This window comes from Massilimicrobiota sp. mt181, assembly GCF_055420065.1.
Window position 1 is genome coordinate 1 of sequence record NZ_JBVAYN010000001.1, and the last position, 57,671, is coordinate 57,671.

The 57,671-nt window shown below is 34.6% G+C and carries 59 protein-coding genes (1 of these 59 running past the window's edge); 27 read left to right on the top strand and 32 right to left on the bottom strand.

Annotated elements, in window-relative coordinates:
- Positions 1-8 precede the first annotated feature (8 nt).
- Positions 9-1,448, top strand: coding sequence for a glycoside hydrolase family 1 protein (locus ACZYT4_RS00005; RefSeq protein WP_463781783.1), 1,440 nt, complete (start codon positions 9-11; stop codon positions 1,446-1,448).
- A 30-nt stretch (positions 1,449-1,478) separates the two neighbouring features.
- On the opposite strand, the gene ACZYT4_RS00010 is transcribed toward ACZYT4_RS00005, so the two are convergent.
- Positions 1,479-2,237 (bottom strand): MurR/RpiR family transcriptional regulator, encoded by a 759-nt coding sequence (locus tag ACZYT4_RS00010; RefSeq protein WP_463781603.1) that lies wholly within the window; start codon positions 2,235-2,237, stop codon positions 1,479-1,481.
- Positions 2,238-2,447: 210 nt separating this feature from the next.
- Here ACZYT4_RS00010 and ACZYT4_RS00015 point away from each other — a divergent pair, with 210 nt between their 5' ends.
- From ACZYT4_RS00015 to ACZYT4_RS00040, 6 genes are all read left to right on the top strand, one after another.
- A complete protein-coding gene (locus ACZYT4_RS00015; protein WP_463781604.1) occupies positions 2,448-3,689 on the top strand; it encodes a PTS sugar transporter subunit IIC in 1,242 nt (413 codons plus the stop codon).
- Between the two features lie 3 nt (positions 3,690-3,692).
- Entirely contained in the window at positions 3,693-5,087 is a 1,395-nt protein-coding gene (locus tag ACZYT4_RS00020; RefSeq protein ID WP_463781605.1) for a 6-phospho-beta-glucosidase, read from the top strand.
- A 74-nt stretch (positions 5,088-5,161) separates the two neighbouring features.
- Entirely contained in the window at positions 5,162-6,514 is a 1,353-nt protein-coding gene (locus tag ACZYT4_RS00025; RefSeq protein WP_463781607.1) for a sugar phosphate nucleotidyltransferase, read from the top strand.
- Between the two features lie 21 nt (positions 6,515-6,535).
- Positions 6,536-7,693, top strand: a complete 1,158-nt coding sequence (locus ACZYT4_RS00030) for a MupG family TIM beta-alpha barrel fold protein (RefSeq protein ID WP_463781608.1) — start codon at positions 6,536-6,538, stop codon at positions 7,691-7,693.
- 1 nt (position 7,694) lies between these two features.
- Positions 7,695-8,414 (top strand): sugar isomerase domain-containing protein, encoded by a 720-nt coding sequence (locus ACZYT4_RS00035; RefSeq protein ID WP_463781609.1) that lies wholly within the window; start codon positions 7,695-7,697, stop codon positions 8,412-8,414.
- Positions 8,415-8,498: 84 nt separating this feature from the next.
- The gene (locus ACZYT4_RS00040; RefSeq protein ID WP_463781610.1) at positions 8,499-9,272 is read left to right on the top strand and encodes a MurR/RpiR family transcriptional regulator; all 774 of its coding nucleotides are present in this window, start codon (positions 8,499-8,501) and stop codon (positions 9,270-9,272) included.
- A gap of 39 nt (positions 9,273-9,311) precedes the next feature.
- Here ACZYT4_RS00040 and ACZYT4_RS00045 read toward each other — a convergent pair whose 3' ends face one another.
- The 3 genes from ACZYT4_RS00045 to ACZYT4_RS00055 all read right to left on the bottom strand — a co-directional run bounded on the left by ACZYT4_RS00045 (position 9,312) and on the right by ACZYT4_RS00055 (position 12,216).
- The gene (locus tag ACZYT4_RS00045; RefSeq protein ID WP_463781611.1) at positions 9,312-10,466 is read right to left on the bottom strand and encodes a CapA family protein; all 1,155 of its coding nucleotides are present in this window, start codon (positions 10,464-10,466) and stop codon (positions 9,312-9,314) included.
- 253 nt (positions 10,467-10,719) lie between these two features.
- Positions 10,720-11,157 (bottom strand): hypothetical protein, encoded by a 438-nt coding sequence (locus tag ACZYT4_RS00050; RefSeq protein ID WP_463781612.1) that lies wholly within the window; start codon positions 11,155-11,157, stop codon positions 10,720-10,722.
- Between the two features lie 75 nt (positions 11,158-11,232).
- A complete protein-coding gene (locus tag ACZYT4_RS00055) occupies positions 11,233-12,216 on the bottom strand; it encodes an aldo/keto reductase (RefSeq protein ID WP_463781613.1) in 984 nt (327 codons plus the stop codon).
- A 177-nt stretch (positions 12,217-12,393) separates the two neighbouring features.
- Here ACZYT4_RS00055 and ACZYT4_RS00060 point away from each other — a divergent pair, with 177 nt between their 5' ends.
- The 4 genes from ACZYT4_RS00060 (at position 12,394) to ACZYT4_RS00075 (ending at position 14,775) form a co-directional block, all read left to right on the top strand.
- Positions 12,394-12,813: a GNAT family N-acetyltransferase gene (locus tag ACZYT4_RS00060; RefSeq protein WP_463781614.1), complete on the top strand. Its 420-nt coding sequence runs from the start codon at positions 12,394-12,396 to the stop codon at positions 12,811-12,813.
- A gap of 95 nt (positions 12,814-12,908) precedes the next feature.
- Positions 12,909-13,280, top strand: coding sequence for a GntR family transcriptional regulator (locus tag ACZYT4_RS00065; protein ID WP_087358280.1), 372 nt, complete (start codon positions 12,909-12,911; stop codon positions 13,278-13,280).
- Between the two features lie 2 nt (positions 13,281-13,282).
- Positions 13,283-14,119, top strand: a complete 837-nt coding sequence (locus ACZYT4_RS00070; RefSeq protein ID WP_463781615.1) for an ATP-binding cassette domain-containing protein — start codon at positions 13,283-13,285, stop codon at positions 14,117-14,119.
- Positions 14,120-14,121: 2 nt separating this feature from the next.
- Positions 14,122-14,775 (top strand): ABC-2 transporter permease, encoded by a 654-nt coding sequence (locus ACZYT4_RS00075; RefSeq protein WP_463781616.1) that lies wholly within the window; start codon positions 14,122-14,124, stop codon positions 14,773-14,775.
- Positions 14,776-14,864: 89 nt separating this feature from the next.
- Here ACZYT4_RS00075 and ACZYT4_RS00080 read toward each other — a convergent pair whose 3' ends face one another.
- The gene (locus ACZYT4_RS00080) at positions 14,865-15,527 is read right to left on the bottom strand and encodes an HAD family hydrolase (RefSeq protein ID WP_463781617.1); all 663 of its coding nucleotides are present in this window, start codon (positions 15,525-15,527) and stop codon (positions 14,865-14,867) included.
- A gap of 135 nt (positions 15,528-15,662) precedes the next feature.
- Here ACZYT4_RS00080 and prfA point away from each other — a divergent pair, with 135 nt between their 5' ends.
- The 14 genes from prfA to ACZYT4_RS00150 all read left to right on the top strand — a co-directional run bounded on the left by prfA (position 15,663) and on the right by ACZYT4_RS00150 (position 32,375).
- Entirely contained in the window at positions 15,663-16,739 is a 1,077-nt protein-coding gene (prfA, locus tag ACZYT4_RS00085; protein ID WP_463781618.1) for a peptide chain release factor 1, read from the top strand.
- Positions 16,736-17,605, top strand: coding sequence for a peptide chain release factor N(5)-glutamine methyltransferase (prmC, locus tag ACZYT4_RS00090; protein WP_463781619.1), 870 nt, complete (start codon positions 16,736-16,738; stop codon positions 17,603-17,605). The genes prfA and prmC overlap by 4 nt, the downstream gene beginning before the upstream one ends.
- Positions 17,598-18,098: a GNAT family N-acetyltransferase gene (locus tag ACZYT4_RS00095; protein WP_463781620.1), complete on the top strand. Its 501-nt coding sequence runs from the start codon at positions 17,598-17,600 to the stop codon at positions 18,096-18,098. The genes prmC and ACZYT4_RS00095 overlap by 8 nt, the downstream gene beginning before the upstream one ends.
- A gap of 118 nt (positions 18,099-18,216) precedes the next feature.
- Positions 18,217-19,464, top strand: coding sequence for an ABC transporter permease (locus ACZYT4_RS00100; RefSeq protein WP_463781622.1), 1,248 nt, complete (start codon positions 18,217-18,219; stop codon positions 19,462-19,464).
- A gap of 175 nt (positions 19,465-19,639) precedes the next feature.
- Positions 19,640-20,314, top strand: coding sequence for an ABC transporter ATP-binding protein (locus tag ACZYT4_RS00105; protein WP_463781623.1), 675 nt, complete (start codon positions 19,640-19,642; stop codon positions 20,312-20,314).
- An 81-nt stretch (positions 20,315-20,395) separates the two neighbouring features.
- Positions 20,396-21,064, top strand: a complete 669-nt coding sequence (locus ACZYT4_RS00110) for a response regulator transcription factor (protein ID WP_463781624.1) — start codon at positions 20,396-20,398, stop codon at positions 21,062-21,064.
- Positions 21,065-21,067: 3 nt separating this feature from the next.
- The gene (locus ACZYT4_RS00115) at positions 21,068-22,975 is read left to right on the top strand and encodes a sensor histidine kinase (RefSeq protein WP_463781625.1); all 1,908 of its coding nucleotides are present in this window, start codon (positions 21,068-21,070) and stop codon (positions 22,973-22,975) included.
- A gap of 101 nt (positions 22,976-23,076) precedes the next feature.
- Positions 23,077-25,263 carry a SpoIIE family protein phosphatase gene (locus tag ACZYT4_RS00120; RefSeq protein ID WP_463781626.1) on the top strand — a complete coding sequence of 729 codons (2,187 nt, stop codon included), beginning with the start codon at positions 23,077-23,079 and terminating at the stop codon, positions 25,261-25,263.
- A gap of 71 nt (positions 25,264-25,334) precedes the next feature.
- Entirely contained in the window at positions 25,335-26,570 is a 1,236-nt protein-coding gene (tilS, locus tag ACZYT4_RS00125) for a tRNA lysidine(34) synthetase TilS (protein ID WP_463781627.1), read from the top strand.
- 28 nt (positions 26,571-26,598) lie between these two features.
- The gene (hpt, locus tag ACZYT4_RS00130) at positions 26,599-27,129 is read left to right on the top strand and encodes a hypoxanthine phosphoribosyltransferase (RefSeq protein ID WP_463781628.1); all 531 of its coding nucleotides are present in this window, start codon (positions 26,599-26,601) and stop codon (positions 27,127-27,129) included.
- 15 nt (positions 27,130-27,144) lie between these two features.
- Positions 27,145-29,100, top strand: coding sequence for an ATP-dependent zinc metalloprotease FtsH (ftsH, locus tag ACZYT4_RS00135; protein WP_463781629.1), 1,956 nt, complete (start codon positions 27,145-27,147; stop codon positions 29,098-29,100).
- A 132-nt stretch (positions 29,101-29,232) separates the two neighbouring features.
- The gene (hslO, locus tag ACZYT4_RS00140) at positions 29,233-30,105 is read left to right on the top strand and encodes an Hsp33 family molecular chaperone HslO (RefSeq protein WP_463781630.1); all 873 of its coding nucleotides are present in this window, start codon (positions 29,233-29,235) and stop codon (positions 30,103-30,105) included.
- Between the two features lie 119 nt (positions 30,106-30,224).
- Positions 30,225-31,550: a PTS sugar transporter subunit IIC gene (locus ACZYT4_RS00145; RefSeq protein ID WP_463781631.1), complete on the top strand. Its 1,326-nt coding sequence runs from the start codon at positions 30,225-30,227 to the stop codon at positions 31,548-31,550.
- Between the two features lie 27 nt (positions 31,551-31,577).
- Positions 31,578-32,375: a Nif3-like dinuclear metal center hexameric protein gene (locus ACZYT4_RS00150; RefSeq protein WP_463781633.1), complete on the top strand. Its 798-nt coding sequence runs from the start codon at positions 31,578-31,580 to the stop codon at positions 32,373-32,375.
- Positions 32,376-32,420: 45 nt separating this feature from the next.
- Here the strand turns inward: ACZYT4_RS00150 and ACZYT4_RS00155 are convergent, their stop codons facing one another.
- Both ACZYT4_RS00155 and ACZYT4_RS00160 read right to left on the bottom strand, forming a co-directional pair.
- Positions 32,421-33,218 carry a MurR/RpiR family transcriptional regulator gene (locus ACZYT4_RS00155; protein ID WP_463781634.1) on the bottom strand — a complete coding sequence of 266 codons (798 nt, stop codon included), beginning with the start codon at positions 33,216-33,218 and terminating at the stop codon, positions 32,421-32,423.
- Positions 33,219-33,438: 220 nt separating this feature from the next.
- Complete coding sequence (locus ACZYT4_RS00160) at positions 33,439-33,861, bottom strand: nucleotide triphosphate diphosphatase NUDT15 (protein WP_463781635.1); 423 nt, start codon at positions 33,859-33,861, stop codon at positions 33,439-33,441.
- A 215-nt stretch (positions 33,862-34,076) separates the two neighbouring features.
- On the opposite strand from ACZYT4_RS00160, the gene dusB reads away from it, so the two are divergent.
- Complete coding sequence (dusB, locus tag ACZYT4_RS00165; protein ID WP_463781636.1) at positions 34,077-35,075, top strand: tRNA dihydrouridine synthase DusB; 999 nt, start codon at positions 34,077-34,079, stop codon at positions 35,073-35,075.
- An 11-nt stretch (positions 35,076-35,086) separates the two neighbouring features.
- The gene (locus ACZYT4_RS00170) at positions 35,087-36,067 is read left to right on the top strand and encodes an Ig-like domain-containing protein (RefSeq protein ID WP_463781637.1); all 981 of its coding nucleotides are present in this window, start codon (positions 35,087-35,089) and stop codon (positions 36,065-36,067) included.
- A gap of 233 nt (positions 36,068-36,300) precedes the next feature.
- Here ACZYT4_RS00170 and ACZYT4_RS00175 read toward each other — a convergent pair whose 3' ends face one another.
- The 25 genes from ACZYT4_RS00175 to ACZYT4_RS00295 form a co-directional block, all read right to left on the bottom strand.
- Positions 36,301-36,621, bottom strand: a complete 321-nt coding sequence (locus tag ACZYT4_RS00175) for a hypothetical protein (protein WP_463781638.1) — start codon at positions 36,619-36,621, stop codon at positions 36,301-36,303.
- Positions 36,611-37,069 carry a hypothetical protein gene (locus tag ACZYT4_RS00180; protein WP_463781639.1) on the bottom strand — a complete coding sequence of 153 codons (459 nt, stop codon included), beginning with the start codon at positions 37,067-37,069 and terminating at the stop codon, positions 36,611-36,613. Before ACZYT4_RS00180 ends, ACZYT4_RS00175 begins: the two co-directional genes overlap by 11 nt.
- 196 nt (positions 37,070-37,265) lie before the next feature.
- Positions 37,266-37,850, bottom strand: coding sequence for a histidine phosphatase family protein (locus ACZYT4_RS00185; RefSeq protein ID WP_087243901.1), 585 nt, complete (start codon positions 37,848-37,850; stop codon positions 37,266-37,268).
- A gap of 791 nt (positions 37,851-38,641) precedes the next feature.
- Complete coding sequence (locus tag ACZYT4_RS00190) at positions 38,642-39,874, bottom strand: tyrosine-type recombinase/integrase (protein ID WP_101069724.1); 1,233 nt, start codon at positions 39,872-39,874, stop codon at positions 38,642-38,644.
- A gap of 11 nt (positions 39,875-39,885) precedes the next feature.
- The gene (locus tag ACZYT4_RS00195) at positions 39,886-40,137 is read right to left on the bottom strand and encodes an excisionase (RefSeq protein ID WP_008789357.1); all 252 of its coding nucleotides are present in this window, start codon (positions 40,135-40,137) and stop codon (positions 39,886-39,888) included.
- A gap of 14 nt (positions 40,138-40,151) precedes the next feature.
- Entirely contained in the window at positions 40,152-40,388 is a 237-nt protein-coding gene (locus ACZYT4_RS00200; RefSeq protein WP_230862189.1) for an excisionase, read from the bottom strand.
- The gene (locus ACZYT4_RS00205; protein ID WP_008789355.1) at positions 40,369-40,599 is read right to left on the bottom strand and encodes an excisionase; all 231 of its coding nucleotides are present in this window, start codon (positions 40,597-40,599) and stop codon (positions 40,369-40,371) included. The genes ACZYT4_RS00200 and ACZYT4_RS00205 overlap by 20 nt, the downstream gene beginning before the upstream one ends.
- Before the next feature lie 91 nt (positions 40,600-40,690).
- Positions 40,691-40,912, bottom strand: a complete 222-nt coding sequence (locus ACZYT4_RS00210) for an excisionase (RefSeq protein ID WP_002587855.1) — start codon at positions 40,910-40,912, stop codon at positions 40,691-40,693.
- A complete protein-coding gene (locus ACZYT4_RS00215) occupies positions 40,905-41,465 on the bottom strand; it encodes a type II toxin-antitoxin system PemK/MazF family toxin (protein WP_144093552.1) in 561 nt (186 codons plus the stop codon). Before ACZYT4_RS00215 ends, ACZYT4_RS00210 begins: the two co-directional genes overlap by 8 nt.
- A 104-nt stretch (positions 41,466-41,569) precedes the next feature.
- Positions 41,570-42,157, bottom strand: coding sequence for a sigma-70 family RNA polymerase sigma factor (locus ACZYT4_RS00220; protein WP_463781641.1), 588 nt, complete (start codon positions 42,155-42,157; stop codon positions 41,570-41,572).
- Between the two features lie 563 nt (positions 42,158-42,720).
- Positions 42,721-43,446 (bottom strand): ImmA/IrrE family metallo-endopeptidase, encoded by a 726-nt coding sequence (locus ACZYT4_RS00225; protein ID WP_118375185.1) that lies wholly within the window; start codon positions 43,444-43,446, stop codon positions 42,721-42,723.
- A gap of 130 nt (positions 43,447-43,576) precedes the next feature.
- Positions 43,577-44,176, bottom strand: coding sequence for a transcriptional repressor LexA (lexA, locus tag ACZYT4_RS00230; protein WP_117819730.1), 600 nt, complete (start codon positions 44,174-44,176; stop codon positions 43,577-43,579).
- 188 nt (positions 44,177-44,364) lie between these two features.
- The gene (locus ACZYT4_RS00235) at positions 44,365-45,132 is read right to left on the bottom strand and encodes a zinc ribbon domain-containing protein (protein WP_154454508.1); all 768 of its coding nucleotides are present in this window, start codon (positions 45,130-45,132) and stop codon (positions 44,365-44,367) included.
- Positions 45,133-45,372: 240 nt separating this feature from the next.
- A complete protein-coding gene (locus tag ACZYT4_RS00240; RefSeq protein WP_154454507.1) occupies positions 45,373-46,374 on the bottom strand; it encodes a helix-turn-helix transcriptional regulator in 1,002 nt (333 codons plus the stop codon).
- A gap of 26 nt (positions 46,375-46,400) precedes the next feature.
- The gene (locus ACZYT4_RS00245) at positions 46,401-46,844 is read right to left on the bottom strand and encodes a YolD-like family protein (protein WP_154454506.1); all 444 of its coding nucleotides are present in this window, start codon (positions 46,842-46,844) and stop codon (positions 46,401-46,403) included.
- Positions 46,845-46,880: 36 nt separating this feature from the next.
- Positions 46,881-47,318 carry a hypothetical protein gene (locus ACZYT4_RS00250; RefSeq protein WP_154454505.1) on the bottom strand — a complete coding sequence of 146 codons (438 nt, stop codon included), beginning with the start codon at positions 47,316-47,318 and terminating at the stop codon, positions 46,881-46,883.
- Positions 47,319-47,336: 18 nt separating this feature from the next.
- A complete protein-coding gene (locus ACZYT4_RS00255; RefSeq protein ID WP_154454504.1) occupies positions 47,337-47,702 on the bottom strand; it encodes an MmcQ/YjbR family DNA-binding protein in 366 nt (121 codons plus the stop codon).
- A 12-nt stretch (positions 47,703-47,714) separates the two neighbouring features.
- Complete coding sequence (locus ACZYT4_RS00260; protein ID WP_154454503.1) at positions 47,715-48,140, bottom strand: GIY-YIG nuclease family protein; 426 nt, start codon at positions 48,138-48,140, stop codon at positions 47,715-47,717.
- Between the two features lie 25 nt (positions 48,141-48,165).
- Positions 48,166-49,692 (bottom strand): Y-family DNA polymerase, encoded by a 1,527-nt coding sequence (locus ACZYT4_RS00265; protein ID WP_154454502.1) that lies wholly within the window; start codon positions 49,690-49,692, stop codon positions 48,166-48,168.
- A gap of 25 nt (positions 49,693-49,717) precedes the next feature.
- Entirely contained in the window at positions 49,718-50,830 is a 1,113-nt protein-coding gene (locus ACZYT4_RS00270) for an ADP-ribosylglycohydrolase family protein (protein ID WP_463781642.1), read from the bottom strand.
- 38 nt (positions 50,831-50,868) lie between these two features.
- Positions 50,869-51,186 carry a hypothetical protein gene (locus tag ACZYT4_RS00275; protein WP_463781643.1) on the bottom strand — a complete coding sequence of 106 codons (318 nt, stop codon included), beginning with the start codon at positions 51,184-51,186 and terminating at the stop codon, positions 50,869-50,871.
- Positions 51,187-51,232: 46 nt separating this feature from the next.
- On the bottom strand, positions 51,233-52,264 hold the full coding sequence (locus ACZYT4_RS00280; protein WP_196376400.1) for a hypothetical protein: 1,032 nt from the start codon (positions 52,262-52,264) through the stop codon (positions 51,233-51,235).
- Positions 52,265-52,282: 18 nt separating this feature from the next.
- Positions 52,283-55,531, bottom strand: coding sequence for a DEAD/DEAH box helicase family protein (locus ACZYT4_RS00285; RefSeq protein ID WP_303829221.1), 3,249 nt, complete (start codon positions 55,529-55,531; stop codon positions 52,283-52,285).
- Positions 55,524-57,359 carry a phospholipase D family protein gene (locus ACZYT4_RS00290; RefSeq protein ID WP_303829219.1) on the bottom strand — a complete coding sequence of 612 codons (1,836 nt, stop codon included), beginning with the start codon at positions 57,357-57,359 and terminating at the stop codon, positions 55,524-55,526. Before ACZYT4_RS00290 ends, ACZYT4_RS00285 begins: the two co-directional genes overlap by 8 nt.
- Positions 57,343-57,671, bottom strand: the end of a protein-coding gene (locus ACZYT4_RS00295; RefSeq protein WP_303829217.1) for a DUF6361 family protein. It continues 889 nt past the right edge of the window; the window shows 329 of its 1,218 coding nt (coding positions 890-1,218); its start codon lies beyond the right edge, outside the window; its stop codon occupies positions 57,343-57,345. Before ACZYT4_RS00295 ends, ACZYT4_RS00290 begins: the two co-directional genes overlap by 17 nt.

A 57,671-nucleotide genomic window follows, 5' to 3' on the forward strand; every position in this document is an offset into this window, starting at 1 on the left:
TGAAAGATATGAGTTTCCCAAGTGGATTTTATTGGGGTGGAGCAACTGCTGCTAATCAATTAGAAGGAGGATGGCAAGAAGGTGGAAAAGGTATTTCTTGTCCAGATATCTGTACAGGTGGTACTGCAACAACAAGTAAAAGAATTACACCAGTTTTAGAAGAAGGAACTTTTTATCCTAGTCATGATGCTATTGATCATTATCATAGATATAAAGAAGATATTGCGTTATTTGCTGAAATGGGATTTAAAATGTATCGTTTTTCTATCGCATGGACAAGAATCTTTCCAAATGGTGATGAAGAACAACCTAATGAAGAAGGATTAAAATTTTATGAAAGTTTAATTGATGAATGTTTAAAATATGGTATTGAACCTATGGTGACAATTTCTCACTATGAAGTGCCTTTCAATCTGACAAAGAAATGGAATGCATGGGTAGATCGTCGTATGATTGACTGTTATTTAAGATTCTGTAAAGCAATCTTTACTCGTTATAAAGGAAAAGTGAAATATTGGTTAACATTCAATGAAATCAATAGTGCAACAACACCAATGGGTGGTTTCTTATCTCAAGGAATTTTAAATGAGATTAAGCCAATGGCATTTATGGAACAGATTGATGTTCCAAACAATCGTTTCCAAGGATTGCATCATCAATTTTTAGCAAGTGCATTAGCTGTAAAAATGGCACATGAAATTGATCCAAACAACCAAGTTGGATGTATGCAGATTATGGCGACAAGCTATGCATTAACATGTCAACCAGAAGATGAAATTGTCAATCAACAAAAAAATCATTTAATGAACTGGTTCTGTAGTGATGTGCAATGTCGTGGAAAATATCCAAACTATATCAAGAGATATTTCAAAGACAACAATATTACTGTTCATATGGAACCAGGTGATGATGAAATCTTAGCTGCTGGACCTGTTGATTTCTATACATGCTCATATTATATGTCTAACTGTCAAACTGCTGATACAACAAAAGAATCTGGTAAAGGAAATATCTTAGGTGGAGTTCCAAACCCATATCTAAAAGCAAGTGACTGGGGATGGCAGATTGATCCAATTGGATTACGTTATTCTTTAAATGAAATCTGGGATCGTTATCAAAAACCAATCTTCGTTGTAGAAAATGGATTAGGTGCCTATGATAAGATTGATGAAGATGGAAAAGTCTGCGATGATTATCGTGTAGACTATTTAAGAAGTCATATCCAACAAATGCATGAAGCTATTTTAGATGGTGTAGACTTAAGAGGATATACACCTTGGGGATGTATTGATTTAGTTTCTGCTTCTACTGGTGAAATGGCAAAACGTTATGGATTTATCTTTGTCGAAAGATACGATGATGGAACTGGAGATTTTGCACGTAGAAGAAAAGAATCATTCTACTGGTATAAAAAAGTCATTGAAACAAATGGTGAAGATTTAGATTAAAAAAAGCGAATCGTTGAAAAACGATTCGTTTTACTTTGCATTCATTTGTTTTTTATTATAAACCAGCTTAAATAGACTCTCAATAATAGAGATGACAGGAAGCTGAGATGTGACATTAGAATCCTGATACATTTCTTCATTAATATAATAAGGAATATTAATATCTGAAAGATGGGCAATTTTAGATAAAGATGTATTTGTAATAGAAATGATTTGAATATCATGAACTCTAAAACGTTCCATGATTTCTAAGACTTCAGCATTTTGTCCACTGACAGAAAAAACAACCAGACAGACTTTCCCATTAAAATAATCAGGTAATGTATATATAGGATAATTAGTAGGATCTTTAATAGAAAATGAAAAATTGTGAATTCTTGAAAAGAGTGTTGCTGCATATTCTGCAATAATTGCAGAAGTTCCATATCCAGCAAAGAACAGCAACTCTGCCTGTGATAACATTTTAGCAACCGTCTCTAATTTATTTTTAAATTCCTGATTCCTTGATTTAATCAAAAAATCAAGATAAATTGTTTCATCATAGTTTTGTATTGTTGAAGGATGATATTTCATATCATTCAGATAATATTTTAAGCGTAATTTAAAATCAGAGAAACCCTGACAGTCAAATTTTCTACAAAATCTTAATATAGTGGATGTACTGACATGATTGGCTTCAGCCAGTTCTTTAATACGCATATAAACAACTTTATTGAGATGGGATTTTATATAATAATAGATATTTTTCTCAGTTGGATTTAAATCAACCTTCTTATCTAAAAATAACAAGCTCATCATCCTTTCCGTTTCCATTATTATATAATATCTTGACTTTGAATGCCACTTTAACTTTAAGATATGTAACGCCTTGTTACATTTTGAAACAAAAACCTTTTTATGTAACGTGTTCCAACAAATGGTCAAGCAATTGAATGCGTTTTAATCATTAGTATAATAAAATTATAAGGAAACAATTCAAAATTAAGGGAGGCAAGGAGTATGAACAAATTTTTTGATTGGATCCAAAACAAACTTATGCCACCACTTGTCAAAGTGGCAGAACAAAGACACATGCGAGCTATTCGTAATGGTTTAGTTATGACTTTACCGGCTATTATTGCAGGTAGTGTATTCATGATTGTAGGAAATATTCCTATTGATGCATGGACAACTTTTATAGAACCATATGTACCAATGATTGATGGTGCTACAAATGTATCATTTGGTATTATTGGGTTGCTTGCTGCTATTGGGATATCATATGAATTATCTCAAGAATATAAGTTAAGTGCTGCTTCTGGTGTTGTGTTATCAGTCATGGCATTTATGATTACTCAATTATCAGATGAATTTACGATTAGTCCAGATAATTTTGGTTCAGGCGGATTGTTTACTGCTATCGTAGCAGCGATCATTACTGTTGAAATTTATCATTTTTGTGTAAAGAAGAACTGGGTTATCAGATTACCTAAAGGTGTTCCACCAGCAGTTGGAAACTCATTCGCTGCTTTAATTCCAGCATTTATCACATTGGTATTATTCTGGGTAGTACGTGTACCATTACACTTTAATATTAATGCATTCTTCCAAACTATCTTCTCACCATTAGTATTTGCATTAAATACATTACCAGGTATTATGTGTTACACATTAATAGTCAGTCTATTATGGTGTGCAGGTATTCATGGAGATATGACATTAGAAGGTGTCGCAAGCCCAATTTTCTTAGCATTTATTACTGCTAATGCAGCTGCATATCAAAGTGGACAACCTATTCCTTATATTACAGCTGAAGGATTTTCAAGTTTATTTGTTAATGTAGGTGGAACAGGAGCGACTTTGACTTTGGCTTTATTAATGTTAAGAAGTAAGAGTAAAACATATCGTCAATTAGGTAAAGTTTCTTTACCTGGTGCTCTATTTGAAATTAATGAACCAATTGTTTTTGGTTTCCCAATTATTATGAATCCATTAATGATGATTCCATATATCGTTGTTCCATTGGTTTTATGTGCTTCAACTTATATAGTTATGTTTTTAGGATTAGTGAGTGCTCCAGTTGCAATGGTGCCATGGACAATGCCACCAATTATTGGACCTTTAATGGCAACAGGATGGGATTTTAGAGCTGCTATCTGGTCTGCAATTGAAATCGTTATAGCGATTGTGATTTATTATCCATTCTTTAAAGTTGCAGAAAAACAAATGATTGCAGAAGAAAATAAAAACGAAGGTGAATAAATAATGGAAAAGAAACCAGTAAAAATTGTAACAATTGGTGGAGGAAGTAGCTATACTCCAGAATTGATGGAAGGATTTATCAAGAGATATGATGAACTTCCTATTAAAGAAATTTGGTTAGTTGATATTGAAGATGGAAAAGAAAAATTAGAAATTGTTGGTGCTATGGCTCAACGTATGTGGGATGCATCTCCTTATGATGTGAAAGTGCATTTGACTTTGGATCGTAGAGAAGCATTAAAAGATGCAGACTTTGTCACAACTCAATTTAGAGTAGGTTTATTGAATGCTCGTGTCAAAGATGAAAGAATTCCATTTTCATATGGTATGTTAGGTCAGGAAACAAATGGAGCTGGAGGAATCTTTAAAGCCTTCAGAACAATTCCTGTGATCTTAAGCATTGTCGAAGACATGAAAGAATTATGTCCAGATGCATGGTTGATTAACTTTACAAATCCAAGTGGAATGGTCACAGAAGCTGTCATGAAATATGGAAAATGGGATAAGGTTATAGGTTTATGTAATCTTGCAACATGCGTTATGATAGAAGAACCTGAAACCATTGGAAAGACAGCAGATCAGTTGATATATAAGTTTGCAGGATTAAACCATTTCCACTGGCATAAAGTTTATGATGAACATGGAAATGAAGTGACTCAACAAATCATTGATGCAATGTATGCAGGTGCCAATGGAGGTATTCCTGCTAATATTCATGATGTTCCATATTTTAAAGAACAATTAGATGCGATGAAGATGATTCCTTGTGATTATCATAGATATTACTATCGTCAAGAAGAAATGTTGAAACATGGTCTTGAAGAATACAGTACAATTGGAACAAGAGCACAACAGGTCAAACAGACAGAAGAAGAATTGTTTGAATTGTATAAAAACCCTGAATTGGATCATAAACCAGAACAGCTTGCTAAACGTGGAGGAGCACATTACAGTGATGCAGCATGTGAAACAATAGCATCAATCTATGCGAATAAGAATACACATATCGTTGTCACAACAAGAAATAATGGAGCTGTCCCAGATTTACCACCAGAAGCAGCAGTAGAAGTTTCAGCATATATTGGAGCAACTGGTGCAAAAGCGATAGCATTTGGACCATTCCAGCCAGCAGAAAGAGGATGGCTACAATGCATGAAGAACATGGAATGGTGTGTAGAGGAAGCTGCAGTCACAGGAGATTATGGAAAGGCATTACAAGCATTTATCCTTAATCCACAGATTCCATCAGGAGCTACAGCGAAGAGAGTATTAGATGAATTATTGTTGGCACATAAAAAATATTTACCACAGTTTGCAGATAAGATTGCCCAGCTTGAAGCAGAAGGTGTCACAATTAAAGATGATGTCGCAAGAGAATTAACAAAAAAGGGTCTTTAATAAAAGGATACTAAGATAGGGATATTTCCATATCTTAGTATTTTTATCTTAAGATCATGAAATGAGGTGAAATGATGAAAGCAATTATTTTAGCTGGAGGATTAGGTGAGAAAATTTGGCCTTATGGAAAATATAGAAATAAGACTATGATTCCAATAGGAAATCAACCGATTGCTGGTCATCTGGTGGACAATTTAAAAAAGGCAGGAATCATGGATATTGTGATTGGGGCTGTTCATGGAGTTCAGGAAATCAAGCATTATTTTAGAAAAGATCATTTTGTTCAGGTTGTCGCATTGGACAATAGTAGAGGAACTGGTGATACTTTACTACAGCTTAAAGAACATATGGGTGAAGAATGTATGGTTCTTTTTGGTGATTGTCTAATCAGTGAAGAGGATATAAGAGGATTGATTTTAAGCCATGGACAAGTTTTAGTCAGTCAGCTTATGGAGCCATCTATTAATCAGATATGTGTTGGTATTGATGAGGACAATCATGTTCAAAAATTCTGGGGACATCCTAGAGGTGATTTTCATGACTTTGCCTGTGGGTTTATCTTGAAACAGGATATTCTTTCTTATATTGACTCTGCAAAAGATATTTTTGGTGAAACCAAAGTAGGAGTAGGATCACCACAGGAACTTTATCTGGAAAATGCTTTGAATGACTATGTTGTGGATGGTCATCAGTTGCTTTGTTATAGAGCTCAGTATCCTGTTTATGATATAGACAAGCCATGGCATATCATGATGGCCAATCATGCATACAATCAATATGATTATCAACATATGCATCAACACTGTATTGGAGAAGATTGTCAGATGAGTCCAAATGCCAAATTAGGACAAAATGTTCAGATTGGAAAACGATGCATCATTGGCGACTATGTGGTCATTGGAGATGGCTGTGTGATTGATGATGATACACGTATTGATCAGGGAGCAGTATTGAAAGAAGGCGTTCATGTTGGCAAGAAATGTGTCTTAGAAAATTACTGCCATGTTGGTAGCTATTCCAGCATTGGTGATGAATGTATTGTTGCTCATACGTCAGAAATCATCGAAGCAGTTTTGTTTGAAAAGGTCTATCTCTATCATTATGGAGAATACTATGGAGTCATTGGAACACATAGTGATCTAGGTGCAGGCACAACATGTGGCACATTGAGATTCGATGATGGACAGACAATCCATTCTATTCGTGGTAGAAGAGAAATACCTGCTCATTATGCAAACGCATGCTTTATTGGTGATTACTCCCGAACAGGAGTAGGCGTGTTTCTTTTGCCAGGATGTAAGGTTGGCTCAAAGAGTGTCGTAGGAAGTGGTGTTGTTTTGAAAGGTGAGCTCAAAGATGAAATGCTGGTTTACCCTAAACAGGAACTTTGTTATGTTCCATGGGGTGATCATAAATATGGCTGGTAGAAAGTGGAAGGAGGCATCATCATGAAAACAATAGGACTTTCTGTTTACCCTGATTTTGATGATATAGAGACGATGAAGAAGACATTGAATCAGGCTAAAGATTTAGGTTACAAGATTGTTTTTACATCTTTACAGTTAGATGATCTCGGTTTTGAAAATACTCATACTGGACTTGATGAATCATTTATGTTTTTGCTTGAATATTGTCATCAGTTGGGTTTGGAAATTCATGCTGACATTAATGATAGAATATTGAAATCTCTAGGGGCTTCTCCTCAGTGTCTAGAACCTATTGATCAATTACACATACCCGTTTTGCGATTGGATGATGGTTTTACAGATGAAGAAGTCGCATTAATGACAAAGAATGACTATGGCATCTCCATTGAAGAGAATGCATCTATGTTGGCTTTCCCCAAAAAGCGCATTGAAACAGTCATCAAAGAAGGCAATATCAATCAGTATTGTGCCTGTCATAATTTCTTTCCATTGAATGAAACAGGATTGAGTTATCAGGATGTGCATCATGCAACACAACTGTTTAAAAGTTATGGAATGAAAGTAGGTATATTTATTGGTTCAATGTATTCTTCAAATGATTTGAATAGTGTAGGGCATGGCATTGTGACAATCGAAGAACACAGATATTTGCCATCCCATGTGCAGGCTATGGAACTGTTTGCCTGTCAGGATTATGATTATGTCATTTTTGGTGACAGTCATCCTAGTATAGAGGAACTGGTAAGAGTGAGTGAAGTGGCACATAATGATTCAAAGGAGTTTATAAGTCAAAAGTATACTTTGACACAAGAGTGGCTGGGAGATCATTGTGTAGAGTTACCAGTATGGCTTGATGCAAAGTTGGATTGGCAGCTTAAGAAGAAGCTAACGTCAATGGTTTTGATTGCCAGGGCCGATCAATCTCAATTGTTGTTAAGGGCTGAACAGTCCAGAGGTTTGCAAAGATTAGAACCCTATCATCCTATGAAAAGACATGCCTATTCAATAACTATTCATAATTATCTTTCTCATCGTTATATGGGAGAATTACAGATTCCTTTGGAAGATTTACCAGCAGTCGACAATATTAATGTCATTGGAAGAGTTAAGCCATATGCTGAACATCTGGTTGAACTGTTGAAATATGGAAAAGTTGCATTTGTATTGAAGGAGGAATAATATGATTGAAACATTTGAAAATAACATCATCCATATGATTGAAGAATTTACAAGAACTCAAAACGAAATATTACATCAAGTAGCCAGACATGTAGTTGACCATATCGAACAAGGTGGAACATTCTTTGCGGTAGGGACTGGTCATTCTCACATGGTTGGAGAGGAATTCTATGCACGTGCTGGAGGATTGGCTTGCATTCAATTGATTGCCCCTATGGAATTAACATTGGGAGAACATCCCCTAAAATCAACACAGATTGAAAGAATCGGGGAATATGCCAAAGTCATCATATCTCAATATAAGATATCCAAAGGAGATATCGTTTTGATTTCTTCTCATTCTGGAAGGAATGCATTACCAATAGAGTTAGCATTGTTACTTAAGGATATGGGCGTTCATACAATTGCTTTTACTAGCTTAAAACATTCTCAGACGGTCACAAGTCGTCATCAAAGTGGACTTAGATTGTTTGAGGTCTGTGATGAGGTGATTGATAATTGTGGTGTGATGGGTGATGCCCTGATGAAAATAGATGGTGTGAAAGGGAAAATGGGTTCTAGTTCAAGTATTATGGGTATGTATATGGCTCAATGTCTATCTATGTTAATTGCTGAAGAAATGACAAAAAGAAATATAGAAGTCCCTGTATTTTTAAGTGCTAATGTTGATGAAGGAGATCAGTGGAACGATCAGTTAATGAAGACTTATTATCATATATAATGTGTTTTGATAGATATTTCAAAATTTGAAAGCCAATGGTTTGTATGATAAAATAAAAAAAGGTTTTTTTAAGAGGTGGGAACAATGTTATTTTTAGATGAAGACATAGATTTAAGTCCAACTGAAATAGGTATTTATAATTATATCTGTGCAAACCTTGATAAAGTTGTTTATATGCGTATTCGAGAATTAGCTAATGCAACTTTTGTTAGTACATCAACTATTTTAAGATTCTGTCAGAAATTTGGCTGTCAGGGATATGCTGATTTTAAAGTTAAACTTTTGGATTATCAAAAATCTATCGAAAAAGATCATCGCTTACAATCTCAAGATGTTCAAAATGAATTGTTTGATTTCTTTGAAGATGTTTATTCTCAAGAAATGCAGGAAAATATGAATGAAGCAGTGCGCCTGATTCTTGAATCGGACTTATTATTCTTTTTAGGAACAGATACATCAGGTATTATGGCAGAGTATGCAGCAAATTTATTTTCTTCCCTTTTTACATTTTCGTGTGTAATTAAAGAACCTCAAAACTGTCCAGAATATCTTTTGCCTGATTATCTAAATAGTCATATGTGCTTAATTGTCTTATCTCAAGATGAAGGAAGAGGAGATTTGATTGATTATATTCGCAGAATGAAAGCCCATCATATTACAATTATATCTATTTCTAATTGTCTCAATTCAGAAATTGTCAAACTTGCAGATTTAAATATTGATTATAGAATTAAGATTTCTCTATTGAATAATATGGATATGCAATCACAAATTCCAGTGATGTATATATTAGAAAAACTATCAAGATTGGTTTATTATTATAAACATCAACAACAGCTTTTTATGGAGAATATATAAAACCGCACTTTAAGTGCGGTTATCATTTTATAAAGCCATTTATTGAAGTTGATGATTTGATAGCTTTTCAGGTATAAGTTTTTGATAAGTTTGTTGAATCCATTCTTTTGTTAGCCCATTATGATAATGATAATGTGATGTTTCATATTGAGTTGTATATTGATCATAAGGAATAAGTTTAAAGTTTTGTAAATGTTCATCATAGTAATTGATAACAGGGATATAGTCAATGTTTTGAATAGAAATTTGATTATTTTCTTCTACAATGTCAAGTGAAACCATCATTGAAACATTATATGCATTTTTAAATTCCTGGTGAGTACGATCGACAATAGGGTCTGCACTTACAAAATTTCCTAGAGAATACATACATAAAGTGCGATTATTATTGATCCATTTCATAGGCTGTGAACAATGAGAATGATTACCAATAATAATATCAACACCTAAATCACTAAGCAATTGAGATATTTCTTCTTGCTGAGTTGAAATATCATATGTAAATTCATTTCCCCAATGTATCATTGCAATTAAGACATCACAGTTTTCTCTAGTTTGAGTCACTTCTTTGGTTAATAAATCTTTATATGCCTGTGTCATTTTTCGGTCGCTAGGACGATTAAATAAAGCAACTTTGGCTTGATTTTCATCACTGACAATTTGATTTGTTGCATATGTATAAGATACAAAACCAAACTTTATTCCATGAATAGTCATATATTTTCCTTGATCTCTATCATCTTGATTATAGTAAGTTCCCACAGCTAAAATATCTTTTTCTTTTAAGAAATCAAGAGTATTATCAATGCCTTGATTTCCTCGATCATTAGCGTGGTTATTAGCAGTTGAAACGACTTCTAAATCAAGCGATGCCACCTGTTTACCAATTTCACGAGAGGCATTAAAAGAATAGCCTGTTCCAGAAATGTTCAGTTCTTTACCACCAATAGGTGTTTCCAGATTAGCAATGGATAAATCATCATTTTGTAGATAAGGTCTTACTAAATCATAATAACCTTTATCTTGGCTATCATCTTCGATCCAGTCATAATAAGGCTTTTCATATAATAAATCACCAATAAAATGACAGCTTACTGTGTTTTTTGTTTCTTCTTTTTGAGGTTGTGTTTGTGGTTGCGGTTGACATCCAGCAAGTAAAAGGACCAAACAAACAAATAATTTTATTTTTTTCATGAAATCACCATAATGATTGTACAATATTGTCGAAAGCTGTTCAATATTCATATGTAAAATGATGAAATGAAAAGAAGAAAAACAAGATTATAAGAGCCAAATGATGATGTATATTTAGAAAAATAGGATAAAATCATATGATTTTCATTGATCACAAATAAGATTTCTTTAATTGACTGTTATGATAAAAAATAAGCTCCTTGATTATCTGTTCAAATCAAGGAGTTTATTTGATAGCAACGATTGTTTTGACTTATACAATAGTATCTAGCCATTGATGAAGACTGTCTTTGACATAAGATACTTCAGATATCTCATCACCATTAAAGCCTATACCTGAAATGATATAGGAGTTATTGATATAATGACGAAGTTGATTTTCGTATGTATCATGTGATGTTCCACCTACCCAAAAATAAGATATCATTTTATTGTTTAAATTGTGACTTGTTAAAAAGTTTTTTATTGGGATTGAAGGGGTATTAGAGGAATCTATAGATTCTCCGATTAAAATAATATCATAATCTTGAATATTGATTTGAGATTGTATTGGATAAGCATCTACATTTTTATAAGCACAGATATCATTGATCATTGTATCAAGTACCTGATAGGGATCGTCAAATAATAAAAGTACTTTTTTATTTTCTGCTTTAACTTCATTTGTATTTTGAGTAACTGCTTGGAGCATCAGACAACCACATAAAACAAAACAAAATGTTATAATTAATTTATGAATAACTTTAATCATTGTGAAAATATATGATTATAAAGCACCAACAATAGGATGTGGTTGATAGAGTTCGTCTAAAAATTGCATATCTTGTGAAGAAAGTTGAACATCTAATGCTTTTACAGCTTCTTCTAAATGTGAAATTTTTGTAGCACCAATAATAGGAGCAGCTACTTGAGGTTTGTGTAATAACCATGCAAGAGCAATCTGAGTTCTTGTGACATTTTTTTGTTGTGCTAACATGGCGACACGATCAACAATCATATGATCTTGTTGTTCACTGTGATCGTATTTTTTCACAGATTCCTGATCAGTCTGATAACGTAATGTTGTAGCTTTCCAATCACGTGTTAATCTTCCTGCTGCTAATGGAGAATAAGGCGTTAAACTGATTTTGGCGTCTTTGCAGTAAGGAATCATTTCTCTTTCATCTTCACGATAGAGTAAATTATAATGATTTTGCATGGAAATAAATTGTGTCCATCCATTTGCTTTCGCAATATATTGAGCTTTTTGAAACTGCCATGCATACATTGCAGAAGCACCAATATATAACACTTTTCCTGATTTGACTAAATCATTTAAAGCGCACATTGTTTCTTCGATAGGTGTGTCATAATCCCAACGATGAATCACTAATAAATCAATATAATCAGTTTTTAGACGTTTTAAAGATGCATCAACAGCCTGAAATATATGTTTTCTAGATAAACCTTTATTGTTTTGACCATCTTTTAAAGGAAAATAAACTTTGGTCGCAATCACCATTTCATCACGATGACCATATTCATGAATCGCTTCTCCCAGTATTTTTTCACTTTCTCCTAAAGAATAGACATCTGCTGTATCAAAGAAGTTAATACCTAATTCCATAGCTTTTTTAATGATATTTTTACTTTCATCTTTTTTTAAGATCCATTGACCTCTATTCCAAATATCGGGATCTCCAAATCCCATACATCCTAAACAAAGTCTAGATACTTCTAAACCAGAATTTCCTAATTTTATATAATCCATCTTCATGCCTCCTTGACATTATTATAAATTTCTATATTTATAATGTAAAATACTTATCATTTATAACCAGTCATGCCTTAAAAGTATGCAAAATCCAATAAGCATTTGCATTTTATAGAATTATTTTATAATAGGATTGAAAAATGATATAATAAATCAAAAGAAAAGAGGGTTTATATGATTGAAAAAGCAAGATTAGAAGATTGTGATGAGATTTATGACTTAATGTGTATATTAGAAAATCAGAAATTGGATTATGATCATTTTAAACAAACTTATCACCAGGGAATCAATAGTAATGATGTGATATATCTGGTTTATCGACAAGATAAAATATTAGGGTTTTTAAGCTTTCAGATTCATCATTATTTACATCATAATCAAGATACAGGAGAAATTGTTGAACTTGTTGTTTTACCAGAAAGTCGAGGTCGAAAAATTGGAGGACAGTTACTACAGGCTATCGAAGCTAAGGCCAATGAATTGCGTTTAGAACAGATTGAATTATCAACATCGACTTATAGAAAACAAGCTCATCACTTTTATGAACAAAATGATTATGAGATGTTGCATTATAACTATACAAAGAATTTATAGAACTATAAGATAGTTCTTTTTTTGTATATAACAGTATATAACAGTTGACAACAGTTTCATACTGTTATATACTGTTTATGAACAGGAGGGAGAAAATGAAAATTATTATTAATCATTCTTTAATGACACCTATATATGAACAAGTTGTTGATCAAATCAAAACAATGATAAGAAAAGGAAAACTTAAAGAAAATGATCAGTTACCATCTGTTCGTACTCTCTCAAAAGAGTTGAAAATAAGTGCCCTGACTGTCAAGAAAGCGTACGATAACTTGGAAGAAGAAGGGTTTGTAGTGACAGTTCATGGAAAAGGAACATATGTGAGTGCGAATAATCGTGAATTGTTATTAGAAGAACAAAAAAAGGAAATCGAAGCCGATTTGGAAATGGCCATTCAAAAAGGTAGAAGATGTGGAATCAGTGATGAAGAATTAAAGAGTTTATTTGAGATGATTCTGGAGGGTTAATTATGTTAAAGGTAAAACATTTAAAAAAGAATTATGCTTCATTTTCATTAGACTGTTCTTTAGAAGTCAAACCAGGTTATGTGACTGGGTTAATAGGGCAAAATGGAGCAGGTAAGAGTACAACATTTAAAGCTATTTTAGGATTGATTCATTATGAAGGACTTGTAGAAGTGTTTGGAAGACAAACTTTAAATGAGGAAGATAAACAATTATTAGGTGTTGTTTTATCTGATTCAGGATTTAGTGGATATTTAACAATATCAGATATTATTCCTATCTTAAAGCATTTATATAAGTCATTTGATCAGACGTTTTTCTTGCGTATGGTCAATCAGTTTGAATTACCTAAAAATAAAAAAATCAAAGAATTTTCTACAGGGATGAAAGCCAAACTGAAAGTAATTGTTGCGATGAGTCATCAGGCAAAATTATTGATTTTAGATGAACCAACAGCTGGATTAGATGTGATTGCCAGAGATGAACTATTGGATATGATGAGAGATTATATGGCTGAAGATGACCAAAGATCCATTTTAATCAGTTCTCATATTTCCAGTGATCTAGAAACCATATGCGATGATTTCTATATGATTCATAATGGACGTGTGATGATGCATGAAGATACAGATGTTTTATTAAGTGATTATGCTTTATTGAAAGTGGATTTTAAACAGTTTGAACAATTGGATAAAGACTATATTTTAAAGTATAAAAAAGAAAGTTATGGTTATAGCTGTTTAACGAATCAAAAACAATATTATACAGAAAATTATCCTGATATAGTCATAGAAAATGGACATATTGATGATGTCATGACAATGATGATTCGAGGTGAATAGAGATGCTAGGTTTATTAATCAAGGATTTTAAATTAATGTGGATGCAAAAAAGTTTCTTTATCATTATTATTGTAGTGGGATGTTTATTAACAATGGGTTATAATGATTTTACATTTATGGTTGGTTTTATCACATTTATATTATCATTATTTACAGTGAGTAGTATTTCTTATGATGAATTTGATAATGGTTATCCTTTCCTTTTAACATTACCTTTTTCAAGAAAAACATATGTGATAGAAAAATATGTTTTTGGTTTAATTTTAGGATTAACAGGATGGCTTGTATCAGTACTAATTAGCTATATCATGATTATTATGAATGGTGAAAAAATAACCCTCGATATCATGATAGGAGGACTTGTGATTTTACCAATGTTTCTTTATATTCAATCATTGATGATTCCCATTCATCTGCGTTTTGGTGGAGAAAAAGGAAGATATGCGTTGATTGCCAGTTTTGGAATTATCTTTGTGATTGGTTTTGGTATTATCAAAGTGATAGAACTGTTACAAGTTAATATGGTTCCTATGATTTCATCAATTTTATCTATGGGACCCGCTGCATTGATATTAATTTTGCTTGTTGTTGGATTATTGATTATGTTGATATCTTTGAAAATCAGTTTATCAATTATGAATAAAAAAGAATTCTAGGAAGTGATTATATGGATAGTATTCTATGTGTTATTGGTCTTATTATCTTTGCATATTGGTATTTTGTGAAACGTCATCGTTAAAAAGGATTATCGCTTAGGATAATCCTTTTCAATATAATCAATGACTTCATTTAATGAATTGAGAATACAAGTTGTTTTGTTAGCGTAATCTTCATCAGGGTATTTCATATCTGGAATACAAATCACAGATATATGAGCGTTATGGGCTGCTTGTATACCTGCTTCACTATCTTCTAAGACAAGTGCTTCACTTGGCTGAACATTTAACTTTTGACAAGCGTTCAAGAAAACATCGGGAGCAGGTTTTCCATGTTCGACCTCATCACCACAGATCACATCATCAAAATAATTGAGAATGCCATTATCAGTTAATAAAGCATTAACTCTTTCACGACGACTTGAAGTAGCAATCATCGTTTTATAGTTATGCTCTTTTAAATAAGTTAACAATTCAACCAGACCGTCTTTTAATGGAACACCTTCTCTTGCGAATCTTTCATCCATTAAATCATGAACTTTTTGAGCCGTTTCATCGATTGGAAAATCATTTCCATATTGTTTATACATGGCTTCTCTTGTAGCTTTCATTGTACGTCCTAATAAAGTTGTATAAAAATCTTTACTCATAGAAAGATTCATTTCTTTTAAAACTTCCTGATAACATTGATAAGTCACATTTTCTGTATCAATCATTAATCCATCCATATCAAAAATTACAGCTTTTAACATTTTCCATTCCTCCACTTTATATTGAGTATAAAAAAATGATCTATTCATGTCAACGAAAAAACAAAGATTATGACAAGATTATTTTGCTTATTTTGAATGTTTATATTATAATGGTAACGGTTTGGAGGTTAGTGTATGAATAATATGATGGAAAGATTGGAAACAATCGCAAGAAGATATGAAGAATTAAATGAAATATTAATGGATCCAAGTATCGCAAATGATGTTCATAAGATGACAGAAGCATCTAAAGAACAAGCAACTTTAGAAAATGCTTATCAATTATATCAGGAATATAAAAAAGTTCTTGATGGTATTGAAGAAGCTAAAGAGTTAATGAAGGAAAAAGATCCTGAAATCAAAGAAATGGCTGAATTGGAATTAAGTGAATTGGAAGCAAAGAAACCTCAAATTGAAGAAAAGTTACATTTAGAATTAATTCCTAAAGATCCAAATGATAATAAGAATGTTATTGTAGAAATTCGTGGAGCTGCTGGTGGAGATGAAGGAAATATCTTTGCGGGAGACCTTTATAGAATGTATGTCAAATATGCAGAGTCACAGGGTTGGAAGATTGAAGTTTTGGAAGCACAGGATAGTGAAGCGGGAGGATATTCATTGATTTCCTTTATGATTAAAGGTGAGGGTGTTTATTCTAAGTTGAAGTTTGAATCTGGTTCACATCGTGTACAACGTGTGCCTAAGACAGAAACACAGGGACGTGTACATACGTCTACAGCGACAGTTCTTGTGATGCCTGAAGCAGAAGAAGTAGATTTTGAATTAAATCCAGCAGATTTAAGAATTGATACTTATCGTGCATCAGGGGCTGGAGGACAGCATATCAATAAAACAGATTCAGCAGTTCGTATTACGCATATTCCTACTGGTGTTGTAACAACTTCTCAGGATGGACGTAGCCAGCATGATAATAAAGATAAAGCGATGCGTGCAATGCGTACGAAGTTATATGAAATGAAACTTCGTGAACAGGAAGAAGCTATCGATAGTGAACGTCGTAGTAAGATTGGAACTGGAGATCGTAGTGAAAAGATTAGAACATATAACTATCCACAAAATCGTGTGACTGATCATCGTATTGGATTAACAATTCAGCAGTTAGATCGTATTATGGAAGGAAAGTTAGATGATATTATTGAAGCTTTGATTAATGAGGATCAAAGATTGAAACTTCTAGGAGAAGAACAATGATTTTAAGAGAACTGATTCGTCAAAGTGAAGCTATGCTTGATGAAAAAGATAAAGATTGTAATGTTGCGAAAGTTCTGTTTTATCATTTGGCTCATAAAGAGCCACATCAATTATATTTGATGATGGATGAAGAAGTTGATGATGAATTATTAAAACAGTTTCAAGATGGTATGCAAAGATATATGAATGGGGAACCGATTCAATATATTAATGGGAAAGAAAACTTTTTCTCTAGAGATTTTATAGTCAATGAAAATGTTTTGATACCACGTTATGAAACAGAAGAATTAGTAGAAAATATTCTTTATAAAATTGATGATTATTTTGATAATTATTCATCTATTGATTTATGTGATGTCGGAACAGGTTCTGGAGCGATTGCTATTACTTTGGCATTAGAAGAACCAAAGTTAAATGTTGTCGCTACAGATATCAGTGAAAAAGCTTTAGATGTTGCAAGAGAGAATGCGAAAGAATTAAACGCTCAGGTGACTTTTTATCAGGGAGATATGCTAGAACCATTGATAGAACGTCAACAGAAGTTTGACATCTTTGTATCTAATCCACCTTATATTCCTCAAAATCAGGAAATTGAAAGTGTTGTTAAAGACAATGAGCCACATGTAGCTTTATTTGGTGGAAATGATGGTTTGTATTTTTATCGAAAGATTTTTAAAGATGTTCGTCATGTTTTAAAGGATCGAGCTTTACTTGCTTTTGAAATGGGATTTGATCAAAGAGAATTGATGTCTCAAGCAGTTGAACAATATTTTCCTGATACGCCTTATGAAATCATGAAAGACATGAATGGTAAAGATCGTATGTTGTTTATCTATTATCATTTAAAAGACAATGAAAATGAATAAGATATTAGAAACACCTAGACTTTACTTGAGATATTTACAGGAGACAGACGCCAAACGTATGAGTGAGTATCGCCAAAAAAAAGAAGTTGCCTATTATCAGTCATGGAAAAAATATTCTATCAAAGATGCGACAAAGCGCATTCAACACTGTTTAAAACTAACATCTTTATGTCAACCAAAAACAGATTATCATTTAGCAGTTGTTTTAAAAGACAATGAGCAGATGATTGGAGATTTATTTGTAGATGTTGTGAATGAAAAAGCTTTTGTTTTGGGTTATACTTTAGATAGTGTTTATTGGTCTCAAGGATATGGAAGTGAAATTGTTGCAGCCTTTTGTATGTTTATGAAAGAACGTTATCATTTTCAAAGAGTGATTTGTTATGTTTATAAGGATAATCAGCGTTCAAGACATTTGTTAAAAAAGCTTCATTTTCAAAAGTTTGAAGAATCTTTTTTCTATCATGATGAAGGATATATTAAATATTTATAAACAATACTTATGAAGTTAATCTTTTAAAGTATTGTTTTTTTATACTTTTTTTCACACAATATTTTGATTTTTGATATGGATTTCTTTTATAAACTGACTATGCAAAGGAGGAAAAAAGGTGCTCAAAACAGCTTTATTAAGCATGAGAAAAAATTGGGGAAGAAGTTTATTGCTGCTGTTATTGATGTTTTTGATAACAAACCTGATCATTGCTGGTTTGTCTATTCAATCTGCATCGCAGGAAGCCATGAATCAAGTGCGTACATCTTTAGGCAGTGATGTTACATTTTCATATCAGATGAAGAATATGATGAAAGATAGGGAAAAAGGACAGGCTTTGGATGAAAGTATCCAAAATATCACAACGGATATGGCTGATCAGTTAAAAGATTTGGAATATGTCGAGAGCTATAATTATACATTAAGTGTGGGTGTAAGTAGTGAAGACATAAATCCTGTTGAAATGACATCTCAAACAACACAAGAAACACCTAGAATGGGAAATGAAATGACAAAGATGCCAGATGATAATGATTTTACCATTGTTGGTGATACAACGATGGCGCATTTATCAGAATTTGAAAATGAAAACTATGTTTTATCATCTGGGAGATTACTGACTGAGGATGATGCGAATACACAAAACTGTGTGATAGAAACGACGCTTGCAAGTGATAATGACTTATCGGTTGGTGATCAGATAACTTTTCAAAGTAGTGATGGAGAGGTTGAGGTTACTTTAACTATCGTTGGTATTTACAGAGTAGAAACAAGTGAACAAATGGGAAATATGATGAGTAATCGTCAAAATCCTATGAACCAGATTTATACAGATTTATCTGTTGCCCAGACTATTAATCAGGATGATACGCAAATTTCAAGTGCTACATACTATTTAGATGATCCTGATCATATTGAGGCATTTATTGCTTTGGCGCAGTCATCAACAGATATTGATTTTGAAACATTTACCTTGGATGCTAATGACCAAATATATCAAAGAAGTATCGCTTCCCTTGAAAGTATGGGACAATTTGCGGTTATATTTTTAATTATTGTAGTGGTAGCTGGAAGTATTATTTTGTGTTTGATTTTAATACTTACGATGCGCAGTCGTTTCTATGAATATGGTGTCTTTTTATCATTAGGACAATCTAAAATAAAAATGATTTGTCAGCAGTTTATAGAAATATTTTTGATTGCCCTGATTGGCTGGACATTATCTTTAGGTACTGGAAAGATGGTTTCTAATGTGATTGGCCATATGCTGGAATCAACACAGAATAATCAATCAGAAGTCATGATGGAAATACCTGATAATCAACCAGAAACACAAAATAAAGGACAAAAGGATATGACTTTATAGGATCAGGCAATACAAAGTCCAGATAATCAGGAATTAGATGTTTCTTTAACACCAAGAACAGTCGGTTATTTGGCAGGGATGACTTTTGGAATTTGTGTTATTTCGATTGTTTTACCTTCTCTTTATATTTTAAGATTATCACCTAGAGAAATTCTTGGAAGAAGGGAGTCATAATATGGAGGAAGTCTTAACGTTTGAAAAAGTCAGTTATCATTATCAAGATGGCTCAAAGAGGGTTAATATTTTAAAAGAAACTGACTTTACATTTGAAAAAGGAAAAACATATGCGATTGTTGGGGCAAGTGGCAGTGGAAAAACAACGACTTTAAGTCTGGCAAGTGGTTTAGATAAGCCACAAGAAGGACGTGTTTTATATAAAGGACAAGATATTGTCAAAAGTGGTTTGACACGTTATCGTCGTTATGATATTGCGATTGTTTTTCAATCTTATAATTTAATCATGTATATGAATGCTATTCAAAATGTCGTTTGTGCAATGGATATAGCCCGTATGAAGATCAAAAACAAATCAAAATATGCCTTATCTTTATTACAGGAACTTGGATTAAGTGAAGAGGAATGTCGACGTGATATTCGTAAACTTTCTGGTGGACAACAACAAAGAGTCGCTATCGCAAGAGCTATTGCGAAAGATGTGGATATTATTTTATGTGATGAACCAACAGGGAATCTGGATGAAGAGACAACGAAAGGGATTATACAAATTTTTATTGATTTAGCGCATCAAAAAGATAAATGTGTCATTGTGGTGACACATTCCAAAGAACTGGCAGCATGTATGGATGTACAACTTCAGATTGAGAATCAAAAACTGAAAGTGATAGAATGAGGAGCAAAAATCCTCATTTTTATTATTTTTCATATTTTTTCCATAAATTTATATTATAATGAAGAAAGAGGAGGTGTTGATGTGAAGATATTATTAGTTGAAGATGAGAAATTAATTCGTCAGTTTATTGTAGAGTATTTTCAAAAACAAGGAGAAGAAGTCGTCGAAGCAAGTGATGGATATGAAGGTTTATCATTATTGGATGATAGCTTTGATCTGGTTTTGTTGGATATCATGATGCCAGGAATTGATGGTTATGAAGTCTGTAAGCAGATTCGTCAAAAAAATGATATTCCCATCCTCTTTATTAGTGCATTGAGTGATGATGATAATAAATTAAAAGGTTATGATCTTGGGGCAGATGATTTTATATCTAAGCCATTTACACCTTCGTTACTATATGCAAAATGTAATGCTTTATTAAAACGTTTTAAACGTGATGAAGAACAGGGAGAAACAATTGATGAAGGTATTATTCACATTAATGATGATACTCATGAAGTCTTTATTCATGATGAAAAGATCACTTTATCACATAAAGAATATCAAATGTTAATTTATTTTATTGATAATAAACGAAAGATTTTATCAAGAGATCAGCTTTTAGATCATATATGGGGCTATGATTATTATGGTGATCAGAGAATTGTAGATACATATGTGAAAAAGTTAAGAAAAAAACTAGGTGAGGCAGCAACATATATTCAAACAGTAGTGAAGATTGGATATATGTTTGATTCGAAGAGATAGACTATGAAAAAAATAAATTTTAGTTTGGTTATTAAGATTGCTTGTATTATCTTATTAGCTTTTTTGGCAGTATTAGGGAATGAGATACGTTTAGGAATTGAGCGTTATATTAAAAATACATTGGAAACGGATGCTGAACTGACAATTAGAAATCTTGATAAGTTTGCGAAAAATTATGTTGAGAAAATAGCAGTTAATCAAGTGGATTTATCTTCAGATAGTTTTTTACGATTTTATCGTCATGCTTTATCAGGCGATTTAACAAAGGTCAAGTGTTTAGTTGATGCTGATGGGAACATTTTAGATATGTCTAGAGATGGTGTGGATGGACCATCATTATCTTTAATGGTGAAAAAAGAAGATACTAATTATGCAGTTGATATTGATTTTTCATCTTTAAGTCAAAGTGATTTGGAAAAATTTGAAAAAATCATTTTACAGCATCAGGATTCACAACTGGAAATCTCCGTAGATGTCCATGTTGGTCGTTATAATAAATATAATGGAGAAATGAGAGATTTATCTTTTCAAAAGATTAAAATTGGCGATCAGACTGTGATTGAACATCAGGTTGATGGTGAAATCACACATATTGAAGGTGTCGCCAGTTCCTATATGAGTGCAAGAATGGAGTTATTATTTCCATATTCAGTAGATAATCTTTCTTATTCTTCTAACCTGACTCAAAAATCTATGCTGACAGATTATCATGATGCTTTTAAAGGACTCCAACAACAAATTCAAAAACATTTTGAAAGCTTTAAGGATTCAGGTAGAGAATTTAATGCATCTATTTATGACTATACGCAGTACTATTTGATTAATCCTTATAAATATAATGGAAAATATTATTCTACAATCATGATGCGTCTGGAGGATTGGACTGTTGTCCCTGAATCAGATGGACAGGAAGATGGAGAATTGACATTGGAACAGGCAACAGCAGGTTATATTTTTATCACTCAGGAATATGAAAACCTGCCAATGAAATCATTTCAGCAATTCATGTATGATAATTCATCAACATATATTTTGGCGATTGTCTTGATTATTGTTATGTGCTTTGTTGTGGCTTATATGATAGTCAGACCTATTAAGCAATTGGAATTAGCTGCATGGCGTATTTCACGTAAGCAGTTTGATTATCCAATAGATACTTCAAGGCATGATGAATTAGGTGATTTGGCACGTAGTGTTGATAAGATGAGCAAGGAACTGGAAAAGACAATCAATAACTTGCATCAGGAGATTGAACGTGTTCAACAATTGGAAAGTGTCAGAAAAGAATTTGTTTCTAATTTTACACATGAAATTAAAACACCTTTAGGCATTATCAATGGGTTCAGTGAGATGGTTGAGCTGGAAAAAGATGAGAAGAAACGTAATGAATATATTCAGATTATTCAAAGTGAAACCAAACGAATCAATGAACTTGTTTTGGCTATGTTAGATTTATCAAAACTGGAATCACAAAATATGACTTTGGATCTTGAAGAAGTTGATCTGTTGGATATTGTCGATGAGACTTTGGAATCCATGGCTTATTTATTTGAATCTCAGGAAGTGCAATTAAAAACATATCTGGATTCAAGTATTATAGAAGCAGATCCATTTAAGATAGGTATGGTTATTACAAATTTCATCAGTAATGCTTTGCGTTATACAGAACCCCATGAACAAGTCATTGTCAATTTGGATGAACATGGTTTTTCTATTGAAAATACTGGGGCTCATATACCTGAAGAAGATATTGAAAAGATCTGGTTATCTTTCCATAAGGTTGATAAAGCCAGAAATGAAGGAGGTACAGGTCTAGGATTGGCTATCTGTAAAGCTATTTTAGATTTACATCATTTTGAATATGGTGTAAAAAATACAGAAAGAGGTGTTCTCTTCTACTTCACATATTAGTTCCCTTTATGGGAACTTTTTTAAATTCTTGATTATTGTCTTTCAAATATGACAAATAATGCATAATAAAGCCTCTATAATGGATGCAAGAGGTGGAAATAATGGAACTGATACTTAATCCTAGTCGTACAAAAAAAATAAGATTTCAATTCATCTTTTATATAACATTAATATCTTTTTTAATTTCAATTGTCCAGATTTATTCAACATCCCTGCTTTTTACATTGCCTTTTTTCTATGTGTGTTTTATGTGTGGCTATCAGGCGCTATTGAGTTATATGGCAGGACTTGTGATAGGCATTGTATTTTTAAATGTCCCCTATGAAATTCTTTTGATTAGTGGAGTGGCTTTTTTGATTTTAGAATTTTGTTTATTGTTTCAATCTATGAAATCAAGGTATGTCCCTTATCTTTTAACATTAATAGCTGGTATTTATTATGCTTATATTCAAATAGATTTACTTTCAACTTTGTTGCTGACTATATTGACCTATATTAATACAATCATATTTACATCATTAACACCTCTCTTTATTCATGGTGAATCAGATCTCTTAACGCATGATCGTATGAAAACTTTAACCGTTGTTATTCTTGTCTGTATGATGGGATTGCTCCCTTATTCACGTATTCTCACCATGATTTTGATTCGTGTTTTTATCTTAGTCATGATTTATCATGAATGTTTAGATGATTTGTTGCCGGGCTTATTTTATGGCTCAATGTTGATGCTGTTGATGAATTTAGGGTATAAAGATGATATCTTATCTTTTTTATTGCCACTTTTCTTTTTTTACATGATACACTGTCATAAAAAAGCAACAATAGTATCTTTATATTTTGTTTCTCATTTGATTTTGCCATTCTTTTTAGATTTTCAATATACATATCATGGCTTTATTGTAACAATAAGTGGTTTATTCTTTTTTATTCTTCCTATTCATCAATATAAACCTGTTCTTTCCTCAAGTTATCAGGAAATGACTTTTAAACAGCAATTATCCAAACAGGTTGATTCCTTTTGTCGTTTGTTTGATCAGATGACAGCCCTTTTTACCAAAGCTCCAGCACCCAATCGTTCTTTGGAATATGTTGGATATATTTATGAAGATATGTGTCAGAACTGTTCAAGCCAAGGAACATGTTTCCATAAAAAATATGGACCGCATCGATTGGTAAAATTAATGAACAAAGGATTAAAAGAAAGTTATAGTGAAGATGATGAAGATTTTATCCATCAGTATTGTTTAAATCCAGAACAATACCTAGCCTTGGTGAATCAGTATCGTAAAGATTATCGAAAAATTAAACGTGTTCAGGAAGAATATAAAGTCATGAAAAATGATTTGTATCATCAGTTTTCTTTATTAAATCATGTTTTTCATCAGTTTTCACATCAGTTAGAGATTGGACACATTGAAGAAAAACATATCTATGAACATATGGAAGGTTATCATTTTCAGGTTGCACATTTGAAGAAATATTATGAATCACAGTCTGTCTATTATCTTGAAATTGGTTTATATGATACGACAAAAGAAGAAATAGAAAATGAATTTATACCTATTTTAGAAGCTTATCTTAATGAAACATTGGATGTTGAAGTAATGAAGACACCTATGCATCAATTAGGTTATACATATTTGGTTTTAAAGCATCATACTCGTTACTATGTCCAATATGGTGTATCACAATGCGCCAAAGAGACGATTGCCTGTGGTGATAGTTATAGTCTGTTTTCAATGAATGAAAATCAATATATTGCATTAAGTGATGGAATGGGACAGGGACAAAAAGCAAGCGATGATTCTAGTCTAACTTTGGATATTATGAAGCAATTGATTGTCAATGGTATTTCTTTAAATGATACAATCCAATCTGTAAATGCTTTGTTGAAAATCAAAAATCGTAATGATATGTTTACTACGGTAGACATGATGGAAGTGAATCTGGTGAATGGGGCTGCAACATTTATCAAATATGGTGCTTGTCCAACCTATATTTTACGTGATCATGAAATTATTGAAATCGAATCTAAAACTTTACCGATGGGGATTGTTTCACCAATTCAGACCACAATCCAAAAACAGACATTAAGAGAAAATGATTTGATTTTTATGGTAAGTGATGGTTTTTCACAGCATTTTCATGAATTCCTTAAAGAAAATCAATATTTATTAGGAGATGACCATCCTAAAGATATTGCACATCTGCTTATGACACTCGCTAATGATGAACAACGCAATGATGATATGACGATTATCGTCCTAAAATTATGTAAGCAATAATCCCAAAATATTGGGATTTTTGTTTTGGAATTCATATTTCTTTGATATAATGTCCTCATGGAGTGGTTGAAGTGAATTTAGAATTATTAGACTGTTCAAAATATTATGTGATTGGTGTATCTGGAGGATGTGATTCGATGTATCTTTTAGATACATTGAGAAAAAAGGGATATCATTTACTAGTTGCCCATGTAAACTATAACTATCGTCATGATAGCTATGTGGACTATGAGCTAGTGAGTGATTATTGTGCGATTTATGGTATTCCTTTTTATTATAAGGCCTATCAGCCAAAAGATTATCACCAAGGTAATTTTCAAAATCAGGCGCGTACTTTAAGATATAATTTTTATAAAGAAATTTATGATCTTTATCAATGTGATGGTGTCATTTTAGGTCATCATTTAGATGATCATTTAGAAACCATTTACATGCAACTATCACGACATAATACTGTTCATTATCTGGGTATCAAAGAAGAAACACATGTTCAGGGCATGCGTGTCATTAGACCATTAATGTGTCTTTATAAAAAAGACATTCTTGAAAGATGTCATAGTCTCCAAATCCCTTATCATGATGATTATACGAACTTTGAAGTTGATTTTGAAAGAGATCGCGTCCGTAATACAGTTTTGAATCAATATACATTGAAACAAAAGGAAGAACTTTTACAAAAAGCTCAAGTACATAATCAAAGAATCAAAGAATTGGAGTTTAAAGTTCAACCCTATTACCAACAATATAAAGCAGATGGGATTATTTATTACTATTATATTCCTAAAGATTTACGAGAAATTTTTCTTTATTTGATTTTACGTGATGTGATGCCAACACAATTAATTTCTTATGCCTTAATTCAAGAAATTAGACATCAAATAGATAGTGTAAAACCAAATATTCAAATGAATCTTCCAGTTAATTATCTGTTCATAAAAGAATACGATAATATTTACATCATTGATAAAGCGAAAACAACGGGATATTGTTATGAATTTAAAGAATATATGCCTTTTGGCTGTGAATATTTCCATTTGTTGGATAGTGGACACATCAATGAGGGGGTTTTTCTTTCTCCTGAAGATTATCCAATTACAATCCGAACGATGAAAGAAGGCGATAGCATTATGACTTCTTCTGGAACAAAAAAGCTTTCTCGTCTGTTTATTAATGCAAAAATACCCGCTTTGAAAAGAAAAACATGGCCTGTCCTTGTGAATAAGGACCAAACGATTGTTTTGGTGCCACATATTGCAAAAAACATTGATTATTTGACTACAAAACCAAATGTATTTGTGATAAAATAGAGGGGCTTATTATAAGGAGTGGAAAAGTATGCATAAAGATGTTAAAGAAATTTTATATACACAAGAAGAAATTACGCAAAAGTGTAAAGAATTAGGAAAACAAATTACGCATGATTATCAAGGAAAAGATGTCATTTTAATAGGTTTACTTAAAGGCTCAGTTCCTTTTTTAGCTGAATTGTCTAAATATATAGAACTTGATGTGACATTTGATTATATGGATGTCAGCAGTTATGAAGGTGTAGAATCACGCACTATTACAATTAAGAAGGATATTGACCAGGATGTCAGTGGTAAAGAACTTCTCTTGGTTGAAGATATTTTAGATACAGGTAAGACACTTTCAACAGTTAAAGCAATGTTTGAAGAACGTGGGGCTGCTTCTGTTGAAATTGTGACAATGCTTGATAAAAAAGAAGGACGTACTTATCCTATTGAAGCCAAATATGTGGGATATGAAATTCCTAATGCATTTGTTATTGGATTTGGATTGGATTTTAATGAAAAATATAGAAATTTACCTTATGTAGGGATTTTAAAAGAAGAATGTTATCAATAATGAAAAGGAGATTGTATGAATAATAAAAATAAGAGTTTAATCAAAGCGATATTGCCTTGGATTCTTGTCATTATTCTGTTGAGTTCATTAATTCCATTATTGAATATGGGAAGAACAACAGAAGTCAACTATAATCAATTTGTTGAAATTCTTAACAAAGAGAATGTGACGGAAATGACGATTATGCCAGGTGTTTATGTCACAAATGTTGAAGGGCAATATACAAGAACAGAAGATGGAAAAGAAACAAATTATACATTTACAACAAATGTACCGCAGACTGATGAAGAATTAAATTCTTTAATACAGTTATTAGAAGACAAAGACATTAATGTAGAAATACTGGATGCAAGAAGCGAAAATATGGTGATGGATACAATATTGAGCTTACTTCCATATATTCTATTAATTGGTGTTATGTTCTTTGTGATGAGAAGTATTGGTGGAGGCGGAGGAGCCAATGCCAAAGCTTTCGATTTTGGAAATTCACGTGCGAAACTTGAAAAAGACAGCAAGACAAGATTTACTGATGTTGCTGGAGCGGATGAAGAAAAAGAAGAATTAAAAGAATTAGTTGATTTCTTGAAAAATCCTAAGAAATTTGCCAATATGGGTGCTAAGATTCCTAGAGGTGTATTACTTGTTGGGCCTCCAGGTACTGGGAAAACATTACTTGCTAGAGCAGTGGCTGGTGAAGCCAATGTACCTTTCTACTCAATTTCAGGTTCTGAATTCGTAGAAATGTTTGTTGGTGTTGGTGCCGGACGTGTGCGTGATATGTTTAAAAAAGCAAAACAAAATGCACCATGTATTATCTTTATTGATGAAATTGACGCTGTAGGTCGTCAAAGAGGTACTGGTGTTGGTGGAGGTCACGATGAACGTGAACAGACATTGAACCAGTTATTAGTTGAAATGGATGGATTTAGTGGTAATGAAGGTATTATCATTTTAGCAGCGACAAACCGTGCTGATGTCTTGGATCCTGCTTTGCTTCGTCCTGGACGTTTTGATAGACAGATTCAAGTTGCAAATCCAGATAAGAGAGCAAGAGCTGAAATCTTACGTGTTCATGCACGTAATAAGAAATTTACTGATGATGTGAATTTTGATAACATTGCACAACGTACTCCTGGTTTCTCAGGGGCTGAATTAGCCAATGTATTAAATGAAGCTGCATTACTGGCAGTACGTTTAGGTCATAAACGTATTACTTTAGATGATGTTGATGAAGCGATTGATCGTGTTATTGGTGGACCAGCTAAAAAGTCACGCAAATATACTGAAAAAGAAAGAAAATTAGTGGCATACCATGAAGCTGGACATGCAATTATTGGTTTAACACTGGAAGATGCCAATAAGGTTCAAAAAGTAACAATTATACCAAGAGGTCAAGCTGGTGGTTATAACTTAATGACACCAAAAGAAGAAACATATTTCCAGACAAAATCACAATTAAAAGCAAGTATTACTGGATATATGGGTGGACGAGTTGCTGAAGAAATTTTCTTTGGAGATGTTTCTTCAGGTGCTCATAATGATATTGAACAGGCAACACGTATTGCCAGATTGATGGTTACTGAACTAGGAATGTCAGAATTAGGACCAATTAAATATGATTCTGGTCATGATGCTGTATTCTTAGGTAGAGATTATTCTTCTACAAGCAATACACATTCTGGTCAAATTGCTTATGAAATTGATCAGCAGGTTCGTAAAATCATTGATGAATGTTATGAACAATGTCGTCAGATTATTAATGAACAAAAAGATAAGTTAATTATTATTGCGGATGCTTTATTAGAGCATGAAACATTAAATAATGAACAGATTGAATCATTATATAATACGGGACATATGTTAGCTTTAGATGATGGAAAAGATGATCATCATGATACAACACCACCACAAGTGGAAGAAAAGAATGAACCCGTTGATTTAGATGATGATTTATTAGATGAAATGAAATAAGCACTTATGTGCTTATTTTTGTAAAAGGAGATCAAAATGAAAAGAAGCACAATGAGTAAATTATTGGTTTTTATTCTTATATTATGTATGGTGATTCCAATGATTAGTTACTTCGCTTTTGGAGGATAGAAAATGAAAGATTATTTAGTAAGAGGCTTGGTTGAATCTAGAAATTGTCGTGTTTTTGCCTGTACAACAAAGAATTTGTTAGAAACAGCTAGACAAAAACATGATTTATGGCCAACAGCTTCAGCTGCTTTAGGTCGTTTAATGTCTGCAACTTTAATGCTTGGAGCCATGAATAAGAATCATGAGAAAATGACAGTGACAATCAATGGGGGAGGGCCTATTGGAACTTTAATGGCCTGTACACATAGTGATGGAAAAATTAAAGCGTTTGTTGGAAATCCACATGTCCATTATACTTATGAAGAGACAGGAAAATTAGGAGTTGGTATTGCAGTTGGCAATCATGGAACATTACAGGTTATTAAGGATATGGGATTAAAAGAACCATTTGTTGGAACTGTCCCTTTACAGACTGGTGAAATAGCTGAAGATTTTTCTTATTATTTTATGGTGTCTGAACAAGTTCCTTCTGTTGTTTCTTTAGGTGTCTTGGTAGATACAACACATGAAATATTATCAAGTGGTGGATTTATTATCCAATTGTTACCTGATGCAACAGAAGAAGATATTTCTTATATTGAAAAAACAATGAAAAATTTCCCAGCAGTTTCTTCATTGTTGAATGAACAAAAGACTCCTGAGGACATCCTAAAAATGATTTTTGAAGATGTTGAAATATTAGATGCACAAGATTTATCTTTTGAATGTGATTGTTCAAAAGATAAAATGAGGAATGCTTTAATGACAGTCGGAAAAGATGAAATTCAGGCGATGATTGATGAAGATCATGGTTGTGAAATGACATGTCAGTTCTGTAATTCCAAGTATACATTTAGTGAAGACGAGTTAAGAGAATTATTAGAGAATATCCAGTAGGGTATTCTTTTTTTATTGTAAAACAAGAAATTTCTCATTTTATAAATAATATATTGACACTATTTCTCAATATGTATATAATAATCTTGTAAACGATTTCAAGAAGGGAGTATGAATTTATGGAAAGTGTGAAAACGTTTTTTGACAAATTTCAAAGCATCATGGAAGAAAAAGTTGTTCCTGTTGCTTCTCGTATCTCATCGCAAAGACATTTGGCAGCTTTACGTGATGGGTTGACTATTCTCATTCCATTTACAGTTATAGGTGGTATTGCTTTAATGATTGCCAATCCGCCAGTCGATTTAGAGACAATACAACCTACTAACTTTTTCTTTCAGTTTTTAATTGCATGGAAAAACTGGGCAACAGATTGGAGTTCTTTATTAACAATACCTAATAACTTGACAATTGGTATTATTTCTGTTTATGTTGTATTAGGTGTCTCTTATCGTTTAGCTAAAACATATCATATGGAAGCTTTTACGAATTCATTAACTGCATTATTTGTATTTTTATGTTTAGCAGGTGTTCCACAAAGTTTGAGTGAAGGCACATATATTGATATTTCAGGTTTAGGTTCTTCATCTATGTTTGCAGCTATTGTTGTTGCTTTAGCGGTTATAGAAATTAACCATTTTCTGATTGTGAAAAACGTTAAGATTTCAATGCCACAGAGTGTTCCACCAATGGTTGCTGGTCCATTTGAAGTTTTATTACCATTAGCCATCAATATGTTGTTATTTATGGCATTAGATCAATTGATTATTTATGTAACAGGTAGTGGATTTGTAAATTTAGTCTTTACAGTATTCTCTCCACTTATTTCTGCGACATCTTCATTACCATCAATGTTATTTATTGTTTCCTTAACAGTTATTTTCTGGTTCTTTGGTATTCATGGTGATAACATGGTCAGTGCCATTACAACACCAATTTTCACAGGAAACTTAGTAGCTAATCTAGAAGCATATAATGCAGGAACAGAAATTCCAAATATTATAGCTGGAAACTTTACATTTATTTTTGGTTTGGCTATTTGTTATTTAGCTATCTTGTTTAATATGAACTTTGTATGTAAAAATAAAAGATTACGTTCATTAGGACGTTTGGCAATACCATCTTCATTATTTAATATTAATGAACCATTGGTTTTTGGTGTTCCTACTGTTTTAAATATCTTGACATTTATTCCTAGTTTGATTTGTACAATATTAAATGTAGCTGTAGCCTATGGAGCAACTTATATTGGTTTAATGAATAAAACTTGTATGAGTGTACCTTGGACATTACCAGCACCTTTATATGCATTCTTATCAACAATGGATTATCGAGCTATTTTTGTCTGGCTATTCCTATTTGTTATTAATGTCATTATATTTATGCCATTTATGAAAAGTTACAATAAACAATTAGATATGGAAGAAAAAGCTCAAAGCCAAGAATAATGATTTTCATATAAGGGGGAAAATAATGTGAAAATTCAAGATATTATAGATTGTTTAGAATCACAGGGTGAATGGGTCAATCGTGATTGTACAAGAGATCACATTTTAATTGGTGATACACAAATAGATATTGATCAGGTTTATGTGTGCTGGGTGGCTACATTAGATGTTATTGAAAAAGCCATTGAAAACAATTGTCATTTCATTATTACTCATGAAAACTTGTTTTATATGAATGGGACAACTGTTCCAACTGCGATTTTAGATGCACAAAGAAAAAAGATGAACTTGCTTGAAGACCATCATATCACAGTTTATCGTTGTCATGATTTATGGGATTTATATCCTGAGTTAGGTGTAAGAGATCAATGGGCATCTTTATTAGAACTTCCTTTTGATTCAGCACCTTCATCAAAAAGTTTTTTAAGAGTCAGTCAAAAATTTGATATGACTGTTTATCAGTTAGCACAGCATATAGCTAAGTGTATTGAAGCCTATGATGAATTTGGAGTAGAAGTGATTGGAAATCTTGATCAAAAAGTTCATTGCTTAGGTATTGGAACTGGAGCTTGTACAGATGTGGTCGAAATGGTTAAGCTTGGAGCTGATATCTGTCTGGTAAGTGATGATGGTATCAATAACTGGGTTCATACACAATGGGCTATGGACCATCATATTCCATTAATTGTGATTAACCACTTAACAAGTGAAGCATCTGGAATTGAAAAATTAAGCGAATATTTATCTGAAAAATTCCCAACAATTCAATTTGAATATATAGCTAATGACTATGGTATTCATCATATAGAAAAAGCATCAAAATAAAATAAACCTCCATTGTTTGGTTGTTCAAATAATGGAGGTCTTTTTTTAAAGTGATGTCTTTTTTTCTAAAAATATACCATAATAATAAGAAATAATTTCAGCAAAGAAATATAAAGTTGTACGATTATCTAATTGTTTTAATACACTTGATGAAGATGTTGGAGCAATGTTTGAAGGAAGCGTAAAGACAATATCAGCTAACTTATTGATAGGAGAATCATTATTCATTGTAATTAAAACAATTTTTGATCCTTTTGTTTTTGCAGTTTTCATTAATTTTGTATAGGTTGTTGATGAAGCTGAAACACTAAAAATAATTATAAGATAATCTTCATTGAGACAGTTATTGAGATATGAAAACTGTACATCATCAACAACACCTTCAATAAATTTATTATGGGAATATAAAGAATAAACAAGCTGATTGGCACAAAATGCTGAGTTACCAATACCAATAGATTTTATATAAGGATATTGATCGATATCAGTAGCTAAAGTTTGAAGCTGATGATCATAATTTAATTGTCCAATAGCTTGAATTGTTAAAGCGAAAGAAGAAGAAATCTGATGTAAAATCGTCTCATTATGATTAATAAGAGGTGTAGCTTCTAAATCTTTTTTTGTACTTTCTTCAATAGCATATTTAAATTCACTATATCCACGATATCCTAATTTTTTAGCAAAGCGTAACATAGCAGATTTTGAAGTATGACATAAATTTCCTGCCTCAATAATAGAATGATCAATAATAATGTGAGGATTATCCATGATTTGAGTATATATTCTTTTTTCTGTTGTTGTGAGTGATGTATAATAAATTGATATACGTTCTTTAAGATTCATATGTTGACTCCTTTATTTCTCTTTTTATTTTAACATAGAGTATTTAAGAAAGAAATAGAGAGACATGCAAAAAGAAGGTACAAGGGGGAGTACCTTCTTTTTTGGGGTTTACCAATATTAGGAATATAATTTGATAACTTACATCTATTTTATAATGGGGAGGAAAAATAGAGGGGAAAGTGTAAGTTATCTGTTTATATGATTGACAAATCATTTTGTTTTATTCATTTGTTTTTAAATAATTTTGAATAAATTTTTGAGAGGGCGTGTAAATATGGGAAGGGAGTTGGTCCAATGAAAACCAAACCCACTGATCTTGTTTATCTGGTTCCATGACTTGTAGTTCACCCATATGTTTTCTAGCAATCACATGAATAGTCACAAAATGTTTATCAGTTTGAAAATCATCAACAACACCAAAGATTTCAAGATCATCAATATCAAGATTTGTTTCTTCCTTAACTTCTCTTTTGGCACAATCTAAAATCGTTTCATTAAATTCTTGTTTGCCACCAGGAAGACTCCAGCTATCTGGTTCATAAATTCCACCTGTATCAAGACTCTGATCATATCGATGTCCCATTAATATTTGATTATGATCAATAATCATAACGCCTACTCCAACTTGAATATGTTTGCTCATTTCAACATCTCCTTGTAGAATTATTATATCTTTATAGCGAAAAAAAGAAAACGGATTTCGTTTTCTTTTTTTGAACAATGTATAATGTTGGGAGAGGGAAAATATAACATTGTTTATAGGGAGATATTTTGATTACTTCCTATGTTTTATAATATAGCAGAGCTTTTTCATTGTATTTTCAAAAAAGTATGTTATATTGTGTAATGGTGAAAAAAATGAGAATTGGAAATGTTGAAATTAAAAATAGAATTATTATGGCACCAATGGCCGGTATTACAAATGTAGCCTTTAGAAAAATTATCAAAGAATTTGGTGCAGGATTGGTTGTCAGTGAAATGGTTAGTGATAAAGCACTTTGTTATGGCAATCAAAAAACAATAGAAATGTTAACAGTTGATGAAGATGAACATCCAGTTAGTATCCAGATATTTGGTGGGGATGTTGATTCTATGGTTAAAGCAGCAAAGTTTGTGGATGAGCATTCAAACTGTGATATTATTGATATTAATATGGGATGTCCTGTTCAAAAAGTTTTGAAAGCCCATGCCGGAAGTTATTTATTGCAATATCCTGATCTGGTCTATGATATTGTAAAAAATGTGGTTGAAGCTGTCAGCAAACCAGTCACTGTCAAGATACGTATTGGATATGACTTTGATTCCATTAACTGTGTGGAAATTGCAAAACTGATTGAAAAAGCGGGAGCGAGTGCTATTGCTGTTCATGGAAGAACACGTTCACAGATGTATGAAGGTCATGCCAATTGGGATTATATTAGACAAGTGAAAGAAGCTGTTTCTATTCCTGTTATTGGTAATGGTGATGTCAAAACAGCGCAGGATGCAAAGCGTATGTTAGATGAAACAGGTTGTGATGCTGTGATGGTAGGAAGAGCAGCACTTGGTAATCCGTGGGTTATTCAACAGATGGTTGCCTATGTTGAAAATGGTATTTTATTAGAGGAACCTACAATGGATGAAAAATTAAATCAATGTCTCTCTCATGCAAAAAGGTTAATGAGTGTTGAGGGAGAAAAAAATGCTATGAGGCAGATGAGAGGACATGCTCCATGGTATATAAAAGGTTTAAAGTCAGCAAGTGCTATTAAAAATCTTCTTTCTAAGGTTGATACATATAAAGAATTAGAAGAGATTATAGAGAAATATCGTATTTATTTGCATACAGGAGATAAAGCAATTTTTGAGGAAAAATAGGGGAAAACAATATGGGAAAATTAATTAAAAAAATTATTATTGGTATTTTAAGTGTATTTGTTATTGTATGTATTATAGGAATTGTTTTTGGAAACAAACAGGATTTTCATTTGGTAAAAGATACATTAAGCTTGGAATATGGAGAAACATTACCAGAAAGTTTTGATGACCTCATTGATACAGATGGTGATATTGAAAATATTGAATACAGTAGTCAAGATATAGATGATTTTAAAGATATCTTAGATGTGGGAGATTATACAATTGATTTTCAATTGGGAGATAAAAAGGAAACTTTACATATTTCAGTAGAAGATACAACGGCTCCTCAATTACAATTACAAGAAGAGGCAACAGCTTTACAAAATCATACTATTGATTATGAGAAATGTTTATCTGTACAAGATTTATCAAAATGTGACATCACGATTAATGATGATGACGTGAATTACAACACACCTGGAAAATACATAGCTAAAGCTATTGTCAAAGATCAGTATCAAAACGAATCAACAATAGATATACCTGTCACAATTGAAGAAGTGACTTTAAAAGCTTCAAAGACTTCAATGACTTTGAAACCAAATGAAACACAAACATTAAAAGTGACAACGAACAGTCATCATGCTATTACATATTCATCAAGTAATCCAGATGTTGTGACTGTAGATGAAGCAGGACATATATCTGCATTAAAAGCAGGTTCTGCAACTATAAGTGCCACTGTAGATGGACATACACAAACATGTCATATTACCGTCCCATCTACACAAAAGAAATCAACGACATCTTCTCATCATACAACACATCATTCTTCAACAAATAGAACAACACAATCATCAAATACGAATATTGGAGAAACAGTTTATATTACAAAAACCGGTAGTAAATATCATCGTGCTGGTTGTCGTTATTTAAGAAAAAGTCAAATTGAAATTTCTTTAAGTGAAGCCAAAAATGAAGGATATACAGCATGTAGTGTGTGTTTCTAAAATATAAAAAATGATTAAAATATATAAATAAGAGATTTTGGATATGTTGAGTTTAACCATCATTAGAAAATCTCTTTTTTTATCAAATGAAATACTATCATTCGTATATTCCAATAATAAAATTCTTTTTATGAACATTTCTAATGTCAATATATTGAAGAATATTATAAAAAGTGTTAGTTAAGTATATAGATGTATTGTTTATCAAAACAAAACAAGGTAAGCAAAATTGTTTACCTTGTTGAATACTTTCTTCTTATAAAAATTTCATAAATCGCCATGACAATTAATATTCCAGGTACAGCAGTGAAAATAGCTATATGAAGAACAATTGTTTGATTGAAAATAAAGCCTTCTAAGATAAAAATCAATCCATAAATAAATAAGAGCAAAGCAGTTGCATGATTATGTTTAGCAACATTTGTTATATTTTTGGCAAGTATAGGGCGTATATTATGATAAATTGTAAGAGGCTTCTGAGACGTATAATGATAGATTGCAGAAACTATGATAATTAATCCTACAACAATAATAAAATATTTTTCATGACTCATATGAAATCTCTCCTTCATCATTTTCTTTTTCATTGTTCATATTTATATATTGTTCAATCGTTTGATCTGAATAACTTAACAGATGACCAAATTCATAAGCGATTTCTGTTCTTAACTGAGAATATTGTTGATTTATAATAGATTGCCTTTTGTGTTCTTTTAATGCAATATATTCTTCTATATATTTCTTTTCTTTATAAAAGATAATATTATATGTTTTTCTATTGAGTGAATAAGGAAATAAATCAGTAATTAAAGGATCATCATCCAAATAATAATAAGTTTGATATTGATTTGTGATAGTTTCCACAAAAGGAATATAGCTATCTCTTTCTTCTTTGGTAGTACAAGGATGAGCTAAAGCTATATTTTTTATACCAGCTTTGACCATTTCATTAAAACAATCAATAACACCACATTGATGGGAATAGGGATCAATTTGTTTCATGGTTGTTCAAGTCCTCTCTTTTTGAATATCATTGTTATAATAATTATATCATATACACCAACAAGTTAAAATAATGATGATATAGACAAGAAACGTTTTTATAATGATGCTTAAAGAATAGTTTGATAAATATGATAGATTTCATGAATAATAAAACAGGACTATTTTGTCCTGCTTTAATAATAGAGTACGATTACTAACTGAATTCTGGTCTTAAGATATCAATATATTTAAATTTTCCATCGTTATATTCAAAGTGTAAAATACAGCAATTAGTGAAACCGCCATTATCCCTTACTATATTTGGATCAGTTACTGAACTTAAGAAGGAATAACAGGCACCACCATGAGATACAGCTAAAACATTTTGATGATCGTCATTTTCCATGATTTCAAGTAAACATTTTGACATTCTTTCTACAACATCATGCGTATATTCTCCACCATAATGAGGGAATAAGTCATCATAATTGAATTCACTCCAACGCTTTGGGTTTAAATCTTCACTTTCTCCTTCAAAATCACCAAAATTTCTTTCTTTAAGTTGTTTTAATCTTTTATAGGGTGTATCCTGTCCGATAATAATTTCTAATGTATCACAACATCTTTCAGATGTAGAACTATAGTAATGATCAAATGAAATATCTTTTAAACATTTCTTTGCTGCTTTGGCCTGCAAGATGCCAGTTTTGGTTAAAGGGGAGTCACACCAACCCTGTATTTTTCTTCTTTTATTAAATAGCGTTTCTCCATGTCTCATCAAATATAAATGTTTAGTCATCAATATCACCTCATATTGATTATATCAAATTTATTATATATAACCAAATACTTCTTTTATGCCATTCCCTATGCTTATAGAGCATATTTATTAATCATTTTCTTTATTGTTACCAATCTAACAACATTGGGTGATATAATAATGTTTAATTTAATTATTTCTGTTATGGTAAAGGTCATTGTATATTAGATATGCGAATGGTTAGACAGTCACTTTTAACGATAACTAGCCTAGTGTTAAGTTCGCTCTAAAAACTAAAAAGGTAAGGAGTCACAATCCTTACCTATTTGCATTTGGTACAATGCTATCTGATTTACAAGCAGATTATAACATGTAACCTACCTAATCTCAAGTATGATTACTTTTAATAATTTTTTACAGAATATTGTTATGCATTTACTTGATTAAGATTACTTATAGTATATCAGATGAAAAAGTATTTGTTTTTTTGATTTTCAAATTTAAATTATCTTGTTTTTATCGCTATTTATTTCTTGGTTTCATTGTCGGGACGAAATCGTCCACTCTCGACTTAATTCCATTTTGTAAATTTTATCGCCTATGAATGGGCTTTTATTCAACCTCTCTACACCATTCCCACTTGTTTCGTGAAGGTAAAAATGAGGTTTGGTGTAAAAATTGGTGTAAATGGTGTATATCCTTATTTAGTTTTGGGTTTTATAGCATTGCCATCAGTCTTGTGTATCATTCTACCACTTTCTCGTCATAAAGTAAAGAAAGCACACCCCGCATCTCTACGGCATATGCTCTCTTTCTGATTCTCTGACTATTTACTGATTAAATTGTAATTCCAATCCCTCAAACTCTGACTTTCTTAATTCCTTTGTTACATCTGTATAGATGTTCAATGTAGTAGATACATCTTTGTGTCCGAGTGCGTCCTGAATGACTTTCACATTCACTCCGGCTTCACACATTCTTGTGGTAAATGTATGTCTGAGAGAATGACAGCTAAAGTGTGGAAGTAAAACCTCTGGATTTTCACTTTCCAGAAACTGCTTATCATTACAGTTTCGTATAATGCGACGAATTGCTTTATTGAGCGTTGCTTGGTGCTGTGGCTGCCCAAAACGGTTTACAAAAATGAAATCCGTATATCCATCAACCGTAGCTTCACAATGCAGTCCAAGAAGTTCCTGCCTTTCTTTTTCCATTAAAAATGCTTCTTTCACAAATTCAAGCATTGGAACTTGTCGCATACCTGCCGGTGTCTTGGTTGTATTCACATTGAAATAGCAACCTTTCTTGCTTCCTTCGGTTCTGTGGTCATAATAAACAAGCGTATGATTCACATCTATAATGCTTTCCTCTAAATCTATGTCACACCACCTGAGTCCGGTCAATTCGCCCACACGCAATCCAGTTCCGACCATAACCGCAAATATTGGATACCAATACTGTGCTTCCGGTGTGTTCTTCAGATAGTTAAGAAAAAGTTCCTGCTCCGGTTTGGTTAATGCCCTGCGTTTTTCAGTCTTAAAACAATGTGATTTTTTCAATTCACGCAAAACATTGTCTGTTGGATTGCTTCTGATATAATCATCATCTACTGCCATTTCAAAGACCTGATGTAGAACGGTATGTATGCTATCAATCGTTGCGGGTTTCAGATGTCTTTCATCAACAAGACTGTTGTAATATCTTTTTATATCAGTCTTTTTTATAGACATTATGAATTGAGAACCAATCTGATTACGCACGAATGTCTCGTACATATATTTGTAATTCTCAAAAGTATTATTCTTTATTCCACGTTTCAAATCTCTCCAAAGTTCATACATATCGTTAAGTGATGTATAGCGTGCTTCTGCCTTGATACCGTCTTTCTTGTCCTTGTCGATTTCATCTTCCTTATATCTTAAATCATCCAAGTTCCTTGCATAAATACAATGTCTTTTACGGTTCTCATCTGTCCATCGGAATTGATAAGTACCGTCCGGACGTTGCGATTCCCCTTTGCGGAGAACCTTTCTTGATTTATCTTTTCTTTTTGTATTTGCCATTGTGTTACCTCCTACAATTCTGTGCTTGAGTCAATAAACTCCTCTAACTTCTCTCGTATAATTAAAAGCCTGTCGCTTCTTGCAATTCTGAAACTGCAATCCTTATCCATCAATAATGCCTTTAATCTTCGCTCTCCAATACCTGAATAAGCAGCCGCTTCCTCGACCGTAAGACATTTCTTTTCCCAAATCGGTATATCCTCCGGTGGTTGCAATAGCTGTTGCTGATATTCATAAAGTTCAGAACCATCTATTTTGTACATCTACATTCCTCCCCTCAAATAGAACACATCTGGTCTAAATATTCTTCAAATTGTTTGCGTTTAATTAGAGTTCTTTTCCCAATTTTCAATGTAAATTGTTTTGCTTCCGGTTGCTTTGTAAGTTCTCGTATTGTTTCTCTACCAATGCCCGTATATACATACATTTCATCAATAGAAAGTGCTATCTTATGCCACAACGGAACGCTCTCGCTTTTACTGGAAAACCACTCATCACTCAATCTGTTCATCATCTGCACCTCCCTTAAATTCCGATGTCTGAATAAATTTCTCGAATGCTTTTCTCTTGATAAATCTGCGATTACCCATCCATAATACAAATGGGCAGGCATATAGATTTGTTATTTCAATCAGTTTTTTCTCACTGATTCCTGTATAAAAAGACGCTTCTCTTATGGTTAATATAGGCTTATGCTCTAATGGCATTTCTTTTTTGCTTTGCATTTCGTCCTCCTTGTATTGATGGCATCAGTATATTCATTTTTCTGCGATAAGCCCATTATGCAATCGGACTCATCGCAGATTTGACTTTTTACTATATTGAATACTGCCTTTCGAGGTATTCCTCAAAGGATTTTCTCTTGATTACCCTGCGACTTCCTATCCATATCACAAAAGGGCAGTCCTCCGATTCTGACATCTCATATATCTTATTGGCACTTATCCCTGTGTAAATTGAAGTTTCCGTTACCGATAAAACAGGTTTTAACCAAAGCGGAATGTCATAACTTACAATCTCATATCTTTTCTTAGACATTCTGACACCCCTTTCCTCTTGCGTTGTGCTGTCTTTCAGCAATCACATAATCCCAACCGGATTGATTGCATTTATCACAATGGTCTTTGACCTTAGCAAACGGGTCAAGCCGACGCACGATATAGTCGGGATTGTGAATATAATCTTTCAGGCACTTTGAGCAAAGGCAACGGATATTTTCTTTCTTTTCTTCCTTATAAATCCAAAGTCCGAAAGTCTTTTTAAGCGTTATATTTATTCGCCTTAAAAGCTGCTCATCTTCAATCGTTCCGATGTAATCTCTGAGTTCATCTTTGTTTACTGTCTGAAGTTGCTCCAGTAGAACCATTGACGGCTTCTTGAGTCCAAACTCCTGACCGAGCAGGATATGTGACGGCAGGTATCTTTTCTTGATAACGCCTGTTACCGCAGCCACAATAATTGTTGGTGCGTTTCTGTTATAATCATCTGCCTGAATTACAAGCACCGGTCGTGTTCCACTTTGTACCGAACCTGTTCGTGTTCCGAAGTCGTAGTAGAATAAGTCCCCACGGCAAATTGTTTTTTCTTTCATATGTAAAACCTCACATTTCTAAATATTTTGAAGTGTCATTCGTATCTGGAATGAAATAACCCCTTCACTCATTGCACAAAAGGGGGCGTTTTGGACACCCAAAATCAGAGGTTCTTATAAATTTTCTTAAAACTTTTCTTTGCCGCTTCAATAGACTTGCTGACAGAACTGTGATAAGTTCCTTCTTCTACGGCTATTTCACGACAACTTTTACCCTCAATGACAAACTTATACAATCTTCGTTCCTGAGCTGGTTTCATCATTGAAAGCACTATTCTAACTTTCTCAATTTCACGCAGACGCTGTAATTCTTTCTTCTCTGCAATTTCTTCTGCTTCTCTGAGTTCAAATGGGTCAACAAAATCCAAGAATGCTTCATTATGGAATTGCTCAAATAAATCATCTTCATAACAAAATGCATCTAAATGTCTTGCATCTCGCATTTCACACCTATGGGTTTCTCTGTTATCATCAATAATCACTTTTCCCTGTGCGACAGAAAGCAAAACAAAAGGAATGTATCTGCCGATAACATCAGGATATTTATCCCACAGTTCTTCTTCGGTAAGTTCGGTAACAACTGCCCATTTTTCTGTGCCGGTATATCCGTCATATTCATATTTGAGGTTCATAAGTTTACAGTCTCTTATAAAAAGTTCTTCCTGATTATTTAATTTGTTGTTCTTTGTCATTTCCGTAATCTCCTTAAAATCTGAATTTTTGAATTTGGTTTGAAATCAAAAATTCGGAGATTACGGGTACTCAGCTATCTGGCACTGCCATGCGTTATAAAACATAAAAGTCCTTTCCCAAGTAAGGGAAAAGACCTAATACTGCACGAAGCATAATCGAATAAAACAGCAACAAAAAAAGCACCGTCGAATCTGGACAGCAAAGAATACTTCTATTCTTCACTTATCCGGCTTCGTACGGTGCTTGGTAGTTTAGCAAATAAATTGCTTATCTCCGCTTACTCGATTAGAAATCGTTTCGATATTTACTTGTAATCTTCATCGCCTGCAATTCCTGCCATATCCGTTCCTACGGATTCTTCGGAAGTAAGCGAGATTTAAGATATGGACATTCTTGCATTTTTGACACTTCACACTCAAATGTCCGGTTGCGTCTGAAAAAACTCTCTGTATCCTGAACCCGCAAGTCGGGCAGAGAATATCACGCTCTTTCAAGCTTTCTGCTTCTACTCTTGACAGAAGCAATCTCTTTTGTATTTCAGGTGCTGTCTGAGTCTGTAACCTCATTGTGATACACCTCCCAGATTTAACTCATTGGAAATGTACTCAAGGATATTGTGATACTCAAATAGTCCCATATCTCTCAATCTGATAACCAAAGCTGTATAGGATACTCCGATATAAGCTGCCATTCTACGGATAACTTTTTTATCCTTTGAAGTGATGGTATTATCGCCATAAACTTTTATCGGATTTGACTGATTATATTTCGCCAAGGCATTTTCAATAATTCTTCTCGGCATAAGAAGCGAAGCTCCCATTGTATCTGCCTGCCACTCAACAGACGCAAACATCTGAGCCAGTTCCTCTTTGGAATAACTACGCTCACTGTCATACTCTGCATGAAAGCGTCCTTCACTCGGCATTGCATACATCTTACTCAAGATATGATGTGACGCTTCGTGTGCCATTGTAAACCTGCGACGTCCCTGCTCCTTTTCGGCAAGAAGAAATTTATCAAGTACGATGGTATCTTTCGGGAAAACAAAGGGAATAATTTTTCCGTCCTGATGTACCAGCAGTGGTGTTGCTCCATCTGCCAGAAAGCCAATCCTGCCTGCATCATCTTCTGCGAAAGAAGCGTATTCAATTCGTAACATAAGAAATTCTGTAATGAAATGTTCTATGTCGATGGATTGAATCACTCGATTGCTAAACTTATTAGCATAAGCTGTTATCAAGCCTTCGCTGATTTCTTCCAACTCGGCTCTTGACATATAAATACTCAAGTTGTGTCCACCTCCGACTCCACCTTGTCCGGCGGTGCAACTCCTCCGGCAAAGTTCTGTTGTATTTCCGCACTATCCAAATTGATTAGATAGCGAATTCCTTCAAGTGTTCTCATTCGTCTGTCCTCTGTTATAGTTCTTTGATGATGTGACAAGCCACACCCTGAATGCAGCACTCATCTACAATGATGTCTTTCATCTTCTTATTTTCCGGGTGGAGAATGATTTTCTTATTCTCATCATCTCGGAAGTAACGTTTCAATGTATTCTGATTATCCACAAGGGCAACTACTATATCGCCCTCATTGGCTTCTACCTGCTTTTTAACAACCACAAGGTCGCCGTCATCAATCCCTGCTTCAATCATAGACTGACCGCTTGCTCTTAATATGAAGAAATCTCCTTTACCGAAAATAGCAGTAGGAAGTGATACATATTCTTCAATATTTTCTTCCTCATACTGAGGACTGCCACAAGGAATAGAACCTACAATCGGTGTCTGTGTCTGTTCGCCACTGTACTTACGGGTCACATTGGTGCGAATCTCCTGCCCGTCGTACTCAATCATATTCTTCTGAGCCATCTCTACCAAGTATTTGTATGCTGTACCTCTGGCAATACCAACCGCTTCAGCAATCTTTGTAGTCGATGGGGATTGTCTATTTTGCAGGTAATAATCCTCGATATACTTTTTTATCTCACTCATAAGTTCAGGACTCTTGCTTCTCATACCTGCACCTCGCTTTCTTTTCTATCGGAAGCAGTTTGCTTTCGATACTTCAATTATACTCAATCCACAAAAAATATCAATAGGTTTTTTGGCAAAAAGAAAGAGGTGTCGCAAATTGCTAACACCTCAAAATTTCTTTGTTTGCACTGAAATCATTAACTCTAATGGCTTACTATTTTTCGCTATTATCATCTTTTCTTATACAATACAAGTTCCGGATTTTTACCGTCTTCTTCATAAGTGCAAATAAGAATAAAATCCATATCTGCAACAACGCCGAAACATCTATCGCCGCCGTATTCACATTCAAGTTGATTGCCCAGATACGTCTTTGCGTCATTCAAAAACTTAGCCGCTTGCCCATTCGGAAGCCGGTACTCAAGATTCACATACTTTCCAACAAGGGCATTCAGTTTTTCCACCTTTGGCATTCCGTCAACATTCAATTCGTTAATCTCATTGATTAACTTTTTCTTGAATTCTTCAAACTGACCGTTATCACTAAGCTCATCATATTTCTTCCAGTAATCCAAAGTGGGAAGTAGCTCTTTCATATAAGAACGGGCTTGTTCCTCCGTGAAATTCTCGCTTACCATATTCTTAACACAAACTTCAATCAAATCGTCCATATCATTGTAAGTATATGTTCCGTCGGCATAGCACCACTTACAATAGTCCTCGTTGAAAGAACCATCGTGATTATGTCCGATAATATCATCATCTTCAAGCGGCATTCCGCAGCATTGACAAATAAGCTTTCTCGGTGAGCCTAAAAGTGTATTTATGGAAACATCGAATACTTTTGACAGCAATTTCAATGTTTCCGTATTCGGAACTGTTTCTCCGTTTTCCCAACGTGAAACTGCCTGACGACTTACAAAAACTTTTTCTGCAAGCTCATCCTGCGACATTCCCTTTTGAGTACGAAGTTCAAGTATAACCTGTTTTGTATCCATTATGCAGTACCTCCCTTACACCTTTATTATAGTCTCACGCATTATCTCAAACAAGCAACTCGCAGTTGCTGTCCTTATTACTCGGTTTTTTCGTTCACGGCTACCCAAATTTCACAATTATAGTTTGGGTCGGTTGTATCCGCAGACGGATAAACTTCAAACTCCACACCCTCGGCATATTCATACTGCGAGCTTTGCGGGAAGATTCTGCCGTTTCTTGACATCGTATGCTTTGGAGTGTTAGATTTCCTGTTCTTTGTTTTCTTTTTGCTGCATACCCTCATCGGCTTGTGCAATCATCTGTCTGTACTGTTCTTTTACGCTTTCCGGTGCAAGTATCTGTACCTTGCCATTAAAGCCAAACACCCACCCGAAAAAGGTCGGACTTGCAGACACTTCGGTCTTTATTCTGAACGATGTCATATCATAGGCAAGCGTTGTCACTTCCTCACCGAAGCGGTCAACCATCGTTTTCATCAGACTGTTATCACACCGTAAATCCACAAGGACTTTCTCACCTGAGAACATAAAGAAAACTTCTTTTGTGTAATTCTCAATATCAAAATCATCCGGCATAGGAATAATATCTTTATCCAATATCTCCGGCTTGGAAGCAATACGGTCTACCCTGAAATTGATAACCTTGCTTTTCTTCTCAGAATATCCGAGAACATAATAATAGTCCCCACACCAGAGAAGTTTATACGGACTCAACTTATAAATCTCGCCCTTATTCTTCAGAACCTTTTTCTTTAATCCGGTATAATCGTAATACTGGAAAGAAATCTGTTTACCTGCGTTGATGGCGTCATTTATAGCGTCGATAATGTAATATATCTGTTCATTATCCGGCTTAATTCGATTGACCACATAGTTATTACGCTTCAGCTTTGCCACCTGCCCCGGACTGGTCATCGTATGTATCTTCTTAATCAGCGTTTCGCTTTTCTTCTTTGTAATGAACTTCGATGACTCTACTGCATCTATCAGCAGTTTCAGTTCCGGCAATTCAAACTTACGACTGGCTACAAAGTATTTGCTCTGAGTAGAGTGGATAGTAACGATGTCCATTCCAAACTCCTGAAGTGCAGCAATGTCTTTTGTGACCGTCGTTCTATGTGCAGATATTCCGTATTCATCATTCAATATATTGATTAGCTGTGTTGTGGAAAGAGGATTTTCTTCATCGGTTCTTTCCAGTAAAATCTTTTGTAGGTATAAAATCCTTGGCTTTGTTTCCATCGTCGTATCCTTTCAAGAAATCATCTTTATAAATCAAATAGTTCCAGTCCACGGAACAGCTCACTCTCAATCTCGCTGATTTGGTCAATCGGGATAGCGGTTCTGTCCATGAAAACTACCGTCTGTTCATATTCATCAATTCGTTTTACGCACCCGGTAACGGTCAGGTATGCACCGCCTGATTTCTTTTCGTCCGGTTGGAAATAAGTTATTGTAACCTCTGTGCCGGGGTTATCGTCTATAATTTGAAGTTTGATGTTCAAATCATCCTTTGTGTATTCATCAATTTCTATCTTTCGGTCAGTAAGTCGTGCGGTTTCCTTAATTGCTTCATCGTGTCCGGTCAGAGCTGCAAAGGGAGAGAATTGCGCCGCACGGTCATAATTCGACATATGAGGACGGGTAGCCGACTGATGATGTGGCAGATTTATAATGTCGTTATATTGGTGTATATCTTTATTGTCATTCATCGTCTGACCCTCCTTTCTTTGCACGATTATGTTTGATTATTTGTGGTTTTGAACAGTAATGTATATATGTCCAATTCCAAATAAAACTGCTGCTACAACAAGAAGCCAATGCCTAAGTAAAACTCCACTAATCAGAAAAATCAGCGTAGGCAAAATAGCAAGGCATAATGCTATTTTTAGAGTTGGTCTTATAAAGTAAAATCTCCAAATAATGAGATAGGCTACGAGCAACACAGTATCACACATAAAATACAATATCATATCAGCTACGCTCTGAAATCCGAACTCCCAAACTAAAAGCGGAACACACATCAAAGCCATACTTGAATATCTACCAATTTGCTCAATAGCGTTTATTACAACACACTTACAGTTATTCTCTTTCCCTTGATTTTTAACTGCATAAATGATGTTCGGTATAAGCATTATAATTACAACTAATCCACCAAACCCGTTAATCCATCCAAATTTCATATACCCACTCTTTCATATTTAGATTTTACTTACTCTTTTCTTCGTCAGGTTATAACTTATCTCAATCAGGTTCTTTATCTCGTCAGACGGAACAGAGCCGTCCAAGAGAATACTTATCCAACTGTCTTTATTCATATGATAAGCCGGGAAGTATCCTTTCTGCTGCCTTAGTGAACCGATAAGTATCGGGTCACATTTAACATTCAGCAAATCAACAATTTTATCTCCGGTCAATCCCAACTTACTTTCTGCAACTTCCATAACCACACCGTACCATTTGTTATTATCCTTATGTCGTAGCACGGCATTCCAATCATTCCACGGATAGTCTGGCTCTGTACCGTAAGTAGCTTTTACCCATTCAAAAATTTCTTGCCTGTTCATAATCGTCCTTTTCTATGACTTATTACTTCTATTTTTATATTTTTCCTTTTGTCTTTCCCAACTCTCAATAGAGGGACGTTTCCCTTCAGGAACCTGTTCTAAACATTGATTCTTTTCTTGATATTCATCTATCCAATGGTTTTCACGACTTGCAAGACGCTGTGCGTCCTTATAATAATTATCAAACTTGTATTCCACAGATTCAATAAGTCGAATTTCAATTCTAAGGTCATCATCGTCCATTGCATTATTTAATGACGAAATATTTGTTCTATTTTCAATGCTTTTTAAGTGTTGTTTTGCACGTTCAAATAACTGTTCACTTTTTCCTATATATGCACATTGTTCATCTAAATCATCACAGCGAATAAGAAATATGCCATAAACTCCTCTGTTATTTTCTTTTAACTGCCTATCTATCTTTATCTTTTCTCTCATAATATCATCATCTTCTTTTTTAAATTTATGCCTTGTGTCCGCCAATCTGACTGTTACGGTCTTTGGCGGTCGCACCTTCTTCAAGGTTCATACCTTTCAGTATGGCGTTCTTTCCAAACTTCTTTTTAATGCTGAGCATTGCTTTCTGCATATTCTTCTCACGCTCTAAGGCTGCGTCCTCCTCAGCCTGTTTCTGCTGTTGCTCCTCATAATCCACAAAGAGATTAAGCTGCTCAAAGCTGTCTTTCTTTGTTACTGAGCTTTCATCAACAATATGATTTGCCGAGATGGTAATTCGTCTGACAAGCAGGTTCTTATCTACAATCTGGTCGTAAAGCTCAGTGACAGCGTTCATAATGAGCATAGTAGAGGATGTCTGCCTGTCGAGATTAGCAGTCCCGTGAGCGTGTTTCGGTATCTTTCTTCCGTAATGGTCGGTAGTAATCTCGCCCTTATATCGACTACTCCTGCCGGGGTCTGTCAAGTTCTCAATATCATAACCAATCGTGAGAACAATTTGGTCGGTCACAAGACCTTTATCAACCAAATCAAGTACAAGCAGGTCAGTCATTTCTCGTACCACTAACTTTGCTTTTTCAAAGGTATATGGGCAATGCAAGACCTGTCCTGAACCCAAGCTGTTAGTAGACGGCTTGTACGCTTTAATATCTTCTATTGTGCAAGGCTCCCATCCCCAAGCGTGGTCGATAAGAAGCTCTGCATTGATTCCAAACATCTTATAGAGCAGTGCTTCATTGTAAAATTCATTCGGCTTTCCGATGGAACACCTTGCAACATCGCCCATTGTATAAAGACCGCTTGCTTCGAGCTTCTTTGCATATCCTTTTCCAACTCGCCAAAAATCAGTCAACGGTCGGTGTGTCCAAAGCAATTTTCTATATGACATCTCATTCAGTTCGGCAATACGCACACCATCCCGGTCAGGATCGGTGTGCTTTGCTACGATGTCCATTGCTATCTTACACAGATAAAGGTTTGTTCCTATACCCGCCGTAGCAGTTATTCCGGTAGTATCCAACACATCCTGGATAATCTTTCTTGTCAGCTCTCTTGCCGTCATCTGATAAGTATTCAGATAAGCGGTAACATCCATAAACACCTCGTCTATGGAATAAACGTGAATGTCCTCCGGAGCAACATATTTGAGATAGACATTGTAAATCCTCGTGCTGTATTCCATATAGTAAGCCATTCGGGGAGGAGCAACGATATAATCAAGCTCCAATGCCGGATTTGCTTTCAGCTCAAGGTCATTATAGGAAGCTCCATCAAACTTGTAATGCGGAGCCTTCTGTCTGCGTCGTGCATTTGCTTCTTTAACTTTTTGCACGACCTCAAACAATCTCGGTCTGCCGGGAACACCGTAAGTTTTGAGTGAGGGAGAAACAGCAAGACAAATTGTTTTCTCAGTTCGGCTCTTATCCGCAACGACAAGATTGGTCGTCAACGGGTCAAGTCCACGCTCCCTGCACTCGACAGAAGCGTAAAAGGACTTTAAATCTATTGCAATGTAAGTACGGTTCTTAGCCATTTTACGCTCCTTTCTTTTTCCCTTTTTACCTTTTGGGTCTGTACGTCTTGTAAATATATTTCTGTTCCCATATCTCATCGTGATATGAGCCATACTCTGTAATCTTGCAATCGTTGAATAAATCATCTGCCAACTCAAGAATTACATTCTTTAATTCAAGGTTCTTCAAATATTTTTCAGGGATACCTGAAAGACCTAAATATGCTCCTAATATATTACCTGTTACAGCTCCAGTTGAATCACTATCTCCGCTATGATTTACCGAAGCAATGAGTGCTTTATCAAAATCATTAGAATACTTCAACGCACAATAAATAGCTATCGCAAGTGTTTCCTCTGCAACCCATCCTTGACCAAGTTCTCTTATAGCTTCTAAATCATCTACATCTTCATTTGCAAGGTCAATCGCCTTATCAATCAATGCAATCTGTTCAGACAGATGTTTTACATTTACAAACTCTCTACGAATTGCTTTTTTCATATCTAAAACAGCGTCGAGCATTTTCACATCTTCATTATGAGATAAAATGTGTAGGATATGAACTAAAGCTGCCGCCGGAATATATCCAAGCTCGTGTCCGTGAGTAAGTGCTGCCGTTTCTGCTCCTATCTTGTCTATTTCAGAGACAGAATATCTTTTGCCCTCAAAATATAAACCGATTGGTGCAACACGCATAATACCTCCGCAACCTTTACTACGGTTTATCGGTTCTTCAAGTGTTCCATTTGCACCATTTTCGATAGCTGATATACAGGTATTACCGGGCGCTCTCCGAGCAAATAATTCAGGAACATTGATAAGCCAAGTATAAGAATATTCCTCATTTAGCGGAAATTGTTCATACTGAGTACGAAGCCATTCCTTATAGCACAGCGAAATATAGCTTGGATAGCTCCCCATAATTCCACGGGTCATACCTCTTGTTGTTCCAAGAAGCAATGCATTAGCAGTAAATAAAGTCATTTGTGTATCATCAGATATTTCCGCCACACCATTTACAAGTGAGTATTCGGTAATACCATTCTCACCATACTTGCTGAAGATAGCAGCGTCATCAAGAAATTCAACTGCATAGCCTAATGCGTCGCCTGCTGCTCCACCGATAAGACAACCTCTGTATTTATCAATGTTTTTCATATGTCGTCATCCCTTCTGTTTAACTTGTGCAGATGAATTTAGTTAATTTCATATCCAAATTGCAGTAAACGGTCTCGACACATTTTTTTCTCATCTTCAGTAAATAATTCAGCATATTCAGGCTTTAACACATAAGCCTCTACCGATAAATCTAGACGCCCGTGTTCCCAAAGTGTTGTAAATCCATCCGTCCCGCCGGGTTTTCCTATCAACTGTTTTGCTGTTGCCAAGCCGCCCTTAGCTCCAATCATTTGTAGAAAACGGTTAGCATTATATCCGCATTCTTTTTTTGCAGTCGTATATATACTAATCATATCTTGTTCAAAACGCTTTTCTAATGTCGTCATAACAGCCACCCTTCCCAATTATTCTAAATAGTTCCTTGCTACCTGCTATTCGTATTTATCTCGTTAATGCACCCTCCAACACAGGCAGGTCATCAAACTTTATAGCATTGATTTTGCAGAAGTGGTCAAGAAATTCCTTTGCCAGTTCTTCGTCTTTTGTTCCTGCTTTTACTTTCCAAATATCATATAGAACGCTCGCCGCCTGAATATCTGTAATATATCTATGTAAACCCTGACCCCAAGCTACTTTTTCAGGAGAGTTCTCATTATGATAGTAGTTCCAAAATAAGATTTTCTTTGCTTCTTTTTGCGTAAGACTTATCTTATATTTTGATGAGGTAGTAACATAACCTTCATCACGATTATCGCCTTCATAGGCTTCATCCACAAGGAACACACCGAAAACAAACCTATCCTTTTCCGGAGCATACGGCTCTCTCGATGTTAAAATCGCCAAGCTGTTAATCTGAACTTTGCTCAACTTCATCGGTTTCTGCTTATTTTCTCCGGTAAGTACAAATCCAGCAAAAGCTGCCCAGTTCCTGAGCATTTGACTTTCATAACATACAAAGCCACCGTCATCATTTTGCTCATCCAAGGTTTCACGGTCAATGATACCATCATAATATTGGCTGCAAGGAGCTTCCTCATTACAGCACCAACTATGCTGAGCCACCTCGATGTTGTATCCTATCAGCTCATCACTGCAAGCACATAAATATCCGATACCATTTTGGTCTTTTCCGCCATCGCAGTAATTGCATTTGAAAGCGATGTTTTCTTTCGGATAGTTTTTCTTTTTTCCATTGCGAGTATTCACAACCGGAACTGTACGAGAGATTTCTTCAATTCTCTGCTGCCGTTCCTGTTGTTTCTGGATTTCCTGCTGCTTTTTCAGAGCAAGTTCTTCTTCGATTTGACTTTGCATATTTGTATCTTCGCATTTTAAAAACTTCTCAAATGCATCCGGATAAACGAACTGTTTTTCTCCAACCCCAAAAATGATTTTAATGTAGTTGTCTTTTTGCTCTGTAACCATTCCTATTCCCCAAGAGATATGTTTAACGGAACAATTCATAAGATTCATATTCTTCGCCCTCCTTCCTTAGTGCTTTTTATAATACGGACTCAGGTTTATAAAGTAATTCTTCATCTCATCCAAGTCATCACAATTCTTAAAAATGTACTCTAACAATTCTTCCTGACGAGCCTGCCCTAAAGTAAGACGGTAAAGCGAAAGGATTTTGATAAGTCTTTCGTATGCCAGTTCATCTCTGCTGAATGGGTACATCGGAACTATTCGCTCAATCCTTACCATATCTTCTTTTTCGGTAAGTCCCCAAAAAGGAATCAGGTCTGAACCCTCGCCACCATTTTCGACTTTTGCCGCTTCATCAAACATTTCTTTCCAAATGTTCTTTTTGAACGATACTGTGCCATATCTCTTGGCTATGTTCTGTCGGATAGCCAAACACTCGAAGCGGTTTATTCTGCCCTCACGCTGCTCCAAATCAATCGGGTTAGACGGCAAGTTCCAATGAACAATTCGTCGGCAGTAGTTGTGGAAATCCAACCCTTCTTGACCGATAGATGTGGACGCCAACACAAACGGTCTGAATGGAGAGTTAAAAGCATTTCTGATAACTTTCTTTCGGTCTGCGTCTTTCTCTTTTCCATCGCCTTTTGTAAAGGCAACCGCAAAGTGAGAGCGAAGTGCCGTGGCTTTTTCCTTTCCACCATTGGCTCTTGCTTTAAAACTGTTAAAAGTATCTACTGTATAAATCGTAGTTCTTACATCCATCGAAGTTGCAATAGAATGATGAAGATTGCCGACTAAGTTGTTGTCTGCGTCAAATCCATTTGTAATCAAATGAGCATACTCATCAAACATCGCTTGCAGATTTCCTTGCTTGCAGTAGGTAAGAAGGTTCTGCCAATGAGCGTCATCAGATTTCTTTCCACACGCCAATTCAACTGTAGCAGTAGATTCCGCAGTATTCATTCGATTGATGAATATTTTAGCTATCTGACTTGGTAGAAAACTCGGAAAAGATTCGCCCTTTTTACAGTAGGTCTGATAGGTTCGGTTAATAACAATCGCCGGAGAAGCGATAGCCATATCCGTCAGCACATCCAAAAGGTCGTCCGGCTTTTTACCAAGATTGCACTTTCTTCCGTAATCCGTTTCATAGTAAAGCTCTTTAAGTGCCTGTAAATGGGTAAGAAAACCTTTCTGTCGCTTGGTCTTTTCATCTTCATCGTCGTAAGAAGTCAATTCACTGTCGCTGTTCAGCCAAGTGGTAACATATCCTGCTCCGTCAAGTAATAATGGAGCGATATAATACCATCGTTTATCCTGCACACCTGATGTCGTCGTTTCGTATTTTACAAGTTTATCAGCAATCTTACCCTTAATTTCTTTTTCAATTTCCCTGAGCGTAAGTCCTCTATTGATACAATCAATCGGGTCGTAACATCTTGAAAGGAACTGCGACGGGTACATCAAGCAAAATAAGGTCATTGCATTAGGTGTTCCATTGCTCACAGAAAAATTCAAGCGAGCAGAGGGGTAACGCTTTTCTCCGGTATAGAAATAATGCGCTTCTTTATCCTCGTTTGCCTTTGCCAGTTTTCCAACCGTCTTTCTTTCAGCTTCGTAAGATAATAGACCTGCAATCATTCGGGGAACCATTTCCCACGATGAGAATACAAGTGTTTTTGAAAAATCGGACACATTCTTAAACACGCCCTGTGGCTGATAATACGGACGTGCCGGAGGAACCCATAACAAAAGCTCTGCATTATCTTTAAATGTATGTGCCATTACTCTGTCGAGTCGGGCGTTGTTATTCGGCACTTTGTCATATCGGTCAAGCGTTCTTCTCTTGAGCCAAAATGTATCCTTATTAACTTTGCCTACTTCATCAGGATGGTCAGCAAAGTATTTTTCAATATATCGCTTCAACTGATAGTCACGCATAAATGACATCAGATACGGAGTGGATTTCACATAATCAACCGGAACATTGAAAGAAGCACCTATATCTTCAAGCAGCTTTTGTGCCTGAACATAGGACTTAATATCCTGCTCCATAACACTAAGGGGAGCTGCAACATCTTGGTCGTCAATTATATCCGCATTTTCTGACGCCGAAATACGCTCGGTTCTGCAAATGTGCTGATACATTGCGTCCTCCGCAGCATTTTTCGCAGAAAGAACGGTTGTATCCCCATCGGATAATTCTTTCAGTTTAACGGAATAATCGCTCCACACCGTCTTAAACTTACGCTTCTCGCTTTCCGATATGTTAAGGAAATTCATTACATCAAAGAACTCAGAGTAATGTTCATCAACCTGTGTTTCGTCTATTTCCTCAAGAGTTGAATACATCTTATATGGTGTTGCTGAAAGCAGAAGCATTCTAACCTTACTGGAATTGAAGAACTTATTTGCAAGCATTCCGGTTTCTGTGTCCGAGTCCGAGTTTATCAGATATTTGAACCTCTGAAATTCGTCCATTATTACAAGGTCAGGTTCAAGTTTATCTAAGCTGATTTTTGCAAAAATCACTCTCAGCTTACCAATGACAGCATTGTTATTCTGCTGTTTATACCCATTGCTCCTAATCTGCTTGCACATAGAGATTATCATATCAAGAACGGTATTATCTTCATCTGCCCGCATATTTAATTCTACTGATAACTTATCCAGCATATACGCAAGATACTTTCCGCCGGATGTTTTATCACATTCTTTTACTTGCGTTTCATACCAATCTCTCGCCCAACCATCCCACTGACCAACTGCTTTATCCGCCATAGCAACTTCCAATGCCTTTCGATACATTGACAGTTCCGGCATTCTTCTTAAAATTGCGTACATCAACGCTCTTTCCGATACTGTACCTGCACCAGAAGTCATTCTGAAAGATGTATCAGGAGTAAGAGGAATAAGCTGTATGTAGCGATTGAGCAGCGCTGTGTCATTCTCCTGCCTAAATATATTCAAATGCTGCATTGACAAACGAGAGGAGCTTGTGCTTTCTGTTTTCAACTCACTTGTAATTCGGAGTTTATTTAGGTTCTGTTCTGCTATCGAAGCATTAGAACATACATAAACCACTTTTACGAGCTTATCTCCGGACTCTTTCTGTAATTTTGCAAGTTTTGCTATCGTCCCACGGGCGATCAGGGTCTTTCCAAGACCCACTTCGTCCGATACTAAAACACGCATTTGCCCTGCACGATATAATTCATCAATACGATTAACGGTGGCTCTTTGAAAATCTTTCAGTCCAGCCATAATTCGTTTTTCAATTTCATCTAACTGACCTGCAACATTAACATCAGCCATCCAGTTTCACCGCCTTTTTGAATGTATTATAGAGTTCTTCAAAATTCTCCGGAATAACTCCATCCGAAGATATTGCCTTTACTAAATAATCTATTTCCTTAAACCTTTCCGGAGCTGTCGCTGCTGTCTGAAGCATTTTCTCATACAGAGCCGGCAGACGAGCAGACGAATTTGAATGATTCACTATGGAACTCTCTGCGGATGAAGCAGCTTCCAAAGCTCCCAAGGCATAGCTGTCGCCAAGGAGAAACGCAATATATCTGTAAAAGCATTCTTTGTCCTTAACAACACTTGATACGACTGCTTTTTCTCTATCTTCCGGCAATCCGCCTGTCGGAATGATAATAATTCGCTCAACAGTCCTTTTACCATCGCTTACAGAAATCTTATAAAACTCTGAAAGCTGCGTTAATGCCAAGGACTTGAACAATATATTCTCCGATACGGCTTCCGTTTTATTAGAAAGCAGAGGAGAAATACCGACTTTATATTCCGTTTCAAGCACTTCGGAAAAGCAAACCGATAAGTCAAAGTATTTACCATTCGGTATTACTCTTGCAGTTGGCTTTAATCGGTTTATCTCTTTTATAAATCCATCAAGCATATTCTGCTTTTCTTCTTCCTCATCCACGGCAATCTCATTAGTAAGAAATACCTCTTGAAAAGGATTGAAAGGGTTATCCTCCGAACCATTAAATAATGCTTCGGAAAGTTTTGTCATATTAAGATAACGGTTCTTGCTTTTCAGTAACATCATAAATTCGATATTACCGAACATTGCATTATGTGACGCATTAAGCGAACCCAAATATAAATAGGAGTCTGAATTTTTACGCACCATATAAACTTTGGCGTGTATATCCTGCTTCTGTACCTGTGGCTCATCTTCCGAAATTGCAGACTCTCCATCTACAACAGCGTCCTTCATTGTAAAAATCCTAAAGTTTCTGCAATCCTCAGCATTTAATTTACCAAGCGACATTGCTCTTGTGAACAACATATAATCCGTGTGGTTGATATATGTATTTCTTTCCTTAAATTCACGGATTACAGAGTTGCTGAGGAACGGCGACATAACCAAAACCTCGTGACAGGAATCATTAAACAGCGGATTAAACGGCTCATCCTCTGTTGAGTGGAATCCGCCGTTACTGTTCTTAATTCCAACAGGAAGAAATTCAAAATCGTCAAATTCTCTTGAGTTCAATTCAAAATGAACAAATGGCAGTTCACGCTGAATTGCTCTTATCTTTTTCTGTTTTGCTTTTGCATTTTCATCGGCAGGCAACTGACCGACAAGATACGACAAGAAATCTCCGATTGGAACTGTTTTCAAAGTCTTTCTGCTGTTTACTTTACCATCCATACAAAAAGTTATATCCCAGCTTCTGTCGAATGTCAGATTTCTGCTCAGTACAACCACTCTATACAAAGGATTGTTCTGCTTATCGACATATCTAAGCAGCCAAAATTTCGGATGAAACGAAGGGAACTTTGCAATCCCTCTACGTTTTGCTGTATTTACCTGAAATACCATTTTTTCAAGTAAGATATATAGCGGAGTAACACTATTCGGAGTGTGAATCTGTCCACCCTCACAAAACAGGGCGACTTTATCTCCGGTCGCTCTTAATGCTTCCAAAAGGCAAATCGGATTTTTCATCAAATCGCTGTCAGTTTCCTCCGATAAGCCGAGAGCAATGCAAGCACCGACAAGAGCGTCCAAATCAAGCGAGTATGTTGTTCCTATCGCAAAATCAAGTCTATATTTGTCCGGAGGTGCAAGAACCTGACCGTAATCTAATCTGTCATTATTTGGATTTAACATCAGTCTTACCCTCGCTTTCAAAAATATCTCTGACTATTGTTCTTGCATTGAAGAAACGATAATCAAGCTCTCCACCGCCAATCCACTCATTAACATCAAATTCTCCCGGATGTGTGGTCTTGGCTCTGTTTGTACCCTTAAGTTGTACCTCTCGATTGGTAATACACTTTTTGAGTCCTTCAACATCTCCAGCAATCATCAAATCCTGCGACTGCTTCAAGAACTTTTTGAGAAGCGGATTCGTAAACACTTCGAGCTTATTCAGAATGAAATCAACATCTATATCCGCAAGCTCTTTAAGTTCAGGCTTTA

Excerpts from the sequence above, each read along its gene's own strand:
- ACZYT4_RS00050 (WP_463781612.1), bottom strand. The coding sequence starts at position 11,157 with ATGCTCCAAGCAGTTACTCAAAATACAAATGAAGTTAAAGCAGAAAAT.
- ACZYT4_RS00065 (WP_087358280.1), top strand. The coding sequence starts at position 12,909 with ATGAAAATTATTATTAATCATTCTTTAATGACACCTATATATGAACAA.
- ACZYT4_RS00290 (WP_303829219.1), bottom strand. The coding sequence starts at position 57,359 with ATGTTAAATCCAAATAATGACAGATTAGATTACGGTCAGGTTCTTGCA.
- ACZYT4_RS00190 (WP_101069724.1), bottom strand. The coding sequence starts at position 39,874 with ATGGCAAATACAAAAAGAAAAGATAAATCAAGAAAGGTTCTCCGCAAA.
- ACZYT4_RS00005 (WP_463781783.1), top strand. The coding sequence starts at position 9 with ATGAGTTTCCCAAGTGGATTTTATTGGGGTGGAGCAACTGCTGCTAAT.
- ACZYT4_RS00270 (WP_463781642.1), bottom strand. The coding sequence starts at position 50,830 with ATGAAAAACATTGATAAATACAGAGGTTGTCTTATCGGTGGAGCAGCA.
- ACZYT4_RS00175 (WP_463781638.1), bottom strand. The coding sequence starts at position 36,621 with ATGAGTCATGAAAAATATTTTATTATTGTTGTAGGATTAATTATCATA.
- ACZYT4_RS00155 (WP_463781634.1), bottom strand. The coding sequence starts at position 33,218 with ATGAATCTTAAAGAACGTATATCAATTTATTATACATCACTCACAACA.
- ACZYT4_RS00105 (WP_463781623.1), top strand. The coding sequence starts at position 19,640 with ATGGAGGAAGTCTTAACGTTTGAAAAAGTCAGTTATCATTATCAAGAT.
- ACZYT4_RS00020 (WP_463781605.1), top strand. The coding sequence starts at position 3,693 with ATGGAAAAGAAACCAGTAAAAATTGTAACAATTGGTGGAGGAAGTAGC.
- ACZYT4_RS00280 (WP_196376400.1), bottom strand. The coding sequence starts at position 52,264 with ATGAATCTTATGAATTGTTCCGTTAAACATATCTCTTGGGGAATAGGA.
- ACZYT4_RS00180 (WP_463781639.1), bottom strand. The coding sequence starts at position 37,069 with ATGAAACAAATTGATCCCTATTCCCATCAATGTGGTGTTATTGATTGT.
- ACZYT4_RS00185 (WP_087243901.1), bottom strand. The coding sequence starts at position 37,850 with ATGACTAAACATTTATATTTGATGAGACATGGAGAAACGCTATTTAAT.
- ACZYT4_RS00210 (WP_002587855.1), bottom strand. The coding sequence starts at position 40,912 with ATGTCTAAGAAAAGATATGAGATTGTAAGTTATGACATTCCGCTTTGG.
- ACZYT4_RS00245 (WP_154454506.1), bottom strand. The coding sequence starts at position 46,844 with ATGAATGACAATAAAGATATACACCAATATAACGACATTATAAATCTG.
- ACZYT4_RS00070 (WP_463781615.1), top strand. The coding sequence starts at position 13,283 with ATGTTAAAGGTAAAACATTTAAAAAAGAATTATGCTTCATTTTCATTA.
- ACZYT4_RS00240 (WP_154454507.1), bottom strand. The coding sequence starts at position 46,374 with ATGGAAACAAAGCCAAGGATTTTATACCTACAAAAGATTTTACTGGAA.
- ACZYT4_RS00235 (WP_154454508.1), bottom strand. The coding sequence starts at position 45,132 with ATGGATACAAAACAGGTTATACTTGAACTTCGTACTCAAAAGGGAATG.
- ACZYT4_RS00115 (WP_463781625.1), top strand. The coding sequence starts at position 21,068 with ATGAAAAAAATAAATTTTAGTTTGGTTATTAAGATTGCTTGTATTATC.
- ACZYT4_RS00045 (WP_463781611.1), bottom strand. The coding sequence starts at position 10,466 with ATGAAAAAAATAAAATTATTTGTTTGTTTGGTCCTTTTACTTGCTGGA.
- ACZYT4_RS00095 (WP_463781620.1), top strand. The coding sequence starts at position 17,598 with ATGAATAAGATATTAGAAACACCTAGACTTTACTTGAGATATTTACAG.
- ACZYT4_RS00250 (WP_154454505.1), bottom strand. The coding sequence starts at position 47,318 with ATGAAATTTGGATGGATTAACGGGTTTGGTGGATTAGTTGTAATTATA.
- ACZYT4_RS00040 (WP_463781610.1), top strand. The coding sequence starts at position 8,499 with ATGTTATTTTTAGATGAAGACATAGATTTAAGTCCAACTGAAATAGGT.
- ACZYT4_RS00035 (WP_463781609.1), top strand. The coding sequence starts at position 7,695 with ATGATTGAAACATTTGAAAATAACATCATCCATATGATTGAAGAATTT.
- ACZYT4_RS00170 (WP_463781637.1), top strand. The coding sequence starts at position 35,087 with ATGGGAAAATTAATTAAAAAAATTATTATTGGTATTTTAAGTGTATTT.
- ACZYT4_RS00265 (WP_154454502.1), bottom strand. The coding sequence starts at position 49,692 with ATGGCTAAGAACCGTACTTACATTGCAATAGATTTAAAGTCCTTTTAC.
- ACZYT4_RS00075 (WP_463781616.1), top strand. The coding sequence starts at position 14,122 with ATGCTAGGTTTATTAATCAAGGATTTTAAATTAATGTGGATGCAAAAA.
- ACZYT4_RS00120 (WP_463781626.1), top strand. The coding sequence starts at position 23,077 with ATGGAACTGATACTTAATCCTAGTCGTACAAAAAAAATAAGATTTCAA.
- ACZYT4_RS00145 (WP_463781631.1), top strand. The coding sequence starts at position 30,225 with ATGGAAAGTGTGAAAACGTTTTTTGACAAATTTCAAAGCATCATGGAA.
- ACZYT4_RS00055 (WP_463781613.1), bottom strand. The coding sequence starts at position 12,216 with ATGGATTATATAAAATTAGGAAATTCTGGTTTAGAAGTATCTAGACTT.
- ACZYT4_RS00215 (WP_144093552.1), bottom strand. The coding sequence starts at position 41,465 with ATGAAAGAAAAAACAATTTGCCGTGGGGACTTATTCTACTACGACTTC.
- ACZYT4_RS00195 (WP_008789357.1), bottom strand. The coding sequence starts at position 40,137 with ATGTACAAAATAGATGGTTCTGAACTTTATGAATATCAGCAACAGCTA.
- ACZYT4_RS00160 (WP_463781635.1), bottom strand. The coding sequence starts at position 33,861 with ATGAGCAAACATATTCAAGTTGGAGTAGGCGTTATGATTATTGATCAT.
- ACZYT4_RS00285 (WP_303829221.1), bottom strand. The coding sequence starts at position 55,531 with ATGGCTGATGTTAATGTTGCAGGTCAGTTAGATGAAATTGAAAAACGA.
- ftsH (WP_463781629.1), top strand. The coding sequence starts at position 27,145 with ATGAATAATAAAAATAAGAGTTTAATCAAAGCGATATTGCCTTGGATT.
- ACZYT4_RS00080 (WP_463781617.1), bottom strand. The coding sequence starts at position 15,527 with ATGTTAAAAGCTGTAATTTTTGATATGGATGGATTAATGATTGATACA.
- ACZYT4_RS00260 (WP_154454503.1), bottom strand. The coding sequence starts at position 48,140 with ATGAGAGAAAAGATAAAGATAGATAGGCAGTTAAAAGAAAATAACAGA.
- ACZYT4_RS00255 (WP_154454504.1), bottom strand. The coding sequence starts at position 47,702 with ATGAACAGGCAAGAAATTTTTGAATGGGTAAAAGCTACTTACGGTACA.
- ACZYT4_RS00205 (WP_008789355.1), bottom strand. The coding sequence starts at position 40,599 with ATGCAAAGCAAAAAAGAAATGCCATTAGAGCATAAGCCTATATTAACC.
- dusB (WP_463781636.1), top strand. The coding sequence starts at position 34,077 with ATGAGAATTGGAAATGTTGAAATTAAAAATAGAATTATTATGGCACCA.
- ACZYT4_RS00200 (WP_230862189.1), bottom strand. The coding sequence starts at position 40,388 with ATGATGAACAGATTGAGTGATGAGTGGTTTTCCAGTAAAAGCGAGAGC.
- hpt (WP_463781628.1), top strand. The coding sequence starts at position 26,599 with ATGCATAAAGATGTTAAAGAAATTTTATATACACAAGAAGAAATTACG.
- ACZYT4_RS00060 (WP_463781614.1), top strand. The coding sequence starts at position 12,394 with ATGATTGAAAAAGCAAGATTAGAAGATTGTGATGAGATTTATGACTTA.
- ACZYT4_RS00030 (WP_463781608.1), top strand. The coding sequence starts at position 6,536 with ATGAAAACAATAGGACTTTCTGTTTACCCTGATTTTGATGATATAGAG.
- lexA (WP_117819730.1), bottom strand. The coding sequence starts at position 44,176 with ATGAGAAGCAAGAGTCCTGAACTTATGAGTGAGATAAAAAAGTATATC.
- ACZYT4_RS00220 (WP_463781641.1), bottom strand. The coding sequence starts at position 42,157 with ATGACAAAGAACAACAAATTAAATAATCAGGAAGAACTTTTTATAAGA.
- ACZYT4_RS00015 (WP_463781604.1), top strand. The coding sequence starts at position 2,448 with ATGAACAAATTTTTTGATTGGATCCAAAACAAACTTATGCCACCACTT.
- ACZYT4_RS00025 (WP_463781607.1), top strand. The coding sequence starts at position 5,162 with ATGAAAGCAATTATTTTAGCTGGAGGATTAGGTGAGAAAATTTGGCCT.
- prfA (WP_463781618.1), top strand. The coding sequence starts at position 15,663 with ATGAATAATATGATGGAAAGATTGGAAACAATCGCAAGAAGATATGAA.
- hslO (WP_463781630.1), top strand. The coding sequence starts at position 29,233 with ATGAAAGATTATTTAGTAAGAGGCTTGGTTGAATCTAGAAATTGTCGT.
- prmC (WP_463781619.1), top strand. The coding sequence starts at position 16,736 with ATGATTTTAAGAGAACTGATTCGTCAAAGTGAAGCTATGCTTGATGAA.